Source organism: Bartonella kosoyi, from assembly GCF_003606325.2.
Taxonomy (GTDB): domain Bacteria; phylum Pseudomonadota; class Alphaproteobacteria; order Rhizobiales; family Rhizobiaceae; genus Bartonella; species Bartonella kosoyi.
In genome coordinates this window covers 461,371-519,041 of record NZ_CP031843.2, presented here as the reverse complement: position 1 = coordinate 519,041, position 57,671 = coordinate 461,371, and the positions used below count along the sequence as shown (strand labels likewise).

General features: G+C 37.8%; 22 protein-coding genes, 3 tRNA genes and 2 pseudogenes (1 of these 27 running past the window's edge). 12 read left to right on the top strand and 15 right to left on the bottom strand.

What is annotated here, in order from left to right; translation table 11 throughout:
* The 5 genes and pseudogenes from D1093_RS10440 to D1093_RS02075 form a co-directional block, all read right to left on the bottom strand.
* Window positions 1-9,032 (bottom strand): annotated as a pseudogene (locus D1093_RS10440) (hypothetical protein); its annotated part reaches 2,773 nt to the left of the window's first position; the annotation flags it as partial.
* Between the two features lie 1,294 nt (window positions 9,033-10,326).
* Window positions 10,327-16,752 carry a Vomp family autotransporter gene (locus D1093_RS02090; protein ID WP_150222255.1) on the bottom strand — a complete coding sequence of 2,142 codons (6,426 nt, stop codon included), beginning with the start codon at window positions 16,750-16,752 and terminating at the stop codon, window positions 10,327-10,329.
* A 558-nt stretch (window positions 16,753-17,310) separates the two neighbouring features.
* Window positions 17,311-22,314 (bottom strand): Vomp family autotransporter, encoded by a 5,004-nt coding sequence (locus D1093_RS02085; protein ID WP_120100348.1) that lies wholly within the window; start codon window positions 22,312-22,314, stop codon window positions 17,311-17,313.
* A gap of 822 nt (window positions 22,315-23,136) precedes the next feature.
* Complete coding sequence (locus D1093_RS02080) at window positions 23,137-29,229, bottom strand: Vomp family autotransporter (RefSeq protein WP_120100346.1); 6,093 nt, start codon at window positions 29,227-29,229, stop codon at window positions 23,137-23,139.
* Window positions 29,230-30,312: 1,083 nt separating this feature from the next.
* On the bottom strand, window positions 30,313-30,828 hold the full coding sequence (locus D1093_RS02075; RefSeq protein ID WP_120100344.1) for a helix-turn-helix domain-containing protein: 516 nt from the start codon (window positions 30,826-30,828) through the stop codon (window positions 30,313-30,315).
* A gap of 140 nt (window positions 30,829-30,968) precedes the next feature.
* On the opposite strand from D1093_RS02075, the gene D1093_RS02070 reads away from it, so the two are divergent.
* Window positions 30,969-31,187: a hypothetical protein gene (locus D1093_RS02070; protein WP_150222253.1), complete on the top strand. Its 219-nt coding sequence runs from the start codon at window positions 30,969-30,971 to the stop codon at window positions 31,185-31,187.
* 191 nt (window positions 31,188-31,378) lie between these two features.
* On the opposite strand, the gene D1093_RS02065 is transcribed toward D1093_RS02070, so the two are convergent.
* The gene (locus D1093_RS02065; RefSeq protein WP_120100341.1) at window positions 31,379-31,885 is read right to left on the bottom strand and encodes a helix-turn-helix domain-containing protein; all 507 of its coding nucleotides are present in this window, start codon (window positions 31,883-31,885) and stop codon (window positions 31,379-31,381) included.
* Between the two features lie 401 nt (window positions 31,886-32,286).
* On the opposite strand from D1093_RS02065, the gene D1093_RS02060 reads away from it, so the two are divergent.
* Complete coding sequence (locus D1093_RS02060) at window positions 32,287-32,829, top strand: hypothetical protein (protein WP_244614016.1); 543 nt, start codon at window positions 32,287-32,289, stop codon at window positions 32,827-32,829.
* Window positions 32,826-33,095 carry a hypothetical protein gene (locus D1093_RS02055; protein ID WP_005774489.1) on the top strand — a complete coding sequence of 90 codons (270 nt, stop codon included), beginning with the start codon at window positions 32,826-32,828 and terminating at the stop codon, window positions 33,093-33,095. Before D1093_RS02060 ends, D1093_RS02055 begins: the two co-directional genes overlap by 4 nt.
* 315 nt (window positions 33,096-33,410) lie before the next feature.
* Here D1093_RS02055 and D1093_RS02050 read toward each other — a convergent pair whose 3' ends face one another.
* On the bottom strand, window positions 33,411-34,619 hold the full coding sequence (locus tag D1093_RS02050; protein ID WP_120100339.1) for an MFS transporter: 1,209 nt from the start codon (window positions 34,617-34,619) through the stop codon (window positions 33,411-33,413).
* 629 nt (window positions 34,620-35,248) lie between these two features.
* Between D1093_RS02050 and D1093_RS02045 the strand changes: the two are divergent.
* From D1093_RS02045 to D1093_RS02035, 4 genes and pseudogenes are all read left to right on the top strand, one after another.
* Window positions 35,249-36,024, top strand: a pseudogene (locus D1093_RS02045) (class I SAM-dependent methyltransferase).
* 503 nt (window positions 36,025-36,527) lie between these two features.
* A complete protein-coding gene (locus D1093_RS02040) occupies window positions 36,528-37,763 on the top strand; it encodes an MFS transporter (RefSeq protein ID WP_120100338.1) in 1,236 nt (411 codons plus the stop codon).
* The gene (locus D1093_RS10120) at window positions 37,760-38,068 is read left to right on the top strand and encodes a hypothetical protein (protein ID WP_244614015.1); all 309 of its coding nucleotides are present in this window, start codon (window positions 37,760-37,762) and stop codon (window positions 38,066-38,068) included. Before D1093_RS02040 ends, D1093_RS10120 begins: the two co-directional genes overlap by 4 nt.
* Before the next feature lie 18 nt (window positions 38,069-38,086).
* Complete coding sequence (locus D1093_RS02035) at window positions 38,087-38,965, top strand: ATP-grasp domain-containing protein (protein ID WP_244614014.1); 879 nt, start codon at window positions 38,087-38,089, stop codon at window positions 38,963-38,965.
* Between the two features lie 172 nt (window positions 38,966-39,137).
* Here the strand turns inward: D1093_RS02035 and D1093_RS02030 are convergent.
* The 4 genes from D1093_RS02030 to rplU form a co-directional block, all read right to left on the bottom strand.
* A tRNA-Ser gene (locus tag D1093_RS02030) sits at window positions 39,138-39,227 on the bottom strand.
* A 639-nt stretch (window positions 39,228-39,866) separates the two neighbouring features.
* The gene (gene ptsP, locus D1093_RS02025) at window positions 39,867-42,401 is read right to left on the bottom strand and encodes a phosphoenolpyruvate--protein phosphotransferase (RefSeq protein WP_120100336.1); all 2,535 of its coding nucleotides are present in this window, start codon (window positions 42,399-42,401) and stop codon (window positions 39,867-39,869) included.
* A gap of 825 nt (window positions 42,402-43,226) precedes the next feature.
* A complete protein-coding gene (gene rpmA, locus D1093_RS02020) occupies window positions 43,227-43,496 on the bottom strand; it encodes a 50S ribosomal protein L27 (protein ID WP_120100334.1) in 270 nt (89 codons plus the stop codon).
* Window positions 43,497-43,508: 12 nt separating this feature from the next.
* On the bottom strand, window positions 43,509-43,985 hold the full coding sequence (rplU, locus tag D1093_RS02015) for a 50S ribosomal protein L21 (protein WP_120100333.1): 477 nt from the start codon (window positions 43,983-43,985) through the stop codon (window positions 43,509-43,511).
* A 294-nt stretch (window positions 43,986-44,279) separates the two neighbouring features.
* On the opposite strand from rplU, the gene D1093_RS02010 reads away from it, so the two are divergent.
* Window positions 44,280-44,369, top strand: a tRNA-Ser gene (locus tag D1093_RS02010).
* 1,417 nt (window positions 44,370-45,786) lie between these two features.
* Here D1093_RS02010 and pgi read toward each other — a convergent pair.
* The 3 genes from pgi to D1093_RS01990 all read right to left on the bottom strand — a co-directional run bounded on the left by pgi (window position 45,787) and on the right by D1093_RS01990 (window position 51,920).
* On the bottom strand, window positions 45,787-47,457 hold the full coding sequence (gene pgi / locus D1093_RS02000; RefSeq protein ID WP_120100331.1) for a glucose-6-phosphate isomerase: 1,671 nt from the start codon (window positions 47,455-47,457) through the stop codon (window positions 45,787-45,789).
* Window positions 47,458-47,646: 189 nt separating this feature from the next.
* Window positions 47,647-50,784, bottom strand: a complete 3,138-nt coding sequence (locus D1093_RS01995; RefSeq protein WP_120100329.1) for an efflux RND transporter permease subunit — start codon at window positions 50,782-50,784, stop codon at window positions 47,647-47,649.
* Window positions 50,781-51,920, bottom strand: coding sequence for an efflux RND transporter periplasmic adaptor subunit (locus D1093_RS01990; RefSeq protein ID WP_120100327.1), 1,140 nt, complete (start codon window positions 51,918-51,920; stop codon window positions 50,781-50,783). Before D1093_RS01990 ends, D1093_RS01995 begins: the two co-directional genes overlap by 4 nt.
* A gap of 368 nt (window positions 51,921-52,288) precedes the next feature.
* On the opposite strand from D1093_RS01990, the gene D1093_RS01985 reads away from it, so the two are divergent.
* The 4 genes from D1093_RS01985 (at window position 52,289) to D1093_RS01970 (ending at window position 56,908) form a co-directional block, all read left to right on the top strand.
* A tRNA-Arg gene (locus D1093_RS01985) sits at window positions 52,289-52,365 on the top strand.
* 739 nt (window positions 52,366-53,104) lie between these two features.
* Window positions 53,105-54,778 carry a formate--tetrahydrofolate ligase gene (locus D1093_RS01980; RefSeq protein ID WP_120100325.1) on the top strand — a complete coding sequence of 558 codons (1,674 nt, stop codon included), beginning with the start codon at window positions 53,105-53,107 and terminating at the stop codon, window positions 54,776-54,778.
* Between the two features lie 185 nt (window positions 54,779-54,963).
* On the top strand, window positions 54,964-55,197 hold the full coding sequence (gene rpsU, locus D1093_RS01975; RefSeq protein WP_005774473.1) for a 30S ribosomal protein S21: 234 nt from the start codon (window positions 54,964-54,966) through the stop codon (window positions 55,195-55,197).
* Window positions 55,198-56,353: 1,156 nt separating this feature from the next.
* On the top strand, window positions 56,354-56,908 hold the full coding sequence (locus D1093_RS01970) for an SH3 domain-containing protein (RefSeq protein ID WP_120100324.1): 555 nt from the start codon (window positions 56,354-56,356) through the stop codon (window positions 56,906-56,908).
* 46 nt (window positions 56,909-56,954) lie between these two features.
* Here the strand turns inward: D1093_RS01970 and irrA are convergent, their stop codons facing one another.
* Window positions 56,955-57,467, bottom strand: coding sequence for an iron response transcriptional regulator IrrA (gene irrA / locus D1093_RS01965; protein WP_120100322.1), 513 nt, complete (start codon window positions 57,465-57,467; stop codon window positions 56,955-56,957).
* Between the last annotated feature and the right edge of the window lie 204 nt (window positions 57,468-57,671).

The following is a 57,671-nucleotide window of genomic DNA, read 5'->3' as shown; positions in this document are numbered from 1 at the left end:
TTCACATTCTTGATATTCGTATCAAGACCTGCAAATGCTGAACCTACATCTTTAAACTCTGTCGATTTTACCTGACCATGTGTATCAACACTCGATAATTTATAGCTTGGTCCTGTAAAGACACCTTTCTCAAAACTTGTATCTCCACCTAAAAACTTAGCAACATCTTGAGAGATCGTGTTAATCTGACCGCCTGTAACCGCATCATGGGATTTGTCAGCAATTTGACCGTCTGCAACATTATGCAATGCAACAGGGGCTGCTTTTTGACCTTTTCCAAGCGTTACATTTGTATAATCTGTCTCACCATTTTCCTTCTTATCGTAAAGAACAACCGCTGAATCATCTGATTGAAGACTGTGAGAAAGTTTCTCCAAACTTTGATCAAGTTGCGCTTTATTAACTGCTTCATTATCTTTCTCTGCTGCCTTAATACCAGAAAGTGTACGATCCTCTCTATCCTTGTTGGCAATATTAACTTCAGTGCCGGCGACTTCTTTACCTATGGTAATCGGATCTGTTTCTTTTGCTTGCTTAACAAGGCTATCACTAACAACTTGGCTAATCTGATTGTTTACCTCATTATGAACATCTGTAATAGAAGTGCTAACACCTGCAAACGCATCCGCAACATTGTGATAGATCTGTTCTTCAGGATGACCATCCTTATTGAACTGCTTAACTTTGAAGTCTGGTGCCGTCCATACTCCATTCTCATATTTCGTACCTCCACCTAAATAGGTCGAAATCATACTGTTCAGAGAATAGAGTTGGTTACCCGTAATAGCATCCGTAGAGCCAGACGCAATATTACCATCCGCAAGAGACGTAATCCTGCTGTTTGCTTTTTTCTCTCCATGCGTTGCTACAAACGCATTATGATCATTGCTCCATAACAACGAATCCTGCGCAACTCCCTCTGAGACTTCCTTAATTCGATCATTCACATTCTTGATATTCTTATCAAGACCAGTAAACGCAGAACCTACATCGGTAAACGTCTTATCCGTTACCTTACCTTCTGTAGAAACATCAGATAATTTATAGGTTGGCTGTGTAAGACCGCCTTCTTTAAAGGATGCTTCACCTCCTAAAAACTTAGCAATACTCTCACCAATGGTATTGATCTGACCTCCAGTGATTGCATCATGTGAACCATTGGCAATCTGACCATCTGCAACATTATGAAGACCAACAGCTGTAGAATTCTTACCTTTACCTAAAGTTACACTCGTATAATCAATTTCATCCTTTTCATTTTTATCATAATGAACAACCGCTGAATCATCTGATTGAAGATGATTAATCTGATTGGTGATCTCATTCTTAATATTCGTGAAAGAAGTGCCAACTCCTGTCAAAGCTTCGGCTACATTCTTATACTCTTGCTCTTCAGATTCACCATTATCCTTAACTGTTTTAACTTTAAAGCTTGGGCCGGTCCAGTTGCCTTCCTTATACTCAGCCCCACCACCAAAGTACTGCGCAACATTGTCCCCTAAAGAATAAAGCTGAGAACCATTGACTGCTTCTGTCGAGTTTGCTGAAAGTTTACCTGCTTTAACTCCAGAAAGGACACGTTCTATACCATCACTGTTGGCAAAATTTACTTGAGTACCGTTCGTTTCACCACCAACCGATATGACATGTGTCTTTTCATTTTGTTTAACAAGGCTGTCTCCTACAACTTGGTTAATTTGCTCATTCACTTCATTATGAATATTCGTGAATGATTGATTCACGCCTTCAAAGGCTTCAGCTACAGTTGTATATTCCTGCTCTGTTTCCTTGCCATTATCATCGAATTTCTTAACCTTAAAGCTTGGAGCGCTCCATTTACCTTCATGATCATAGCCTGCTCCACCGCCTAAATAGCTCGCTAACGTATTATTCATCGAATAAAGCTGAGAGCCATTTACGGCATCGGTTGATGTTTCTGTAAGCGCTCCTGCTTTTACGCCTGTAAGAGTCCGTGCAGCATCTCCACTATTGGCAATGTTAATGCTTGTTCCACCTGTTTCCGCACCTATCTTGATAACTTTGCTGTCAGCATCCTGCTTAACAAGGCTATCACTCACCACATCGTTAATGTGATTGTTAATATCCGTGATGGCATTTGTCACTTCATTATGAAGATTGGTGAAAGAACTGCCTACTCCTTCAAAAGCCGCAGAAACGTTATCATAGCTCTTCTCTTCAACCTTATTGCCAGCAACATTCACTGTGTTAACTTTGAAGTTTGGAGAAACCCATTTGCCTTCTTTATATTCAGCTCCACCACCAAAATAGCTCGCTAACGTATTATTCATCGAATAAAGCTGGCCACCGGTAACCGCATCTGTAGAACCAGAAGCAATATTCCCATCCAAAACGTGAGTAATCTTGCTCGCTTTTCGTTCTTTACCTTCTCCATGTTGCGCGCTAAAGGCATTGTCATCCTTGCTCCACGATAAAGAATCCTGTGCAACGCCTTCTGAAACTTCCTTAATCCGATCATTCACATTCTTAATATTGTTATCAAGACCAGAAAAAGCTGAGCCAACATCGGTAAAGGACTTATCCGTAACCGTACCTTCTTCAGAAACTGAAGATAATTTATAGGTAGGACCTGTAAATGTACCATCCTTAAAGGTTGCTTCACCACCTAAGAAATGAGCAACATCTTGAGAGAGCGTATTAATCTGTCCACCTGTAACTGCATCATGTGATTTATCCGCAATCTGACCATCAGCAATATTATGCAAAGCAACAGGAGCTGCATTTTGACCTTTGCCAAAAGTCACACTTGCATAGTCAGTCTCACCATTGTCCTTCTTATCGTAAAGAACAACCGCTGAATCATCCGACTGAAGACTGTTAGAAAGCTGCTCTAAACTTTTATCAAGCTGGCCTTTATTAACCGCTTCATTATCATTTACTGCCGCTTTAACACCTGAAAGTGTACGAGCTTCTTGATCCTTGTTGGCAATATTGACTTCGGTGCCAGCAACTTCTTTTCCAATGGTGATGAGATTCGTTGTAGCATCTTTCTTGACAAGACTATCACTAACAACCTGGTCAATCTGATTGTTAATATTCGTGACAGCATTCGTCATTTCATTATGAATACCCTTGAAAGAACTATTCACACCAGCAAATGCATCGGCAACATTGTTATATGTCTCCTCAGAAGACTTACCATCACCAGAAAATTGTAAAACTTTGAAAGTTGGAGCTATCCACTGATCACTCTCATACTTAGCTCCACCACCAAAGGATTTAGCTATATCCGTAGCTGCTGTGTCAAGTGTCTTAGATACAGTGCTCACATGTTGATTGGTTTCATAAAGCTGAGAGCCATTGATCGCATCCGTTGAACCTTCAGTGACACTACCATTCGCAAGAGATGTGATCTTGCTGTTCTTCTTATCACCATCAGTGCCATGTGTCGCAACAAATGCATGATCTTCATCACTCCATAACAGCGCGTTCTGCTTAATATTTTCAGAAACATCATTCGTGTTTTGCGTAATCTCTTCGTGAAGCTTTGTGAAGGAACGATCAACACCACCAAACGCATCTGCTACACTCTGATAACTCTTATCCTGCACTGTATAAGTTGGTGAAACACCCTTCAATACATCGGCTCCACCACCTAAAGACTTCGAAGTATTATCAGAAACTGTTTTTAGATCATTCGTGACTGTCGTAACATTCTGATTGGTCGCAAAAAGCTGACTACCATTCACAGCATCAGTCGATGCCTCTGTAAGCTCTCCTGCTTTTACATCTGTGAGAGCCCGTGCTGCACCATCAGTATTCGCAAACGTAACTTTCGTACCGCTCTTTTCACCTCCAACCGCAATGACATGTGTCTTCTCATCTTGCTTAACAAGACTATCACCCACAACTTGGTTAATCTCATTCTTAAGCTCTTTATGAATATTCGTGAAAGAACTACCAACTCCTGCAAACGCTTCAGCTACTGTTTTATAGCTCTTCTCTTCAACCTTATCGCCATCAGCACTCACTGTGTTAACTTTGAAGTTTGGAGAAACCCATTTGCCTCCTTTATATTCAGCTCCACCACCAAAATAGCTCGCTAACGTATTATTCATCGAATAAAGCTGAGAGCCATTTACGGCATCGGTTGATGTTTCTGTAAGCGCTCCTGCTTTTACGCCTGTAAGAGTCCGTGCAGCATCTCCACTATTGGCAATGTTAATGCTTGTTCCACCTGTTTCCGCACCTATCTTGATAACTTTGCTGTCAGCATCCTGCTTAACAAGGCTATCACTCACCACATCGTTAATGTGATTGTTAATATCCGTGATGGCATTTGTCACTTCATTATGAAGATTGGTGAAAGAACTGCCTACTCCTTCAAAAGCCGCAGAAACGTTATCATAGCTCTTCTCTTCAACCTTATTGCCAGCAACATTCACTGTGTTAACTTTGAAGTTTGGAGAAACCCATTTGCCTTCTTTATATTCAGCTCCACCACCAAAATAGCTCGCTAACGTATTATTCATCGAATAAAGCTGGCCACCGGTAACCGCATCTGTAGAACCAGAAGCAATATTCCCATCCAAAACGTGAGTAATCTTGCTCGCTTTTCGTTCTTTACCTTCTCCATGTTGCGCGCTAAAGGCATTGTCATCCTTGCTCCACGATAAAGAATCCTGTGCAACGCCTTCTGAAACTTCCTTAATCCGATCATTCACATTCTTAATATTGTTATCAAGACCAGAAAAAGCTGAGCCAACATCGGTAAAGGACTTATCCGTAACCGTACCTTCTTCAGAAACTGAAGATAATTTATAGGTAGGACCTGTAAATGTACCATCCTTAAAGGTTGCTTCACCACCTAAGAAATGAGCAACATCTTGAGAGAGCGTATTAATCTGTCCACCTGTAACTGCATCATGTGATTTATCCGCAATCTGACCATCAGCAACATTATGAAGACCTACAGCTGCTGAATCCTTACCTTTACCGAAAGTCACACTCGTGTAATCAATTTCATCTTTTTCTTTTTTATCATAATGAACAACTGCTGAATCATCTGACTGAAGATGATTAATTTGGTTGGTTATCTCATTTTTGATATTCGTGAAAGATGTACCAACTCCAGTTAAAGCTTCCGCTACATTGCTATAGCTTTCTTCGCCAGAGGCACCATCATCCTTAACTGTCTTAACTTTGAAAGTTGGAGCAATCCATTTGCCATTCTCATAACCAGCTCCACCACCTAAAGACTGTGCAACATTGCTTCCCAAACTATAAAGTTGGGAACCCGCTACAGCATCACTTGAGCTAGAATTAATGTCGCCATTGGCAAGATACTTGATCTTGCTATTCGTCTTTTCATCGCCATGCTTTGCAACAAACGCATTTTCTTTTTCATTCCAATTTAAAGAATCCTGTGCAACGCCTTCTGAAACTTCCTTAATCCGATCATTAACATTCTTAATATTCTCATCGAGACCAGAAAAAGCTGAGCCAACGTCTTTAAACTCAGTCGGATTTACCTTACCATTAGCATCAACCTGAGATAACTTATAGGTGGGCTGTGTAAAAGCACCACCACTAAATGCTGCACCACCACCTAAAAACCTTGCAACATCTTGAGAAATGCTATTAATCTGTCCACCTGTAATTGCATCATGTGATTTATCCGCAATCTGACCATCAGCAATATTGTGAAGTGCTGTGAGGGTTTTATCTTTCCCACCAAACGTTACACTCGCATAATCAATGGCTCCATTCTTTTGTTTATCATAATGAACAACCGCTGAATCATCTGACTGAAGATGATTAATCTGATTGGTTATTTCATTGGTAATTTTATTCTGAACGTTGGTGATAGAAGTACCAACACCTTCAAAAGCAGCTGATACATTGCTATAGTTCTTCTCCTCAGAGTTACCATCAGCCTTAACTGTTTTTACCTTAAAGCTTGGCGCTTTCCAGTTTCCTTTTTCATCATAGCCAGCACCGCCACCTAAATAGGTCGCAAGCTGCTCGTTCATCGAATAAAGTTGTCCACCTGTAACTGCATCTGTAGAGCCAGAAGCAATATTACCGTCCGAAAGATGGGTAATCTTACTCTTTGTTTTTACTCCATCCTTCTTATGATCTGCTACAAAGGCGTTATCAGTATTGCTCCACAATAAAGCATCGCCCTGAACTTGTTGTGTCACATTACCAACTGCCTCTGCTAATTTCTCCTCAACTTTCTTGATATTTGTATCAAGCTGAGCTTTGTTAACAGCTTCATTATTCTTTGTCGCTTCCTTCACACCGGAAAGTATACGATCTTCATTATTCTTGTTGGCAATATTGATTTCACTGCCTTCTTCTTTTGCTCCAATGGTTATACGCTTTGTTGTATCATCTTGTTGTACAAAGCTATTGGCGGCAACTTGAGAAACCACATTATTAATCTGTTCAGTAACTTTATTCTGAACATTCGTTATAGACGTACCAACTCCCGTTAAAGCTTCAGATACATTCTTATAAGTCTCTTCTTTTTCCTCACCCTCTCCGTTAACAGTTTTAATTTTAAATGTTGGAGATGTCCATTCACCATTCTCATAACGAGCATCGCCACCGAAAGACTGAGCAACCTTATCACCCAAAGTGTAAAGCTGTTTACCTGTAATGGCATCTGTTGAGTCAGAAGCAATATTACCATCTAAAAGATGTGTAATTTTACTATTGGTCTTTGCATCATCCTTACCATGAGCCGCAATAAAGGCATTCTCACTCTCACTCCATAACAAAGCATCACCTTGGACTTGTTGCGTAATATTCGTTATGTTTTGCGTAAAGTCATTGAACTTATTCGTGATGTCTTTACTGACATTTTCGATACCTTTATCAAACTGCCCCTTGTTGACAGCTTCATTATTTTTCACCGCATCCTTCACACCGGAAAGGGTTCGTGCTTCGTTTGCGTTGTTAGCAATATTGATTTCACCACCAGCTACTTCTTTACCAATCGTGATGTAATTTGTCTTTGGGTCTTTCTTAATAAGGCTATCACCTTGTACATTGGTAATCGCATTATTAATCTGGTTGGTCATTTCATTTTTTATATTCGTGAAAGCAGTACCAACACCTTCAAAAGCTGCGGCTACACTTGTATAATTTTGTTCATCTTCTGTACCATCAGCTTTAACGCGTTTAATTTTAAAGGTTGGATCGGTCCATACGCCATTCTCATAACGAGCATTACCACCAAAATAGGTCGCAACCTTATCACCTAAAGAATAAAGTTGATTACCCGTAATGGCATCTGTTGAACCAGACGCAATATTACCATCCAAAAGATGTGTAATCTTGCTATTGGCTTTTGCGCCCTCATTCTTGTGCTGCGCACTAAAGGCTTGATCATCTGCACTCCACAATAAGGAATCGCCTTTAACAGTGTTAATCGTATTATTAACCTCTTTGGTAATCTCATTTTTAACATTCGTAATAGACGTTCCAACCCCTGTTAAAGCTTCAGCTACGTTATGATAAGTTGCATTCTCTTCATTGCCTTCATCGGTAACAGTTTTCACTGTAAAAGTTGGATCGGTCCATTTGCCATCTTTATATCCAGCACCACCACCAAAGGACTTGGCTATATCTGTGGCAGCAGTTTGGAGATTACTGGAAACAGTATTTACACTTTGATTTGTCTCAAAAAGCTGTGAACCAGTGACAGCTTCTTTTGAATCTTTTGAGATGTCACCATTCTTTATACCCGTAAGCGTACGTGTTTCTTTGTTATTATTGGTAATATCAATTTTATCACCACCTGTATCTTTACCAATGGTGATGTGTTGTGTCACAGCATCCTGTTTTACAAAGCTATTGGATGCAATTTGCTTTTCGACTTCTTGAACTTGTTTTTCTACTTGTTCTTGAACTTCTTTTTTTGCTTTGTCTAATTGTCCAAAATTCACCGCATCGGTCGTATCCGTACCATTGGCTACATTTGTAATCCTTTTACTACCTGCATTAATACCAGCAGTAGTGATTTGCGGACCATCTGTAATTTTCAAGCCCGTAGCATCAAAAATGTTCTTCCCCGCTGTTACACTATCTAGTGTAATGTTCTTTGCTAAATCAAATTTTATGTTATTGTCTTTTTCGCCTTTGGTGATGCTAAGGTTGTTACTTCCTGTCGCAAAATCTACCGTATTGTCTATCCCCACAGCTTTAGCATTTTTACCGTCAACAGATAGTTTCCACCCTTTGTCTACGTACATTTTTAATGACTTTAGCTGCGCAACATTCACTGCATCAGTATTCGCACTACCTGCTGCGACTCCTCCAATTTGTCGTGTTTTGCCATTAGTAATATCACCAACACTCACGGCACCATAAGTACTTTTCCATGTAAAGGTCGTATCTGTCGCTACACCCTGTAAAAAAGGGCTATAACCTGCAACACCAGCTTCAACGGTCGCTATAGAATCAGCACCTAAAGCAACAGCGTGATCTGCTTTTGCTCTTGAATAAAATCCTATAGAAACTGCCTCTTTTTGCGTTGCGTATGCACGATGACCAACAGCCGTTGAACCATACTCCAAAGCTTTAGAAACAGCACCCAAAGCTGTTGAATAATCACCCTGAGCAGTGGTATAATCATTGTCCCCGTGTTCACTTTTTACATTATATTCGGAACCTAGTGCGGTGCTGCTTTTCCCCAAAGCATGCGCCATGCGACCTATAGCCAAGCTATCTTCTTTTGTCGCCTGCGCCTGATCACCCATAGTAATAGCAAATTTTCCTGTTGATTGTGCCTTATGACCAATAGCAACACTTATCTCCCCTGCTGCATTTGCCAGCCCACCTAAAGCAACAGAAGAATCTCCTTTTGCTTCCGATCCTACACCCACAGCAATGCTCACCTTTCCAGCAGCAAGCGACGCAACACCAAAGGCTAATGACCCTCCCGTAAGGGCCGTTGCATTTGCACCAAATGCTGTTGAATAACTCCCCTGTGCCGCAGATCCACAACCAGTGGCAAAAGAATAAACACCAAAAGCCTCAGGCATTATATTCGCATCACCACTAGTCAAACCTCCCATATAACCAATATTCCCACTGGTTTGCCCATTACCAGTCCAAACTAGTTGCTTATCGCTGTGACTATAAGGAGAAAAATTTCCAAACTTTACTTCTTCGAGAAATCTCCGATATTCTTCTTCTGCAGTTATTTTCTTCCCACCACGCTTAGTGGTTCCTCCCCGACCAATAACATTATCCGCACCGCAATAATCATCATCACCAGAAAGAACAATACTGCCATGACTGCCTTTAGAATAATTTACATTTGGATTATCTTGACTCAAAACCTTTGCTCCTGTTATCGCAAGATTCGAAGCAAATACAGGCGAAATATTTGATAAAAATGTAGTCGCTGTGGCTAATGAAAGCGCTTTCACAAAAGAAAAACGAAAAACTTTCAAAGTACTCGCTCTTTGTGTGGCATATAATTTTTTCATAACAAACTCTCCAATGAAAAAATCTGAAAACACATCAAAAACATAAAAAAGACATATTTTTCTATTAGCCACTTGCTCAGGTAGATTTGGAAGTTGAGAGTGGCTCTTTGAATAAAGACGTTTTGAGTCTTTTGTCGTGTTTTGTGTGTGCTTTCTGTAACGAGATCTAAATAAGAAATTTTGGAAATATGTTTATAAGGACATAAAAAAGACACATTTAGACTCTAATAAAAACTTGGTTGCGGTTTACTCTTTAGGCTTGGAAAAAGATCTTTGAGAATTTTAAATATTAAGACTATTTTATTTATTAGGTGTTTGGTTACTTAATAAAGTTTTTAGCGATGCTTTTATTGTTGGTATTTTTGCTGTGTATCTTTATTAAGGAGCGCTATTTCTTTCGTATTCAAGTAAATGAAAAGCTAAATATTTAAAAAAACCTTAAATTTCTTTAGAAATATGAATTTTTCCTAGCTAGGTTGTTGTTTTGTTAAATGGAGTGCAGCTATGTAAATTCGGTTTTTCCAGTATTTACAGTTTATACACTACCTCTTCCCTCCTTTTGAATTATTATTTCGATCAAAATGAGTCTTACTAATATACTTTACGTTGCACTAACCCCTCTATAATAAAATAGCAACAAAAAAATAACAATTTTTATCGATTTGAATATTTTTTACAGAAATATGTGATCTTTTTTCAACAATTTAAGTAAAAAATTTTAGGAAAATAATTGAAAATTTATAACTATGTTGCTCTATAAAGCTCATTCTAAAGCTAAAATATTCCTTATTCTGCATAAAAAAGTATAAATGCAGAACGCAGCGATAATCTTAACTACTTTCTATCAATTCAGTTTTACTCTTAAACCCGCTCCTATGCCCCAATGCCTACCAGAACTCGTAGCGGATATATTAGAACGAATTCTGCCATTTTCAGACATATAACCTGCTCCAACAGCAAAAGCTGATTGATTGCGCCATGTCCCCGTTCCTATCGATAAACTTAAAGAACCTGGCGTTTCTTCATAACTCAAATTCGATACCGCTAAACCTATCGCTGCTGCCTGTTTGGATTCTTTGCGAACTTCCTTAATTTCATACCTTAACGCTTCAAACTTTACATCTGTATAAGATTTTGTCTCATGAATAACATCGTCGACCGTGTTATTGACAATATCCTTGAAACGCTCATTCGTATATTTCTTTGCATTAGAAAGAACGAGATTCATCTGCTTATTCGTATAATCATGCAATTGACCGCCTGTAACAGCTTCTTTCGAACCGCTTTCAATGCGACCTTCCGCTACATTGTCTATCAATACTGGATCACTCTCACTCAAACCAACTAATGTTACTTTATTCGTTTTCTTGCCATCAGTCCCTTTATCATACTTAACAGCAATATCTGCCACACTAGCAATATCTTTTACTTGCTTATCAATCATATTGACATGGCTTTCAACCTCTTTAACTTTCTTATTCGTCTGCCAAAGTTGTCTGCCATTAATAGCCTCTTTTGAGCCTTCTGATATTTCACCGTCCGCTACATGCTTAATCTTACTGTCTTGACCTTTATGACGCGCGTCAAAAGCTTTTTCTGTCTCACTCCAATTTAAACCACCCGAGAAAACACTCTGTTCAAAATCATGAATACGATTGTTGATTTTTGTCATACTTTCGTTAACACCTTCAAATGCAGAGGCAACATTGGTATAGTTCTCCTTTTTGCTTAACACACCAGCAGCAGTAAATTGTGCAACCTTAAAGCCTGGTGCTAACCATTTTCCATCCTTGTATCCCGCATCCCCACTAAAATATCTAGAAAGTACATTGATTACCGAATAAAGCTGGGAACCATTGATCGCTTCCGTGGATTCTTCTATCAGAAGCCCTGCTTTTACACCAGAAAGACTACGCACACCGCTCGCACTGTTTGCAATACTGAGTTCACTCCCATCTTTTTCACCACCAATCGTGATACGTTTTGTCTTTTCATCCTGCTTAACAAGATTCTCACTTTCTATTTTGCTAATCTCATGGGTAATTTTGTTCTGAATATTTGTGAAAGAATTTCCAATCCCACTCAATGCATCAGAAATATTGCTATAGCTCTTTTCTTCAGAGGCTCCATCTTCACCAAACTGCTTGATTTTAAAATTTGGAGCTTGCCAATTTCCTTGCTTATCATAACCAGCGCCACCACCAAAATAGGTTGCTAATTGCTCGTTTAAAGAATAAAGTTGAGAACCATTTACTGCATCACTTGAGTTTGCTGTAATATCACCATCCTTCAGATTGGTAATCTTACTGTTTTCCCTTGTTTCTCCCTCCCCATGAAGAGCAACATAAGCTTCCTTATTCTTATCCCATAATAAAGAATCATCGCTAATGCCTGCTGAGACTTCCTTAATACGCTTGTTTACATTCTTTATATTTGTATCAAGACCTTCAAATGCCGAAACAATATTATCATGGTCTGTTTCTCCTACCGCCCCATTTTCAGAAATACTGAGTAATTTATAAATTGGTCCCGTAAAAATACCTTCTTTAAAGGCTGCATTCCCACCAAAATATTTAACGACCTGCTGAAATATTTTTGTAATTTGCCCCCCATTAATTGCATCATGTGATTCTTGCGAAAGCACACCATTAGCAACATTATGTAAAGCAACAGGTTCTTTATTTTTACCACCAAAAGTCACACTCTTATAATTAACAGTATCATCCGACTGTTTATCATAAAAAACTGCAAAAGAATTTGTAGACTCAATTTTCTTATCCAGCTTATCAAGCTGTGTTTTGTTAACTGCTTCATTCTCTTGTGTTGCTTCCTTCACACCAGAAAGCGCCCGAGCTTCACCATTCTTGTTGGCGATATTGATGACAGTACCGTCTTTCTCTCCACCAACCATGATAAGCTTTGTCTTGTCATCTTGCTTAACAAGATTCTCGCTTTCTATTTTGCTAATCTCATGGGTAATTTTATTCTGAATATTCGTGAAAGAAGTGCTTAAACCTGATAAAGCATCCGCAACAGTTTTATAATCTTCTTGCATTGCATTGCCTTTAATATCAAATTTGTTCACTGTAAAAGTTGGAGCAATCCAACTTCCCTCTTCATAGCTCGCTCCACCGCCTAAAGAAGTAGAAACCGCATTCCCCAATGAATAAAGCTGACTACCCGTGATTGCATCCTTTGAATTAGAAGAAATGACCCCATCTAAAAGGTGGGTGATCTTGCTGTTTGTTTTTGCACTCCCCTCTCCATGATCAGCAACAAACGCTTTTTCATCCTTGTCCCATAATAAAGCATCGCCTTTAACTTGTTGCGTAATATTCGTGATGCTTTTGGTAAAATCGTTAAATTTATTCGTTATTTCATTATTGAAATCTTTGATACTTGTATCAAGCTGACCTTTGTTAACCGCTTCATTCTCTTTTGTTGCTTCCTTCACACCAGAAAGCGCCCGAGCTTCACCATTCTTGTTGGCGATATTGATGATACTGCCTTCTATTTTTGCACCAATGGTAATATTATTTGTTGCTTTCTCTTTCTGTACGAGATTCTCACTTTCCACTTTGTTAATCACATGATTAATCTGTTCAGTCACTTGTTTTTGAATATTTGTGAAAGAAGTACCCACTCCAGATAAAGCGTCCGTGACATTATTATAAATCTTCTCTTCAGAACTTCCATCATCCTTAACTGTTTTAAGCATAAAAGTTGGAGTACTCCATTTGCCATTTTCATATTTAGCGCTCCCTCCAAAGGACTTTGCTATATTCGTGGCAACCGTTTGGAGATTAGTGGAAACAGCTGTCACATTCTGATTGGTTGTAAAAAGCTGCGAACCAGTAACTGCTTCGTTTGAATCTTTAGAAATAGCACCCTCTTTTATACCGGTAAGAGTACGCTTTTCATTATTCTTGTTAGCAATATCGATTTTATCGCCCTTTGTATCCTTACCAATGGTGATGTGTTGCGTATGTTCATCCTGTTTAACAAGACTATCACTCTCCACATTTTTAATTTGATTTTCAACATTTGTGATCGAATTATTCACATTCGTCATCTGTTGCTTTACCTCTGTAAAAGCGTGGCTCACACCAGAAAAAGCACTCGCAACATCATGATAAGATTTGCCTTCAACAGTATAGGTAGGCGCCTTACCATCCAGTACATCAGCATCACCACCCAAATATTGCGATGTATTTTTAACTATTGTTGATAGGTTTGTTTGAACCCCCGTCACACTCGTCTTTACTTCAGAAAAGTTATTTTTGAGCGTTGTAACATCATTATTTGTCGCAAAAAGCTGTGAACCGATAACGGCTTCATTTGAATCTGCTAAAAGCGCACCAGCTTTTATTCCTGTAAGAGTACGTTTCTCATTTTCATTGTTAGCAATGTCGACTTTATCTCCACCTGTATCCTTACCAATGGTGATATGTTGCGTCTCAGCATTTTGTTTTACGAAGCTACTGGATGCTACTTGTTCTTTTAATTCCTTCAGTTGTGAAAAATTTACAGCTTCATTATCCTTTGTAGCCGACTTCACACCCAAAATAGTTCGATCATCACCATTCTTATTTGTAATATCGATTTCAGCGCCTTCTTTTTCTCCCCCTATCTTGATTAATTTCGTCTCGTCATTCCACTTAACAAGGCTATCGCCTTTCACATTGGTAACGGCATCGTTAATTTGCTTAGTAAATTTATTCTGAACATTCGTGATAGAAGTACTAACTCCAGTCAAAGCTTCCGCTACATCATGATATTCTTTATTTTCTGTTTCGCCACCTTCCTTAACAATTTTAATGTTAAAAGTCGGAGCGTTCCATGCACCACCTTCATAGCTAGCACCACCGCCAAAATAGGTTGCAACCTTATCATTGGTCTCATAAAGCTGAGAACCATTTACTGCCTCAATTGAATCTTTAGAGATTGCCCCACCCATCACACCGGAAATGGTTCGATTTCCATTATCCTTGTTTTGGAGATTAATTATAGTGCCATCTGTATTTTTACCGATGGTGATATGTTTTGTTTCAGCATCTTGTTTTACAAAGCTACTGGATACTACTTGTTGTTCGACTTCTTTTTCAATTTTCTGCAATTGTGAAAAATTCACAGCGTCAGTTGCCTCACTCCCCTCTACTAGACCTGTTATTTTTTTATTGCCAGCATCAATACCAGACATCATTATTTTCGGGCCATCCTTTATGATTAAGCCCGTGGCATCAAAAGTATTCGCATCTGCTTTTACACTCTCCAGCGTAAGGTTCTTTGCTAAATCAAATTTTACCTTATTGTCACTTTCGCCTTTGGTGATTTCGAAATTACTGCTTCCAGCTGCAAAATCTACTGTACCGTCTATCCCCACAGCTTTAGTATTTTTATCGTTAACAGACAGTTTCCAGCCCTTGTTTACATGGGTTTGTAAGGAATTTAGCTGTGCAACATTCACGGCATCGGTATCATCAGTGCCCGTTGCTACATTCGTTATCTTTTTACTGCCTGCATTAATACCAGTCGTGGTGATTTGTGGACCATCGGCAATGGTCAAACCCGTGGCATCTACAGTAACATCGGTTCCTACTTTTATGCTCTCCAGCGTAAGTTTTTTTGCTAAATCAAATTTTATGTTATTGTCACTTTCGCCTTTGGTGATTTCGAAATTACTGCTTCCAGCTGCAAAATCTACTGTACCGTCCTCTACAGCTGTAGCATTGTTACCGTTAACAGACAGTTTCCATCCCTTGTCTACATGGGTTTGTAAGGAATTTAGCTGTGCAACATTCACGGCATCGGTATCTGCAGTGCCCGCTTCTACATTCGTTATCTTTTTACTGCCTGCATTAATACCCTCAGTCGTTATTTGAGGGCCACTTTCAATGATCAAACCTGTGGCATCTACAGTAACATCGGTTCCTGCTTTTATGCTGTCCAGCGCAAGTTTTTTTGCGAGATCAAATTTTATGTTATTGTCACTTTCGCCTTTGGTGATGTCTAAGTTGTCACTTCCAGCTGCAAAATTTACTGTACCGTCTATCTCTACAGCTGTAGCATTTTTGCCATCAACAGACAGTTTCCAGCCCTTGTCTACATAGGTTTGCAATGACTTTAACTGTGCAACATTCACGGCATCAGTATTTGCACTCCCTGCCGATACACCTCCAATTTGCCGTGTTTTCTTTTGCTGAACATCCCCAACACTCACAGCACCGTACGTACTTTTCCATACAAAAGTACCCTCTGTCGCTGTATTCCGTAAAAGAGGATTGTAGCCTGCAACACCGGAAGCAACATTCGCTATAGAATCTGCACCTAAAGCAACAGAATGATCTTTGTTTGCTCTCGAATAAAACCCTATAGAGACAGCGCCTTCTTCCGTTGCGTATGCACGATGACCAACTGCAGTTGTACCATACTCCAAAGCTTTAGAAACCGAGCCCAAAGCTGTTGAATAATTACTCATGGCTGTGGTATAATCATCCTTCCCGTGTTCACTCTTCACATTATATTCGGAGCCTAGTGCGGTACTGCTTTTTCCCAAAGCATGTGCCATGTTGCCTATAGCTATGCTATTTTCGTTTTTGGCTTCTGCCTGATCACCCATAGTTACGGCAAATTTTCCTGTTGCTTGCGCCTTGAAACCAACAGCAACACTTCTCTCCCCTGATGCATTTGCCTGTGTACCTAAAAAAGTAGCATTTGATCCAGCTTTTGCCTCTGCAAATGGCCTTCCATTCACTTGTATTGGATGTTCTTTCTTTGATGAGCTAAGCGTATTTAAGAGAGAAATGCCATTTCCATGATTATCATCAATAGAAGGCTCTAAATTTTTTTGTGTAGAACTGCTATCTTTGTCCAAAACATTGACAACAGTCTTACCTTTTTTAGAAAGTGTCGTGATTAAAAAATCTACGTAACTACTAGAAGTACTCACTCTTGATACTATTGCTGTAGTCAGCACTGTTAAATAACTTGATTTTGATAAACTTGTATCGTCAAAGAAACCCGTATGAGGGTTATAACGATTATAATCAGAAAAGACATTTCTATTGTTTCTTTGAGAATAAACCGCTGTTGCCTTCTCTAGAACTTGCAGAAGCTGCTCTATTCTATCAAAATTTTTTGCATAAACGGGGGAAGTATTTGATAAAAACGCAACGATTATGGTTCCCAACAAAAGATTTTTAAACAAATGTTGAGAGAAATGTCCGTAATCCCAGTCATTTCTCTTTGATATGATAGATAATTCTTTCATCACAAGTACCCCAATGAAAAAAATCAAATCAACATATTTATGACATAAAAAAGACATATTTCAATTTATAATTATTTTATTTAATTAAATTAACTATTAAAAACCGGTGGGGGAGGTTGTTTTTGCGTGAAACCATAATAATAAAAAAGCGCTTTAAAAAAACTCGAAGGTTTTTGGCAGTTTTATTTTTGTGGCGATAATTATTTGGATAATAAGTTTATTTAGATAAATTTGTTATAGCATATTCTCTTATCAGATTAATGAATTTTAACCTATAAGGAGTTAACATATTGATTTTATGCTCTTTTGAACTTCTTTTTCGTGAAAAGCAAAAACAATTAGCACATGGTAATCTCTATTCTTATTAAATTATAAATTGAAATGAAAACAGTTCTTTAGCATTAATGGTGCATTTTATTTTATCGTTTATCTGCTTCACATGTTTTTCTTAAAGATCTGATCTATTAACTTTATTGATTTCTTCTTAAAATAAACTTTCGCCCCTGTCTTCATTTGAAGCAAGGGCGAAATATTTTACTCAATGTATTCTGTTGATTATTAATTCAATGTCATATTAAATCCCGCACCTACACCCCAGTGACCTCCAGAATTGGTAACAGATACATTAGACAGAACAGATCCGCTTTCAGATGTATAACCAGCACCAAAGGCAAATGCAGATTTGTTACGCCATAAGCCGGTGCCAAATCCAACACTTAATTTTCCAGGTGTTTCATTATAGCGTAAGTTCGCCACTGCTATACCAATAGCCGCTGCTTGTCTTGCTTCTTTTCGCACACCCTCAATGCTGTAATTTAAAGCATCAAACTTCATATCCGTATAAGATTTCGCTTCATTAATAACATCACCCATTTGGTGATTGATAATGTCATTGAAACGCTCATTCGTATATTCTTTTGCCTTATCAAGGACTACATCTATCTTCTGGTTTGTCTCCCAGAGTTGGCTACCATTCACAGCTTGTTTTGAATCTTTGGATAAATCACCTGCCGCTACATTGTCTAACACTACCGGATCACTTTCACTCACACCAGCGAATGTAACTTTATTGATCTTATCACCCTTTTCATCTTTATCATACTTAACTGCATCATTCGTAACCGTATTTTCAATATTTTTTATCTGTTGATCAATATTATCTACACGGTTTTCAACCTTGCTAACCCTATTATTTGTCTCAAAAAGTTGGCTACCATTAACGGCTTCTTTTGAATCTTCAGATAATTTACCATCCGCTACATGCGTAATCTTACTGTTCTGATCATTGTGACGAGCGTCGAAAGCTTTTTCTTCCTCGTTCCAATTTAAACCACTTGATGAGACACTCTGAGCAACATTGTTAATACGCTCGTTGATATCGGATAGACTTCCATTAACTCCTTCAAACGCAGCTGCAACATTATCATAGCTAGTTTTATCCTTACCATTACCACCATTCTTGAATTGCGACACATAGAATGTGGGAGCGTTCCATTCACCGTCCTGATAGCCCGCTCCACCACCAAAATAACCAGCTATTTGATTTTTCAGAGTATAAATTTGAGAACCATTGATCGCATCCGTTGATTCAGCCGTAATGTCTCCAGCCTTAAGGTGCATAATCTTGCTATCTGCTTTTTTATCACCTTCACCATGTTGAGCGACAAATGCCTTATCAGCCTCGCTCCACAATAAAGCATCACCTTTTGTTTTATTGATCTCATTAGTAATTTCATTGGTGATTTTATTTTGAATATTCGTGAAAGATGTACCGACAGCAGAAAGCGCTTTTTCTACAGTATCATAACTTTCTTCATCTGCTGTACCATCCTCCTTAACTGTCTTAAGCGTAAAAGTAGGTGCTTTCCATTCGCCATTTTCATCATAACCAGCGCCACTACTCAAATATCCTGCAAGATTATTCCCCATCGAATAAAGCTGAGAACCATTGATCGCATCCGTTGATTCAGCCGTAATGTCTCCATTTAAAAGGTACTTAAGCTTGCTCTTTGCTTTTTCTTCGCCATGCTGAGCAACAAACGCCTTATCAGCATCGCTCCACAATAAAGCATCACCCTGAACCTGTTGCGTAATATGCGTTATGCTTTGCGTAAAATCGTTGAACTTGTTCGTGATGTCTTGACTGACATTTTCGATACCCTTATCAAGCTGACCTTTATTAACAGCCTCATTGCTGTTCTTGGCATCCTCTACACCAGAAATGATCCGATGTGCACCGCTTGCGTTGGCAATATTGATTTCTGTACCTTCTGTTTTAGCACCAATCGTGAGACGATTTGTTTCCTTATCCTGCTGAATAAAACTCTCACCCTCTACTTTGGTAATCGCATTATTAATCTGGTTGGTAATCTCCTTAGTAAAGTTATTCTGAACGTTCGTAAAAGATTGACCCACACCACTCAAAGCTTCAGCTACATTATGATAAGTTGCATCTTTTTCTTCACCATCAGTGTTAACAGTTTTAAGCGTAAAAGTAGGAGCACTCCATTCGCCATCCTTATATTCAGCTCCACCTCCAAAAGTTTCAGCTATCTTCGTAGCAGCGGTTTGGAGATTATTTGAGACCGTTATCACATTTTGATTTGTCGCAAACAGCTGTGAACCATTGATCGCATCCGTTGAGTCTTCGGTAATTTCACCATTTGCAAGAAATTTGATCTTGCTCTTTGCTTTTTCTTCGCCATGCTGAGCAACAAATGCTCCATCACTCTCGCTCCACAATAAAGCATCACCCTGAACCTGTTGCGTAATATGCGTTATGTTTTGCGTAAAATCGTTGAACTTATTGGTGATGTCTTTACTGACGTTTTCGATACCTTTATCAAGCTGACCTTTGTTAACGGCATCATTATTGTTCTTTGCATCTTCCACACCAGAAATGATCCGATTTGCACCGCTTGTGTTGGCAATATTGATTTCTGTACCTTCTGTTTTAGCACCAATCGTGAGACGATTTGTTTCCTTATCCTGCTGAATAAAACTCTCACCCTCTACTTTGGTAATCGCATTATTAATCTGGTTGGTAATCTCCTTAGTAAAGTTATTCTGAACGTTCGTAAAAGATTGACCCACACCACTCAAAGCTTCAGCTACATTATGATAAGTTGCATCTTTTTCTTCACCATCAGTGTTAACAGTTTTAAGCGTAAAAGTAGGAGCACTCCATTCGCCATCCTTATATTCAGCTCCACCTCCAAAAGTTTCAGCTATCTTCGTAGCAGCGGTTTGGAGATTATTTGAGACCGTTATCACATTTTGATTTGTCGCAAACAGCTGTGAACCATTGATCGCATCCGTTGAGTCTTCGGTAATTTCACCATTTGCAAGAAATTTGATCTTGCTCTTTGCTTTTTCTTCGCCATGCTGAGCAACAAATGCTCCATCACTCTCGCTCCACAATAAAGCATCACCCTGAACCTGTTGCGTAATATGCGTTATGTTTTGCGTAAAATCGTTGAACTTATTGGTGATGTCTTTACTGACGTTTTCGATACCTTTATCAAGCTGACCTTTGTTAACGGCATCATTATTGTTCTTTGCATCTTCCACACCAGAAATGATCCGATTTGCACCGCTTGTGTTGGTAATATCGATTTTATCGCCATCTGTATCTTTACCAATAGTGATAGATCTCGTTTTATCATCCTGTTTCACAAAACTATTGGCAGCTACCTGTTCTTTGACATCTTTTTCAACTTTTTGCAGCTGTGCAAAATTCACCGCATCGGTTTCTGCAGTTCCAGCTTTCACACCAGAAAGAGTCCGAGCCCCACCAGTCTTATTGATAAGATCGATTCTCTCACCATCTGTATCCTTCCCAATAGTGATAGATCTCGTTTCATCATCCTGTTTCACAAAGCTATTGGCCGCGACTTGCTTTTCGACTTCTTGAACCTGTTTTTGTATTTGTTCTTGGACTTCTTGCTTGGTTTTATTTAATTGTCCAAAATTCACTGCATCAGTTTCTGCAGTTCCAGCTTTCACACCAGAAAGAGTCCGCGTTCCACCAGTCTTATTGATAAGATCGATTCTATCACCATCTGCATCTTTACCAATGGTGATGTGTTTTGTATCAGCATCCTGTTTCACAAAGCTACTGGCTGCGACTTGTTGTCCAATTTTCTTCAGTTGTCCCAAATTCACCGCATCAGTCTCGTTAGTACCTTCTGCTACGCCTGTGATCTTTTTACTCCCTGCATTAATACCCTCAGTCGTTATTTGAGGACCATTCGCAATGATTAAGCCCGTGCCATTAAAAATATTCTGCCCTGCTTTTACACTCTCAAGCGTAAGGTTTTTTGCGAGATCAAATGTGACCTTATTATCACTTTCGCCTTTGGTGATTGTGAAATTGCTACTTCCAGCTGCCAAATCTACTGTACCATCTATCCCCACAGCTTTAGCATTCTTACCGTCAACAGACAGTTTCCAGCCCTTGTCTACATAGTTTTGCAATGACTTTAACTGTGCAACATTCACGGCATCAGTATTTGCACTCCCTGCCGCTACGCCTCCAATTTGCCGTGTTTTCTTGTTAGCAATATCACCAACACTCACAGCACCGTAAGTACTTTTCCATGCAAAATCATCCCCTGTCGCTGTCCCCCGTAAAAAAGGACTATAGCCTGCAACACCGGCAGCAACGTTCGCTATAGAATCTGCGCCTAAAGCAACAGCATGATCTGTATTTGCTCTTGAATAAAACCCTATAGAAAGAGCCTCTTTTTCCGTTGCATATGCACGATGACCAACTGCAGTTGAACCATACCCCAAAGCTTTAGAAACCGCGCCTAAAGCTGTTGAATAATCACCCTTGGCAGTGGTATAATCATTTTCCCCGTGTTCACTCTTTTCATTATATTCACCACCCAGCGCAGTACTGCTTGTCCCCATAGCGTGAGCCATATAGCCTATAGCAACACTCGATTTTTTTTGCACTTGCGATCCCTCACCCAAAGTAACATTTGTGTCTGCACGTTGTAATCCGGCATCACGGTTTGTTATTGCAGTTGAAACATTACGTGAGGAGTCAGATACACCAATGATCACTGAATTCTCATCATACTGTGCAAACTGTTGAGAAGACATACTATTACGAATAGACAATTGCGGATTGATAATAGATTGTTTCTTTTCTTCCTCTGTACTTACCGCTCTTTTCAATCGGTTACTGCCCCCTGCTTTAAGAGTATTTGCAAGAGAATTATCATCTCCCACATCAGAAAAGGTTCTTGTTAAAAAATTTGCATTATCATTCAAAACATGAGCGTTTGGTGCCAACGTCGTATTCGATACTGTTATATAATTATCTTTTGATACATCAAGAGAATCATCATAAACAGAGATAACGCTTTGTGGATACACCACAGAAACAGCCTTTATATCTGTAGACACCTCTTCTATTGAATCAATATTTTTTGAAAAAACAGGAGAAACGCTTGACAAAAGCGCAGCAATTGAAGTCACTGACACAACTTTAATAAAAGGAAAACGAGAAAATTTTGATTCACTTCCCGCTATTTTTGTATATAATTTGTTCATAACAAATTCCCCAATGAAAAAATTTTAACCATAAACATAAAAAAGACACATTTAAATACTATTTATCCCGTAATTTCTGTTTTTTCTATATGCAAAATATTTAAAGCGTGATTGAAAAAAGAAAGAAATGGTGCGTTTAGATGTTAAAGTGAATGCCTTTTGTTCTTTATAAGAGATAAGAAGTATTTTTGTGTATATTGGTTAATATTATCTTAATTTTTGGACCAATTGTTTTTTTAGTTTTTCATTCACTCCTTTTATTCACAGAGCAAGTGTTAAAATAATGACACGATCTCCTCTCTCCTTAATAGAGATATTTTTCTTTGTAAAATAAGCAGTATTATAAAACTTGCAATTTTTTTGAAGAATAAGCAAGAGAGACTTGTTACTTTATCCTTAAAGAAAATTCCGTCACAGTGCTAACAAATGACGCAGACAAAAATGATTGAAGTTACTGCAAGCTGATTTAGCATATATTTTTATCATTTTCTCAGTCAAAATAAAACGTATTTTGTCTTTACCAGAGGTTGTAAATTTACGGTTTTGTCGAGAAAAAGGCAATTTATCTTTGCTCTCTTTAGGCTGCTACAAAAAATTTTAAGAAAAAATAAGAAATACATTACTTATAAAAATATGCATTTTTTTCTCTTTAAAAAGTGATTACTTACCCGAAATCGTAAAAGTTTTTTCTGTTTTTAAAATCTGTGGTTATCATTATATCCTTTATCAATCTCTATGTATATCTTTTATAGATGTAAAAAACAATTCACCCCTGCCTTATGAGACAAGGGTGAAGAGAATTTTTTATGTGTTTTTTGATTATTAGTTCAGGGTCATATTGAATCCCGCACCTACACCCCAATGACCGCCAGAAGTGGTAACAGATACATTAGACCGAATATTTCCCTTCTCTGATGTATAACCTGCACCAAAGGCAAATGCAGATTGGCTACGCCATAAACCAGTCCCAAATCCAACGCTTAATTTTCCAGGAGTATCATTGTAGCGCAAGTTAGACACCGCTAAACCAATAGCCGCTGCTTGTCTTGCCTCTTTTTTCACACTCTCAATGCTGTAGTTTAAAGCATCAAACTTCATATCTGTATATTGTTTAGACCGCTCAACAGCATCGTCAATCGCATCAATCACAATATTATTAACCCGTTGATCCGTATAATGTTTGGATTCATCAAGAATAAGCTTCATCTGTTCTTGAGTATAGTCATGAAGTTGACCACCATTTACAGCTTCTTTTGATCCTTTCTCAATTTTACCATCAGCGACATTATCAATCAACACAGGCTCACTTGGATCACCACCTTTCAAAGTGATTTTATTGATTTTTTTACCGTTTTCATCTCTGTCATAGCGAACAGCATCCTCAGCAATATCGTTAACTTTATTATCAATATTATCAACTTTGGCGTCAATATTGAGAACTGTGTCACCAATATCAGCAATGGTATTGGAAATGTTATCAACTCTATTTGAAATATGCTTAACATCTTTTTCGACACCCGTGATACGTTCATTGGTCTTCCAAAGTTGTCCACCATTGACGGCATCTTTCGAACTTTCAGCAATTTCACCATCAGCTACACCGGTAATCTTACTCGGTTTACCATCACGGTTAGCATCATAAGCTTTCTTATCCTCATTCCACTTTAAAGCATCTGAATCGACCTTGTTGATGACATCATCGATACGGTTGTTAATATTTGACATCCCATCATTAATATCACCAAAAGCATCAGCGACATTATTGTGCTCTGTTTCAACAGTCTCACCATTCTCATTAACTTTAGAAATCTTGAAAGTAGGGTCTGTCCATTTGCCATTCTCATATTTGGCACCACCACCAAAATAATTCGCAAGCTTGTTATTCATGAGATAAAGCTGGTTACCCGTGATAGCATCCGTTGAACCTTCAGCAATATTACCATCCAAAAGATACTTCAATTTGCTGTTTGTTTTCTTGCCATCTTTTTCATGACGCGCAACAAATGCTCCTTCTTTATCATCCCACAGTAAAGCATCTTTTGAGATACCTTCAATTGTCTGATTAAACTCATTGGATACTTTCGTTAAGCGCTGATTCACATCTTGAACATTCTTATCAAGACCTGTTAAAGCCGAACCAACATCATAAAAATTAGCTTTTCCTACCTGACCTTCTACAATAGCAGATAAAGTATATTTTAGTCCTTTAAAGGCACCATCAACAAACTTTGCACCACCACCGAAAAACTTGGAAATATCTTCTGATATTTTATTAATCTGACTACCATTAATGGCATCATGAGAATCTTGGGAAATTTTACCATCCTTGACATTAAGGAGAGCCACTGGTTTTGCGCCCTTCTCGCCACCTAAAGTCACGCTATTATAATTAACAGTACCATCTTCATTCTTGTCATAGAGAACAGCAGCAGCACTTGCTATCTCAATATCATTTGAAATCTTCTCTATGCTTTTATCAAGTTGGTCTTTGTTAACAGCTTCATCACCCTTCTCTGCTGCTTTTACACCAGAAATAGAACGTGCTACCTTGCCATATCCTGCAATATTGATTTCAGTACCAGCTGTTTTCGCACCAATAGTGATAATACCTGAAATGCCTTCTTGTTGGACAAGATTATTTTCTTTCATTTCAGTAATCTTATTATCAATATTTGTGATAGAAGTATTCACACCAGTAAACGCATCTGTAACATTATTATATGCCTTATCCTGAATAAGGAAGGATGGTTCTATACCTGCAAGTACATCTGTGTTGCCACCAAAATATTTGGATGTATTTTGAGCAACTTTTGATAAGTTATCAGTAACAGTGGTAACTTTTTCATTCATCTTAAAAAGCTGTGAACCATTTACAGCTTCTGTGGAATTTTGAGAGAGTTCTCCATCTTTTACACCAGAAAGTGTTCTCTCTTGATTATTTTTATTTGCAATATTGATTTTTGTACCACCGGTTGCTTTCCCAACAGTGATAAGACCATTTTCTCCATCCTGCTTCACAAGGCTATTTTCTGTTATATTAGAGATTTTATTGTGAATCTGTGTAAAAGAATCGTTTACACCTTCAAAAGCTTCAGCGACATTTTGATAAGGTTCTTTAGAGACAGCACCATTATCGTCGATATGGTAAACATGAAAAGTAGGAGCACTCCATTCTCCATTCTCATAACTAGCACCGCCACCAAAATAATTAGCAATTTCACTGCCCATATAATGAATTTGGGAACCATTGACTGCATCTGTTGAATCTTCAGTAATCTTCCCACCAGAAACACCAGAAATAATTCGAACACTGCCTTCATTATTTGCGATATTGATTATGCCCCCACCTGTTTTTGCACCAATGGTGATAGGACCAGACTTTTCTTCTTGCTGAACCAAATTATTTTCTTTGATATCAGAAATTTGATTATGAATATTCGTGAAAGTATTATTCACACCTTCAAAAGCATCAGCAACATTATCATATGGCTGCTGCGAAACTGACCCATCAGCATTAATTTTATAAACCTTGAAAGTAGGAGCTTGCCATTTGCCTTTCTCATACTTAGCACCACCACCAAAATAATCAGCAATATCAAGAAACCCAACAGTTATTCTATGATCAACCGTGAAGACATTTGTATTAACGGCATCCAACGCTGAACCAACATTATCATATCTCTTTATAGCTATTGGACCATCTTCCTCAATAATCTTTAACTCATATTCTGGTCCTGTAAATTTACCATTTTCGAACGAGATATTACCACCAAAGAATTTTGCAAGGTCGCTACCTATAGAATGAATTTGGGAACCGTTTATGGCATCTGTTGAATCTTCAAAAATATCACCATTCAAAAGAGACGTAATCTTACTTTCTGTTGTTTCATCTCCTTTTTTATGGAGCGCAACAAAGGCTTGCTTCGCATCACTCCACAATAAAGCATCTTGAGAAAATTTATCAAACTTCTGATTAAAGTCATTAGTGACATACGTTAGGCGGCTATTCACATTTTTGACATTTGCATCAAGTCCTGTCAAAGCATCACCAACATTTTCAAATTCCTTCCGCTCTACTGTACCATTGGTAGAAACGTGAGATAAAACATATTTCGGCCCAGAAAACTCACCATTATTAAATTCTGTACCACCACCAAAAAACTTTGCGACATCTTTAGATATCTTATTAATCTGGCCACCATTGATTGCTTCATACGACTCTTCAGAAATTTTACCATCTTTTACACCGGCAATAGTCCGCTCTTCATCACTACCCGTGATATCAATTTTTGTACCGCCTTTTTCTTTACCAATGGTAATGAGCCTCTCATTCTTATCCCATTTAACAAGACTATTGCCTTCTATTTGATCTTTTATTTTATTCAACTGTGAAAAATTGACAGCATCGGTATCAGATTCTCCCGCCTGCACTCCCGTAATCTTTTTATTGCCAGCATTAATACCATTCAAAGTTATTTCGGGCCCATTACCTTCAACAAACTTAAAGCCATCATTACTCATAATGCTATTGCCTGTCGTGACACTTACTAGCGTAATCTGATCCATTAAAGAAAAGGTGACTTTATTGACGTTATCTTTTTGAATTTGGATATTTTTAACGCGGCTGTCCCTAGTCTCACCAGCAATAAAATCTACTGTACCACCAGCTTTAACATCTGTAGCATTTTTCCCATCAACAGAAAGGCTCCAGCCTTGTTCTGCAAGTTCTTTTACCTCTTGCAACTGTGAAACATTAACTGCATCATTCCCATTAGTACCTTTTTGTACTCCTGTGATTATTTTATTGCCAGCATGAATACCACCCGTAGTCATGCTAGGACCATCAGTAATTATGAAGCCATTATCGGCCATATGTGACTTTCCAGTTACTACATCACCAACTTTGATCACTTCACCTAAATCAAAGGATACCTTATTGCCTTCACCTTTTACAATTTTAATATTTGTCGTACCACTCTCTTCATTATTCTTATCTTTATGCTTAGCAGCAATAAGATCCACTGTATCCCAAGCTTTAACATCTGTAACATCTTTACCATCAACAGAAAGTTTCCAGCCGCCTCCGTTTTTTTCTACATATTTTTGTAGCTGCCCAAAATTCACTGCATCGGTATCTTCTTCGGCTTCCGCTATTCCTTTAATCGTTTTATTACCAGCATAAATGCCTTGAACAGTTATGCTCGGCCCATCACCATCGTCAACTCTAAAGCCCGAAGCATCCATAATGCTTTCTCCTACTGTGACAGACATTACATTAATATTTTCAGCTAAATCAAACGTAACATTGTGGTCATTATCTTTCGTAATATTGATATTCTTGCCAGTTTCATTGCCAGCTGACTGAAAATTTACTGTACCGTTTGGACCAATAGCAGTAGCACTTCCTCCATTAACAGCAAGCTGCCAGCTTGTTTTGGTTGCATTTTTTATCTCTTGCAACTGCTTATAATTCACCGCATCGTTAGGTTCGGTCCCATCTGCCACGTTTGTGATCTTTTGATTTCCAGCATCAATACCGTCAACAGTCATGCGTGGCCCCTCATTAATAATAAAGCCATCACCGCTCATAGAGCTTATTCCTGTAGTGACACTGATCAATTTAAGATTATCACTTAAAGCAAAGCGCATTTTCTGCTTCTTGTTTTCATTGCTTTTCTCAATCGTTAAGTTATCTTGTCCTACTCCGCTATTTTTCACTGAAAAATCTACGATGCTACCTGAATTCACATCTGTCGGATCTGTATCGTTAGCAGAAAGTTTCCAAGCTCCTGATGCTGCAGCGCTTATAGCTTTTAACTGTGCCACATTCACAGCATCGGTATCTTCAGTACCAGCAGCCACACCCGTAATTTGTCGTGTTATTTTACCATTCGCAGCCTCTTGACCAACATCACCAACACTAAAAGCGCCTGCTGTACTTTTCCATGTCTCATCAGTTTTTGTTGTCATTTTACCTGTTGCAGGATCATAACCTTTACCATCCTTTCCTCTACGAGATACAGATGCCCCACCTACAGCAACACCATCCGCAACAAGTGCCTGTGCATTTGCACCAATGGCAACGGAATCTTCTCCTTTACCATAAGTATGGGTCCCTATAGCAATAGCATTTTTAGCCTCCGCCAACACGTCTCTAGTAGGATTAGAAGGGTTAGTTCTGTCAGAGCGTCTGCTCCCTATTGCAATAGCACCTGAAGCTTTCGCTTGAGCATCTACACCTATAGCAATACTTCTGCTACCAGAAGCATTTGCAAGTCCACCGACAGCGACTGCAGACTCCCCTGATGCTTCCGAACTCACGCCCATGGCAACGCTTGCTCTACCGCTTGCAAGTGCAGCAACACCAAAAGCTTGTGCTCCACCAGCCTTTGTGGTTGCTCCCGCACCAAATGCTGTTGAATAATTCCCGGTTGCTGCAGCGCCACAACCCGTCACAAAAGAATAAACACCATAAGCTTCAGGTAGAACATTCTCAGATCCCCCAGTATTTTTTCCCATATAAGAACCTGTTTGTGTTAAAATACCCGAACTTTGCCAAGTAACCTTGTTAGTGGTTGTGCCATAAGGATTACGGCCAATGTTATCTGCTTGATCAACGATAAAATTATTATATTGGTCTTCTGCAGTTATTTTATTAGTAAGATTTTCCTGTTGCTTGCCACCACGCCCCTTAACATTATCTACACCACAGAAGTCATCATCACCCGCAAAAACAATACTGCCATGACTGCCACGTGGATATGGAACATCGGCACCACTCGAATTAAAAAGGGCTCCTCCGGTTATGCCAACACCCGCAGCAAAAACGGGAGAAACACTTGATAAGAATGTGGCCATTGCCGCGCTGAGCGAGACAGCTTTAATTAAATTTGGTGTGGAATATTTTTTTTTCATAAGAACCTCCTCCAACAGAGTTCAACATCATTACAACGCGCAAAAAACACATGGCAAAACCCTTGAGTTCGCGCACCTCAAAAACCAATAAATCAAGACAAAACTCCCCCTTCTGATACCGATACTTATCCGGCATCAGCCTAAAATCTTTGCAACAACATCGAATCTAGAAAAGCCCCCAACCCTTTTAGCTAGAGGGATTCAAACTAAAAATAAATAAAAACACAAGACTTTGAAAATATATCGTTATCTCCATTCAAAAATACTGCGATTTATCTCTTAACAAAAATAGTTTCACTAAAGAGCAATTCTATCTTTCAAATAAAGCGCAGCAGCAGAATGGCAAGAGTGTAAAAAATAATTTTTTATCAATTGGCAAAAATACTTATTAATGAAATAGCTGTTCTTATAAACACAAATTTATGATTTTTTTAACTTATAGCATAACGTAATAGATAATGATGATCATCATAACCTCACTCTTTGTTATGCGATCTTTGTTATGCGATAACCTGTTCTAGTAAAAGGGGTATTGCTTTGGAAAACATATTTCCTAATATAATGAGGCGCATTTTATAAAAAGTTTCAATGTGCTTATTGCATCATCTTCATAAAAAGATAAAAGCACGCTATAAATGCCTCTTTTTTCTTCTCTCTTGTATATCTGGTAGCATTTTATAAGAACCAAATATAATTTTAGCACCATAATGGGATTAAGGCCATAGTGTCTTCTCACTTTATATATAAATTTTTTTAAATATCACAAACTGAAAAGAAACTTTTTCCCCTCACATAACCCACTGTATTTTTAGTGTTGTCAGTACCTTTTCCTTCAACAAATACATATTTCAGGAATAGTGTCTGCTTCTTTTTGAAGAAATTTTATTTGTATCATCAATCATAATGCTTTTTATGAACTATTTTATCTACATCAAAATAATATATTGATTTATAATGATAATTTATCGTTTTTCAGGTTAAACAAAAGATTTGAAGATCGTAAGATTTTTCCCTTTCAAACCTGTTCATACAGTGAAAAAATCAAAAAAGTTCCATTTTTTAAAAGAGCTGTTCGTTGGTATCTTATAACGTTTCTTGATGCGTTTTCTCAACTTCGATTTTACGCTTTAAATGTAATTTTAAAAGTAGCATCGTGGCTTCGACTTCTTCCATATCATTGATGTCTTGAATAAGCTCTTGCAATTTTCCGTAAAGCTCTCCAGCTAATTCTGCTATATCTTCAGGAGGCATATCTATTTTTGCATCATGATAAGTTTTATACGCTAAATGTCCGAGCTTTTTCATCAATCCAAAAGGAATCGCTTGCGATTTTAAACCAGCTGCCTTCGCTTTTGCCATATCTGAAAACATCTCGCCATTACCCGTTACAAGCCAATTTAAATTGACGCCAAATTTTTCTCCATATGATGATAAAATAGTCGCATCGGGAATTCTGTCACCGCGTTCGTAATTGCCAAGCCCTTGAATGCTAATGCCAATTTTAACTGAAAATATATTACGAGACAAACCTACAAACTTTCTAACCTCTGTTAGACGTTTTGCTAAGGGCGTTTTAGGTGCATTTATTTGTCGCGTCATATCAATAATATCTACAAATGGGATTCATAAACGCTTCATTTGTAGATATACCATTGTTACTGCCCCTTATGTTAGGCAAAAATTTACACACAAGCCCACAAAAATGGATGTTGCAGCATCCATTTGCAGGAGCGAAATTTATGACAATCACACAAAAAATGCAACCGCCATGGTATTTTACTGAGCTGCGCCGTTGTAATATGTTCGTAGCGAAACTCACACAAGATTACCATACTGCTTTAAAAGTTGCAGCTGCACTTTTCTCAACAGCAAAAATGCTCACTGCGTTTTCCTCATCCTACAATGGGGTAACAACGTTTGAACCTCTTTGCCAAAATATACAATCGCACTTTCCGTAGCCTTTTAATTACATAAGATAAAAAGTTTATCAATCTCTAAAAATTATTATAACTTAAGATCTTGTACTAAACGAAAAGAGAAAAGATGCATAAAATATGTGAGAATTTGTTGGTTCTTAAGCTGGATTTTAACAGCAGAAAATATTTTCATTTTTTACCTTAGAAAATATTAGTAATTTTCTTTGTCGCTGTTAAAGGTGTTTTTCAGATTCGATTTTACGCTTTAAATGAAGTTTTAAAAGTGGCAGGGTGGCTTCGACTTCTTCCATATCATTGAGGTTTTGAATAAGATCTTGCAATTTTCCGTAAAGCTCTGCTGCTAATTCCGCAACATCTTCAGGAGAAAGTGTTATGTTTGCATTATGATATGTTGTATAAGCTAAATATCCAAGCTTTTTCATCAGCCCAGCAGGAATCGCTTGCGGTTTTAAACCAACTGCTTTCGCCTTTGCCATATCCGAAAACATCTCGCCATCGCCCGTTACAAGCCAATCTAATGAAACACCGCAAATTTTTTGATATTTGGAGAGCGCAGAGGCTGTAGGTTCACTGTTACCCGTTTCATAAGTTCCTATAGAGCCAGCAGTAATACCAAGATGTTCAGCAAACTGCTTACGCTCTGTGAAACCAAGAGCGTGACGCACTTCACGAAAACGTTTTGCCAACTCAGTTTTAGGTTTTGCTTCCGGACGAGCCAAAAAATTACTCCAAAATCAATATAATTGTTGACTAAATAATTATATTGTTTTGCATCTATCGTTACTGCTCTTAGAAAAAAGCAGTTATCACATACACAACCCCACAAAAATGGATGTTACAGCATCCATTTCAGCAGGAGCGAAAATTATGACAATTACACAAAAAATGCGACCGCCATAGTATTTTGCCAAGCCCTCACTCTCATCCCCCTAGGCAAAACGCGTGAAAGTTTACCAAATATCGACCTTCAGTGTCAAAAACATTTGGGCACCCTCTCATGAAAAAACAATACCTGCCATGGCCCATTTGTATGCCCGTTGAGCAAAATTCTTATCAACGGCTCTCTCAAAAAGCGCAGTCATATGTCTCACAGTAGTAAAAACCCATGTGGTTTTCTTCATTGCGTACTGTGCAATATATCACTGAAATCTTATTACAAAAACATGCGAATGCACTTCTCATAGCTTTTTATAAAACAAAAGGTTTATTAATGTCTCAAACTCAATATAAAAAAGGCAAAATAATTTCACTTCTGCAAAAAATGAGATTATTACACATTCTTAAAAAGCTGAACGTTTACAAACCATGCCTGCTTATTGTAGATATTAATGGCATTGATTTAGCTATATTGAGAATAAACAGGGTATTTTGTGTATTGCCAAAATATTCTTTTTATGCGCGAATTAAAAGCCTTTTTGCAATGTATTTTAAATGCTATAAGTTCTATAATAAACGCATTGCCATCCATATTTATAATTGGGCGCTTCAAAATCTTGGAGTGACAAAGTTTTTAATAGGCATTGGTTTAAAAGTGCGTATTTTGCAGAAAATTGACAAAACCATGAGGCTCGTATATATGGAAACTCTGAGTAATCATAGTGGAGTGATCCTTAAACAAACCAAAGCTGTACAAAAAGCCGTAACGTGGAGGAATTTAGCATGACCTCTTTATGCGGTAAGGAGTTATCCGATACACTGGTTGGTCTTTATGACGATTATCAACGTGGTTTTGATATTGGAGAAGAGCTTAAACTGTGTGTGGATTTAGCTTTATCTCTTGAATTGGAACTCAGTATTCTCCGTTTAAGTGAAACAGATGCACTTTTAAAAAAAGAGATTGTGCAAACCTTGAATCGTCGCAGAAGTGCTCATTCCAATGAAGATGAAATTGATGCAATTTTTCGTATGGATTTTGAAAAACAAAAATAATGTAATATTCTTCCCGTATGATAGAGCACTTTGACTTTCTGCTGTGCTTAAACCAAAAAACTTTTAAGGAACGTTAAAGTGTTGCGTCCTTGTCTCTTTACTAAAGTCCGGTGAAAAAAAATGCATCAACCCTTGTTGGCCATCATCAAAAAATAAGGAGTATTTTATAACAATATAAAGCTATACTTTCTTCATTAAAAGCAGCCATACTTTCGCATTTACTCACCTCCCCCTTTAAAAGCAAAATATGAAATATGCCCCCTCGTAAATGTTTATAAAATAGCATATAGCTTTACTGCACTTCAATGTAATTTATCATTTTTCATGTTTATAAAACAGTACGATAAGCATCCCAATAAGCGCAACAATACTTTGAAGAAAATATATCAATTGAGGTGATATGCTGCTGCTATCGCTTGCCATAATGAGATAGACTCCGAGGATAAAGCTTCCAGACAAACCATTAAAACTTGCCTGCAATCTTCCTTGGTATTCAGGATCACAAGAGAGTTGCGATAAAGAAATTGAAAGAGCCCAACTCGAAAGTCCAAATCCAATCATAAAGTAAATAGGAAAAACAACAAAAATGTGTGTATTAACAGACAAAATAGCAAGTCCAATAGCCATAACAGCTAATAAAAATGCCAAGGTTTTCCTTATGGATAAAACTTTACAAAGAAGTGGCGAAAGAAGCGCTCCTGTCAATACGCCCATAGAATAAAGCGCCTCAAATATTGCAAAGGTCCCACTATCCGTGCTTAAGACCTCTTGTGTATAAGGAACTAGAATAACAGGGATGGTCATTAAAAGCGTTGTAATAATCATCTGGCTTATATAAGGCATAAAAAGAACCGGATTCCGCTTAAAATAATGAAGGGATGCTCTATAACTTTTCCACCAATTTTGCTTACTTTGATTTTTAGATCTACGGTTTTTAGGTACCTTCATTGCAAAGTTAAACAAACCAGCAATAATAAAAAATATACCACCTATTAGAAGAGTTCCTTTTGTTCCTACACAGGCAAGTATAAATCCACTAAACCCCATACCGATAATCATTCCAAGTTCATAGACCATATCAATGGTTGCATTTGCATTGATAAGCTGTTTTGGGGGAATAATACTTTGGATTAAAGGAATAGCTGATGGCATATAAAAAGAAATAAAAATACCCAACAAAGCAGATAAGATCATCAAATCAATTTCTATACCCAATTGCCAAAGTATACTCCACCCAACAATCACCAAACCTCTGACAAGATTTGAAATGATAATCTGCGCTTTACGATTATATTTATCTGCCAATACGCCTAAAATAGGTGCAAAAATAATGCTCGGCATCCAGAGAAAAAACATCAAAAGCGCTACACCACGAATTGAATTTGTTTGATTGTAAGCAAGCCACGATAATGCAATATAATTGAGCCCACTTCCAAATGTAGCAAACAAACCGCTCAAGGTAAAATAGAGGAAAGTTCTATTCTTGAATAAAGCAGCGCGTTCTTTCAAATTTGCAACGAACATAAATTATCCCCTTGTACACATGTCATTCAGGATGCAGTATAACCACATTTAAAAACATATATTTAGCTCTTATTTTAGTTCACTAAATTTAAAGAAACAAAATTTCTCATTTTGTTAGAGCCTGATTAATTTTTTATGAAAAGAAAACGCTCTAGGTATCATATCGGGTAATCTTAACATACTGAAGATTCATAAATATTTCTATTCTCATTAAGAATTACATTTGCGCCATAGAGGTAAAATAGTAGCACTGAAATGTGTTGTTTTAACTGTAACAGTTACAAAGCGAATAGGTGATCTCATTTTTACGATAGAGGATTTGGAATTAGTCGTTTCCGCAAGCAGGTTATAAATTTGATACTTATAAAAGACATTTAAGGGGTAATCGCACCAGAAGTGAGACAGATTTTTAGAGGAATATATAAAATCTCAGCGTGATATACGTAAAAAATAATTGGCTTTCAAAATGCATTATTTGAGGCAACAGAAGAAAAAGTAAATATCAGCCCTATAGAAGGGGACAAAGAGCAGCTCCCATTCAACTTTCTTTTAAAATTTATATTTGACATAATGGACAAAGGAGAGCTTCTTTATGTACAGTGCAATTCGTGAGGGGAGGACCAGACCACATACTAAAGACCATTCAACCGCAAAGTGAAAAATTTGATGGATTGGCTGGTGATTATGATCGCTATCGTCCACGCTATCCCCTCAGCTTATTTAAAATCATGCTGCTTCCTTTTAAAGATAAAAAACATTTGTCCATTGTGGATGTAGGAGCTGGAACAGGCATCGCATTAGAGGGAATTGTCAAACTTCTAGGCAATGAACATCAATATCATGCGATCGATGTCTCAGTAGATATGATTAAGCAGGGGAAAAGAAAATTTCCTTTTGTGCAGTGGTATCACGGTAAAGCAGAAAGCCTCTTGCCCTAAATCGGCAAGGTTGATCTTGTTGTTGCGGCACAAGCGTTTCAGTGGATGGATCGCCCTCTATTGCTTAGTACTGTCTCAAGCCAACTTCGCACTGGAGGGGTCATGGCGGTTATTCAAAACAATCGCGATTTTCAAAATAGTCAATTTCTAGCTGCTTATGAAACATTATTAGAGAAGATGAGCCCTCACTATTCCCGTTATTATCGTAATTTGATTTTTTACAAGAAATGCGTGATGGCCTTGGAGTCAATCCAGAAAAGGTTGCTTTACATACACACAATTGGACGATGACAATCCCCTCCGAAGCTTTTATGGGTATGAGCCGCTCTTCAACGCAAGCGCAACGCGCCATTGCTAAACACGGAGAAGAATATTTGCAGCAATTGGTTACACTGACAAAACAATATGAAGTGCAAGGAAATTTGGAACTTTTGTATCGAAGTGAACTCTACATTTATATGAAATAATCTTACATCTATGGCTATCCCCGTTACCTTTCAACGCATTATAATCTCCCAATAAATGAAGTCGTTCCACCCAAATTTGTTGTATAAAAATCCCTTAAAGCTGTACTAGCACACCTCAATCTGAAGCCATAAATAATTTCTGCCCGATAATTAAGGTTTGTTGCCACCCTAAAATTCAAGCTTATCCAGGCAATGATCAATAACAACCTAGCAACATTGAATTAAACAGAGACACCCCTTAAAATACCAAATATGGCTCTTAGGCGTAGCTGTTCTCATCATCGAATAAGTCTCCTTTATCGGCAAGGTGTCCCACAAAAAACGCAGCAAAAATACCAGTTGTCCCCGCTACTTAAATTTCTGAAAATGGGATATTATTACAGTAAATATCAGCGTTTAAATTTATATCATGTCCCTATCGAAAAAACTTGACTTATCCCGTAATAGATGTACTCACTGTTTATGAGCTTGTGTACCAATTATAATACTGCATATTTTTGAAGATGCAGACATGGGGGGATGGTGTGCGCAAACAGCTAATGTTTCGGTTTTATGGGCTTGTTGTTCTGCTCTATCTTTCTGATATGGTGCTTTTCTTAAGTAACCTTTGGAATGCTTATCGCATAACATCCTCATCGGTTTTTCTAGGCATAACCATGGCTTTAGGGACTCTTACACCCTATCTTTTGAAAAAGAGTGGTTTTGTGCACATTAAAGCATCGTTGCGATTGATCGATTTATACAAAAGACGGATCATCATCTATAGCCTCCTTTTATTGATTGCTCTTTTTCATTATGTCGACTCCCGTTTTGGTTTTATTGTGGTCTCTATCTCTATTGGTTATCTCTCTTTGATCACCTTAAGTACGCTGGAGACTTATAATACTAAACTCGCGCTTAGTGGCTATATTAGTGCTCAAAAGGCTTCTCCCATTATGCAAACAGTGGTGCAGATTGGCGCCTTTTTGGGGGCAGCATTGAGTGGTTATCTCTTAGAAGCAACCAGCCCACGAGGGGTAGCTGCTGAATTCGGCTATAATGGTTTGATGGCAGCGATTTGTGTGTTTGACATTATCGTAAGCCTTGTGGCCGGATATGTCATCTTTCGCGATGAATATCATGCCGACAGCACTACAAACGGCTTGCCGCCTATCACCGATAAAGAGCCAATGCTTATACCGCAAGCAGATGGGCTTTCCCTAGAGCTTAAACTTTTATGCATCTGCATAGGCCTTATTGGCTTTCACATTTGCGCTTATAATACACTAGCAACTATCCTTTTTCAGAGCGTGAAAAATTTTGGCTCTGAATATTATGGGTTGTGCAGCGCTGTTGCAGGTGTAGGGGCTTTTTTAGCTGCTTTTATCAAGATCCCGCGCTTTGAATTCATCCTTCCAGCCCTTATATTGGGTTTAGCTGATCTTATTTTTAGCACCACGCAATCGCCTTATTGGGCTGTGATTTTTTGCTTTTTTATTGGCTTTTCAATGAATACCATGCGGATTAACGCCCGCAAACATATGATTGAAGCAACCCGAACAGAAACTCAAGCAGAGCTGGTGGGAAGCTATAGCGGCATGCTTTATACTCTCTCTCAATCGGCTGGTTATGTTATCCTTGGTCTTCTTACAAGCTCTGCCCTTATGGGACCTCAAGCAGCCATTTACCTTCTCCCCCTTATAGGGCTGATAATTTTTATTTATGTTTTTTTCCTTTCATCACAGCGGGCCAAAGTATGAGTAAATCCATTCTTATTGTCGATCCTTTCTCCACGGGTGCTCTTTATAGTCCTGCTTTACAAAAATTAGGCTATGCTTGTTATGGCGCTGTCTCTCAACCAATTCCTTTTTCACACTTTATGCTCTCTTATCAGGGTGAGGGCATGGTAGAAGCGAAACTTCATAGTGTCGATGAAATAAAACAGCGCTTTCCTGTCGGTGCGATAAAAGCCGTGGTAGCAGGCTCCGAAAGAGGTATTTATTGTGCAGAACAATTGGCTGCTTATTATGGTTGTGCCGGAAATAACCCCTTGACCACTGATTAGCGGCGAAAAAAGACCGCAATGCAAAGGCGCCTTTGTGAAAATGGTTTATCCTATATTCGATCAAAAATTCTTACAAAAGGTGATTGTGCTCTCGATGATTTTGAAAGCCTCAGTGGCTATGTGGTAAAGCCAAACGATTCTGCAGGAAGCGATGGAGTTTTGTTTTTCTCTAACCGGGAAGAAGTGGCGGCGTGGATTTCTGAAATTGACTGGAAGCAAAAAAATATTTTTGGCACACCTAACGAGGCTTATTTGCTCCAAGAACGATTGGAAGGAGAAGAATACATCGTAGATGCCATTGTAAAGGAAGAAGCTATAAAGATATGCGCTTTATCACGATATAAAAAGGGTATTCATAATGGAAGTGCCTTTGTTTATGAAACGCTTGACGTGCTTGATGCTCAAGATCCTCTTTATGCCGCTCTTATCTCTTATGCAAAACAGTGCATTCGCGCGGTGGGAATTGAATATGGGCCTGCACATATGGAAATCATGCACACCGCTCGTGGTCCAGTAATGATCGAAGTAGGAGCCCGCCTGCACGGAGGAATTGCGCCCACTTTGTTTGCACATTGTTATGAAAATGATTTACTTGAAAGCGCCGTTAACCTTATTGCGGGAAATTTTTCGCCAACACCAAGTCGTTTTAAGAAAAAAGGGCGTATTATCTTTCTTATCAACACGATTGATGGTCATATTATAAAAGATGTTAACCTGTGGAAGCAAAAACTTCATTCTTGGGAAAATGTGGTTCATTTTATGCTCTTTTTTAAAGAAAACGAGCCTCTACCCTTAACCATCGATTTAAATACCTGCCCAGCCATTATAGCAATTTTGGGACAGAGTGATGATGAATTATCGACTCTGGAAAGGATAATTCGTAGCAATTTTTTATAGAAAAAACATCAATTGGAAATAATAAAAAAAGCCTAAAAATGCTGAATTTACAAAGCTATGCCTTAAAGCTTATGAAAATCTATTTAAGGTGACAAGATAAATAAAAAAATAAATAAACAAAATCAAAGCAAAATTCCCTAGCTTTTATATAACCCATTGATTTTACGATTAATGGCGGAGAGAGAGGGATTCGAACCCTCGATATGGTTTCCCATATACACGCGTTCCAGGCGTGCGCCTTCAACCACTCGGCCACCTCTCCAGAAGTCTCGCACTATACCCAGAAAGAAATAACGTGCAAGCCCAAATTATACATTCAAAACTCAAAAAACAAATTCATTGATTAAAATAAAATCTGATACCTTTTGAATAATAAGCATATCTTTTCTTTTTAAGAGAAAACTTTTTCCGTGGATAGTTATGTATAATGCAAAAATGAGCATAAAAAGCTTATCCTCAATCATAAACCTTCATGCTTACTTACACACCTTCTGCTTAAAAAACGCTGCTTTTAAAATTGGCATATGATCTATGTTTTCTTTATAATAAAGCCACTAAACATCAATCGCCTATTAACATTGATTATACCATCAATAAATAGAATAATAACGATATGAATTTCTAATATTAAAATTACTTCATTTAGATAATAAATTCTGTTTCAATAAAAATCAGTTTTAGCCTTCTTCCTTCTCCCCAAAATGAAGATTCTTAACCACGACAAACCTGATTGAAAATTGTTCTCTCTTAAAATGAGATCTATCTGCTGATAGGCAAAGTTTTATAATTTATCACTATAAATATTAATATGCTGCCTATAATCGCTCTAAAAAACAATGAGCCACCATATTAAAGATTTAAGACCTTGCACAATGAACAAGTTCTTTTCTCTTCACGTTCTTTACCACCGAATATCCTTACTTAGAGCGCGTACAGCTCGTACTGTTTCACATTGTAGTGCTTTTTGTGCTAAAATTTTCATCTCTTCAAAACTATGAGTCTGTAAACACGCCTTTACTGGAGAAATATCGCAAGATATCATAGAAAGCTCATTAATTCCCAATCCAGACAAAATCATTGCACCGAAAGGATCTCCAGCGACACCACCGCATACACTAACCCAACATTTATGTTGTGCGGCTCCCTGAATAGTCTGATAAATCATACGCAAAACTGCTGGATCAAGACTATCCGCTTCAGACACAAGATACGGATTTTGCCGATCAACTGCCATTGTATACTGTGTTAAGTCGTTGGTTCCAATTGAGAAAAAATCAACATGAGCACCCAACACATCTGCCATAATAGCTGCTGCTGGAACCTCGATCATAATACCAAGTTTTAATTTTGGTGCATCAATATCATTGCGGATTTCTTCTGCAATCTTTTTTATAGTAACAATCTCTGAAACAGACATCACCATCGGAAACACAATCCATAAATCTCCCCCCTCTTTTGCTGCTCGATACAAAGCACGTAATTGAGGAACCAAAAGATCACGCCGACGTAACAAAAGCCGCGTTCCTCGAACACCTAAAAAAGGATTATCTTCTTTAGATAAATGTAAATGCGTAACCTGTTTATCCCCGCCAATATCAAGCGCCCGAATAATTAATGGCTTATCTCCTACAGCTGCAATCATCGCCCGATATACATCAAATTGGGCCTCTTCGTTCGGAATATGCGGATTCTCTAAAAATAAAAATTCTGTACGCATGAGTCCAATACCTTCAGCCCCCGAATCAAACGCAACAGGAACCTGATTTGCATAATTGACATTAGCCATAATACGAATTCTTTGACCATCTGTCGTTTGCACTGGTAACCGAGACGCATTTATCTCACTAACACGTTTTTTTGCAACAGTATCAATATGCCTTTGAGCATCTTCAACATCTTCATGCGTAGGATCAAGGTAAATGAACCCGTTATCGCCATCAATAATAGCCTGAATATCAGACTGAACCGCTAAAATATCATCACCTACAGCAACAATCATCGGAATACCAAGCGTACGCGCCAAAATAGCTGTATGAGAAAGTGGACCTCCCCATGCTGTTGCTAATCCTTTTACTTTTGTACAATCAAGTTGTGCGACATCAGAAGGAGAAAGATCATTTGTAACCAGAATAACACCACTTGGAATATCATTTAAAAAGAAGGATCTATAAGATGGATTTATTTCACCTAAGACACGACGACCAACATCAATTAAATTAACAGCACGGGCCGCTAACAAAGGATTATCTACCTTAGAAAACATATCGGAAAACTGCCGAACCGCTCTATCCCAAGACCAAGCAACACCATGACCTTCTGCGATAAAACGACAAGCTTGAGCTATGAGATTCTCATCTTCAAGCAAAACCATTTGCGCAGAAAAAATCGCAGCAGAATCCGCCCCCATACGCACTGTAATATCAGAAATCACAGATGCCATTTTTTGTTTTGTTTTTATAAGAGCACTTTCAAGACACGCTGTACCAACCGCAAAATCAATTGGCTGGTCTATTATGGAAATATCATTTTGCCTTAAAACAAAAATCTTACCAAACGCTAACCCTGAACTTGCTCCAACACCAGAAATGCCTTTTTGCATGGAACGTGGATACCAACCATGAAAAGTCTTTGTTTGAGATTCTATTTCTCTTACCACGCATTTTTCACTAATACTCACCTTTTTTACAATAGCAATAGCATCATTGAGAAGTTGCGCTCCTTCTACAGCATCTGTAGAAAAAATCAGAACATCACCATTTTTTGCGCCTAATTGTAATAACCCAACCAAATTTTTCATTTCAACGGCATATTGACCATGGCGAACTCTAATAGAATTTTGAATTCTTTTCGCAAAATCAACCCAAAGAGAAGCTGGTCGTGCATGAAGACCACTTGGATAATCTAAAGTCCATTCCTGACACACCGAAAGATCACCAATAAAAGTTTCTTCTTGCTTTATATCTTGATCAAATAGAGTTGTAACAATTTGCTGCTTATCCGTAGTTGTCGCAAGTACTTCAAGCTGTTTTTTATCAAATAAAAGAGACGTCAATTTTTTGCAAATTTCTCTGTAGCGATCTGGACACGCTGCAATGGCAATAACCAAATGTGCTTTCTTTCCATCCTGCCATTCAACACCAGCAGGAACCTGTATAACAGCAATGGCATCCTTGATAATTAAATCACAATTTTCAACCAATCCATGAGGAATGGCTATACCATTTCCAAGCCAAGTATTCGTTATTTCTTCACGTGCAAGCATGCTTGCCAGATAACATTCGTCAACTGCGCCAACCTGCACAAGTAATTCAGCAGCAGCATAAATCGCATCATTTTTATGATTAAAAGCAGCTGCAAGTTGTACAGATTTGATAGACAAGATTTCACCCTCGGTCAAATCTACATTCATTGCTTCTGCTTTCTCAAATCCCATCATGAATTCAAACTGCCTCACACTCGAATACAAATATTCCTGATAAATTTCATTTCAAAGCCCCATTTTCAAAAATACAAGAGCTACACATCATCACGATTTTTTGTTTCACGCAATTCAATAGAGCTAAGTGAGGTGCTTAAGTACCTCAATATAACCAATAAAACAATTGGATATTATAATCCCGCGGGTTGCTTAAACCATCATAAGCAAATCTGACTCTTAACTCTTACTTTACAAAGACAAAACCTCAATTTTTACAGCCCCAATCACCTGAAAAACTATGTTTTAAAAACGCTCCCTTTATCCCAAGTTATTCAACATAACTTACTATTATTCTCCCTATAAGAAAGCATCCTTTTCAATCATCTGTAACTCAGCTAACAGTTTAACTCTTCCTCCAAACTGATTTAACTTACTGTGTCCCTCTTATCAATTTATTACACCATTAAAAATGACTCTATGCAACTTATTATCTTTAAAATTCTATGCAACTCGCCCTACGATACTCATCCACCAATTATATAACAGTGATATATTTTAAGCGAACCCTTTGCTGCAATCAATATCGCAAACACACAATGCCCTCTGTTGCACATTTGCAAAATATGCAACGCCCCCAAACACCATCATCAGTCACGAGGCCCTTCTTTATATATAAAAAGGAAGTAAATTTTTCTTATTATTTATCATACACAAATTTACCAATAAAATAAGGGAAAGATAACATTTATCTTTCCCTTTTAGTGCTTATTAATACTTTAAAACTACAACTGCAATTCAATGAAATTAGAAAATCCAGTTGATTGTTAGAGAAAACGCTACAGATTACTCTGCTGCCTCCACTACAGGAATGACTGAAACATAGGCACGGTTACCTGCTTTGCGTTGAAAAGAAACCTTTCCTTTTGATAAAGCAAAAAGCGTGTGGTCTTTTCCCATGCCGACATTGTCACCAGCATGCCAACGCGTACCACGCTGACGGACGATAATATTTCCAGCAATAACGGTTTCACCACCAAATTTTTTAACGCCTAGACGTTTCGATTCTGAATCGCGACCATTACGCGAGGAACCACCAGCTTTTTTATGTGCCATAGACGCTCTCCTTTAATCTTTCTTACTTTTTGATGCTACAGCCGCTTTCTTCTGCGATGCAGTCTTTTTTTCAGTCGTTTTTTCAGCCTTCTTCTCAACAGCAGTATCTTTTGTTTCTTTTGCTGCCGTTTCTTCCTCTTTTATGGGTTTTGCAGCTGCTTTTTTAGGCTTTGAACCACCCATTAAAATCTCTAAAACACGCAGTGTTGTAAATTCCTGACGATGACCACGCGTACGTTTAGAATTCTGACGGCGGCGTTTCTTAAACGCGATAACCTTGCGCCCACGTGTCTGTTCTAAAATCTCAGCTGTCACCAACGCATCAGCAACGACAGGAGTTCCGATAACTGCACTACCTTCTTGCCCAACCATCAAGACATCATTAAATTCAACAACATCACCCGCATTTCCACTAACTTTTTCAACTTTTACCACTTGGTTAGCAATAATGCGGTATTGCTTACCACCGGTTTTAATGACTGCGAACATTTTTTATCCTTCCGTTCACTCCAGCTCTTATTTAATTTCTACCTTGAAATAAGGGAAAATAGGCTGCTTTTTATCAGTCGTAACCCATCTTAAAGAAGGATAAAACCTTCCTCAACACAAACATACGCAGATTTCTCCACGCTCATATTCTACCTATATGAAGGAATTTCTATTCTCTGTCAATAAAGTCCCATAAAAAAGAAAAAAAGGTTGTACCAAAAACAATTGAAGGTTATCTACCCATCATATACTATACTTAACTTAAATAGTGGGTATTTTTGTTGCACTTCATATGGAGAGGTGGCTGAGTGGTTGAAAGCACCGCACTCGAAATGCGGCATAGGGGTGACTCTATCGAGGGTTCAAATCCCTCTCTCTCCGCCATTGACTTAAAACGAACTTGTCTATGCTCAGCGTAGTAGAGCTTAAAGCTCAGTATTTGCAGGATTCTTGTGGTTTGTAATTGGTTAGTTTGCGTCCATCTATGCCTGTCATTATGCATCCCTAGAAATTGGTGTTAGATTCCCACGAATTTTATAATTTCTAGGCTTCTCCTCTTATGATCTTTAGATTTCCTGATCTAGTATAAAATATCTCTTCAAATATTATGAAGAACTTTTGCCAATCACTAACCTTTGATAGAGTTTTAGAAACAATAGTGATTATAGAGCTCTTTGCAATTTCGTTGATTAACGGGCTCAATGCGTTTTATCACCATCAGAGTTTTTATATTAACAGGCCCCGCAGCTTTTTTCATACAATATGCACATTTAGAATGAATATTATGAGTATTTATTCTAAATTTTTCTCTCTTCTTATAATCACAAAAAGGTGTGTAATCATTGAATATCGTTCACACAGCACTTTCTTTTATTTCTAAGCTTTTTAAGTAAATAGATAGTACACCGCTTGCACAAAAACTTGTCAAGCATCCAATCAAAATCATAAGAAAAACAGAATTACGCAATCGTTCTCTCATTTTTAAGCAAAATGCTAAGCCGTTTTATGCTTTTCTCCATTATCGAATATAGCTCGATACTAAATTCTGATTTTTCATAAAATTTGAGTATAAATGCGTTGTAGATATTTATTTTTTGCAAATCATCTATCCGTATAATTCTATACGAGACAGTGTGGTGCTCATAAATTGAAATAAATAATAGAAAACGGCTTTCCAATACGTATGGAGACGCTCCCTTACTAAATAATTTTCTAAGGCATATTTCAAATGAAAACCATCTGAAGTATGTCGCACAATGGTACTACGAATGACAAATACAAATAGCATCCCTTTTATACACGGGACAAGAAGAAATATTTTTATCTCTTATGATAATTATAAAAACTTCCTAGCAGCCAGATCTTCTAAATTCAGTCTCACCACAACAAGATTGGGTAGCAACACGAGACAAAGCCAACTTCATTGCTAAAGTTTCCATAACCACTCAATCAGATTCTCTGGATAAGCTTTTTTAAATTTCCCGTCCAATCCTCTCTGATGATCCCTCATAATCATTCTATGCCCCCAAGTGATAACTTAACCCATGAGTTCGGAAAATACCTCTCTAGAGGTAGAAAATCTTCTCATAAAATATCTATCTCTTTCTGATAGCACAGCATTTAGAGCCTTTTTTCACATGAATAATTGTTTCACAAACACTGTATGGAACCTGTAAAATCTGTTTTTTGTTCTTTTTTTGATTTATTGCAAAAATCCAATTCAAAAATAAAGGAGTCCAGAGTAAAATAGAGAATTGTCTCATATTTTTCTCTCACTCTACCGTCAAAACCTATGATCAAATTATATGTATTTTGCGCGTCTTGCTTGAATATGGGCGAGCAATCCTAATGTTGAACTATCGCGATTGTCCGCTTTACTTTCTCCACGAAGAATGGGGAGTAACTCATTTGCTAATTCTTTACCAAGTTCAACACCCCATTGATCAAATGAATTAATATTCATTAAAATCCCTTCAACAAAAATACGATGTTCATAAAGTGCAATGAGACGACCGAGTGTAAACGGGGTTAATGAATCTTGAACCAGCGTCATGCTGGGGCGATTTCCTTTAAAACTTTTATGAAGTGCTAAATAATCTGCTTCACGTTCATCAACGCCATTTTTTATCAAGATATGCCGAGCATCTTCAACACTACGTCCTTTCATCAAGGCTTTTGATTGCGCTAAACCGTTTGCTAGCAACATCTCATACATAGAATGTAAATTTTTCTCATGCCCTTTTATAAATAAAATAAATTCTACAGGAACAACATCGGTTCCTTGATGCAGAAGCTGAAAAAAAGCATGTTGACTATTTGTTCCTGAATCACCCCAAACGATCGGACCACTTGAAAAATTTAATGGTTTTCCATCCAGCGAGACTTGCTTTCCATTTGATTCCATATCAAGCTGTTGTAAATAAGCTGGAAAATGTATTAAGCGCTGTGCATAGGGAATGATAGAGCGTGATGAATAACCACAAATAACACGATGCCAGAACCCTAAAAGAGCAAATCGAATAGGAATATTTTTATGCAAAGGCATGGTTTTAAAATGTTGGTCCATTTGTAAAGCACCATTGAGAAATTGGCGAAAGTTTCGCCCCCCTACTGCAAACATAACAACAAGCCCAATGGCGGACCAAATTGAATAACGTCCTCCAACCCAATCCCAAAATTTAAAAACTCTTGTGGAATCTATGCCAAATTCTGCCACTTTATCAAGCGCACTCGAAACAGCAACAAAATGCGTGTGAATAGCTTCTTCCCCTAAATGTGAACAAATCCACTGACGTGCAACTTGAGCATTGACCATTGTTTCAGCCGTTGTAAAAGTTTTAGAAGCAATGACAAAAAGCGTTGTCGCTGGATTCAAAAGAGAGAGAGTATCAGAAATATGAGCACTGTCAGCGTTAGAAACAAAATGACAACGTGGACCATCATGATAAGGTTTTAAAGCATAGGTGACCATTGCAGGACCAAGATCAGAGCCCCCAATACCAATATTAACAATATCCCTTATTTTCTTTCCACTACTTCCCTTATAGCTGCCATCACGTACCTTTTCAGAAAATCTCTCCATATCTTTAAGGACGTCTTGAATATCGCCAATAAGATTATGACCATCCAGCATGAAAATTTCATCGGCAGGTAAACGTAATGCAATATGAAGAACGGAGCGTTTTTCAGTTGTATTAATAGCTTGGCCCGAAAACATTGCATCACGCCGCCCCAACACATCTGCTGCGACAGCTAAATCATCTAGAAGTTGCAATGTTTTGAATGTTACACCACATTTTGAAAAATCGAAAAGAAGATCATCAAGTCTGAGAGAAAAATGGGAAAAACGCTGATCATCCTCCACAAAATGCTGACGAATATCATAGACTCCATCCTTTGCAGCATGGTTTTTTAAACCTCTTAATGCGGCTTCAAAAGCCTTTTCATTTCGAATCGAAAAGCTATCTGCCATAAGCTTATCCTGTACGGTTATTGATCATGAAATCTCTGTCCAAACAATAACAAAGCAGAAAACGTCTCCTTGATTACATGCTCTTTTCACTGCTCATACAAAAAATGAATGAATATAAAAGTAGAAAAATAAGATCCAAAAATGATATTTTTACAAGAATAAACTTTCAAATCTTTTCTACTTAATACATCATTTAACTTGATTGAATTCTTTGGTTAAGCGCAAATCCTCTTCTGCTTTTGGTCTTATAAAACGCCCCAAAAAAAGATAAACAACCGGTGTAACATAAAGCGTAAAAATCGTTGCTAAACCTAAACCACCAACAATAACCCAACCTAAAGCTATACGAGCTTCTGCACCAGCACCTTTGGCTAAAACCAAAGGAATCCCCCCTAAAATGGCACAAATCATTGTCATACAAACTGGACGAAGACGAATATTTGCTGCTTCTTCTACAGCTTCACGCACACTTCTTCCCTGATCCCGTAATTGATCTGCAAATTCAACAATCAGAATACCATTCTTTGCCATAACGCCAATTAACAAAATTAATCCAATTTGACTGTAAATACTAAGACTCACACCACTTAAGAGCATAGCAATCACAGCACAACCTATCCCTAATGGAACAGTGGCCATGATAATGAACCCTGAAATAAAGCTTTCAAATTGAGCCGCTAAAACCAATAAAATAATCAAAAAGGCAATGCCAAAAACAATCATAAAATTGGAAGATGTTTCATGAAGTGTTTCAGCTTCTCCTAAGGGGACCACATAGGTTCCTTTCGATAACAAAGGAGAAGCAATTTTCTGCACAGTTTGATAAGCATCTCCTAAAGTGATATCTGGAGCAAGATTTGCGCTTAAAATGACAGCGCTCATGCGCTTTTCCCGTTTTAATTGGGGAGCGATAGCTTTTTCATGTAAATGTGCAATAACAGATAAAGGAACATATCGATTGTCTTTGGTCTTTAAAAAAATATTTTCTAAATCACTAGGACTCTTCATAGGATTTTTACGCGATATCAATTTAACATCGTAAGAATGATCATCCACGTTAATGGAACCAATCTTTTTACCATCCAACATTGCTTGTAATGTATCGCCCAAGTTGGTGATATCAATCCCTAAATCAGAGGCTTTTTTTCGATTTATTTCAATAAAAAATTGCGGTTGTGTAGCATCAACAGTAAGACGTGGGCGAATAAAACGCGGATCTGCTTGTAAAGCACGTACTAACTGATCAGCAATAGGTTGTAATGTCGCATAATCATTACCAAGAATTGCAAACTGTAACCCTTGCCCCGTTCCTCTCACACCTAGAGAATTTCCCTGTGCAGCAAACACAAAAACTGCTGGAAATTGCCTAACCTTTGCATTAACATCTTTCACAATTTCTTGCTGATTGCGTAAACGTTTATCCCAAGACGAAAGCAATAAAACCAAAAAAGCAGTATTGGGTGAACCGCTAATACCCGCGATAGAGTAACTATTAGCTATCTCACCTGCATCACGTAATGGCTGTAAACTTTCTTCAATTTGCTCTACTTGCTCGTTCAAATATTGTGTTGAAATACCTTGTGGTCCATTAATAACCAAAAAGATAAGAGCTCTATCTTCTGCTGGTGTTAATTCTTGTTGCAACTTCGTATAACCTCCAACACAAAGCGCTGCAAAAACAAGTGAAGCAAAAACAACAGCCCAAGGCTTTTCTAAACACTTATGCAAACTGTACGTATAGGCTTTATGAACCAACAAACCCCATTTATATAAAAAAGTAAAATGATGATGGGCTTTTTCCTCTTTCTCCTCAATAGGTTCTTTGAGAAAACGTGAAGCCAACATAGGACAAAGTGTTAAGGCAACGATTGAAGAAAGCAAAATAGAAATTGCCAAAACAAAACCAAATTCTCTAAAAAGTCCTCCAACTTGTCCAGGAAGAAAAGAAATAGGAACAAACACAGCAACGAGAGTCAATGTTGTTGCGATAACAGCAAAAAAGACTTCACGGGTTCCTAATACCGCTGCGGCCCTAGAACCTATCCCCATATTGCGCCATCGAACAATATTTTCCAGAACAACAATGGCATCATCCACAACAAGCCCTGTTGCCAAAACAAGCCCTAAAAATGTGAGAATATTCAATGAAAACCCTACAAGATAAATAGCAGCAATGGTCCCAATCAAAGCGACGGGAAGAGATACAGCAGGTATCAGCGTTACACGAATGTCTCTGAGAAAAAGAAAAATAACCAAGATAACGCTCAAAATAGCAATGACCAACGCAACCTCAACCTCATGAAGAGCGCTTTTAATAAAAATTGCATCGTCACTAATAACGTCTATATGTACGGAAGAAGGAACAACACTTTTGAGATTATTAACAACAGCTCTCACGCCTGCAGAAATGTTAAGCGTGTTGGATTGTGCTTTACGCACAATTCCTAATCCAATCCCTGTCTTTCCGTTGATACGAAGAATAACCGTTTCTAAATCAGGTGATAAAGTAACGTGCGCAACATCACCAAGATGCACATGAGGCTTTAAAACAACTTGTTCAAAAGATTCTGGTGTTGTTAAACGTGCAGTGGCACGGACAACTAAAGTTTGCTTAGAATTGCGTAATGATCCTACTGGCACATCCGTTGTCATATCAGCAAGAACACGTGAAATATCTGCGATAGTTAATCCATAACTTGCAAGTTTTGCTTGATCGATATCAATCTGAAAAATCTTTGTGCGAGCACTATCGACCTGTACATCACCAACACCATCAACAGCAGAAATTGCATCCACAATCTGATCATCTACAACTGTTGTTAAATCATCAATACTCATTATTGGTGACGTTACAACTAAATACATCATGGCAGCAGCATTCGAATCTGCTTTAATAATCAAAGGAACATCAGCATTTTTGGGTAAAGAATAAGCAATGCGAGACAGAGCATCACGGATGTCAGATGCCGCAACATTCAAATCAACACCGACGTTAAAATTAATCTGCACACGGGAACGTCCAAAAGAAGATGTTGAAGAAATCGTCTTAACACCTGACACACGAGAAACAGCATCTTCTATAACTTTTGTCACTTCACGATCAATTGTTTCTGCTGATGCACCAGAAAACATCGTCACAATCGTTGTTACTGGCGTATCAACATCAGGTAATTCTCTCACATCAACATTTAACCATGCTGCAAATCCTGCAATGATAATCATGGCATTTAAAACAAAAGTAAAAACCGGTCTGCGAATAAATAAGGCAATGAGTCCACCTTTCTCTGCCTGCGAGATTGGCTGCTTTGTGCTCAATTCTTGGCTCATTGTATATCCGCTTCATAAACTGCTGATAATTGCTGTTGATGGGGCTTTGGATTATCAATAATTACTTTACTTCCTGGGTAAAGCATTTGCACCCCTTGAATAACAACTTGATCACCATTTTCTAGAGGGGCTTTCACGAAAACCTGATCTGCTTTATGCTGAATAATCGATACGGGAATAGACTCTACTTTTCCTTCTCTCACACGCCAAACGAATGACCCTTTACTGTTCCATTGAATCGCAAGAGGATTAACGACAGGGAAAGAACCACCATGGAATTGCAAAGCAACAGAAAAGGACATACCAGACATGAGCGTATCTTTTTCATTATTGATTTCAACCTGAGCATGAAGTGTGCGACTTTCTGGGTCAACGACATTATCAATCGCGTGAATATGACCAACAAAAGATTTATCTGGCTGCGCAGTTAATGTTGCCGTTACCTCATCTCCTTTATGGATGCGTGATACATAGCGTTCAGGGGCCCATATATCGACCAAAATACATTCTCTATTCTCAATACGGCCTATTACAGTATTAAGGGTCACGTTATTCCCCGCATCAACAGGTAAAATACCAACAACTCCAGGAATCGGTGCTCGAATTGTTCGCCGGTCGAGATCTACCTCAGCGTTACGCAAAACCAAATTTGCGTTATCCAACTCTAAACGTGCTGTAATTTCTTGAACTTCCGTTGCTGTATTGCTGGCACGTAATTTAAGAATGCGTGAAAGCGTTAACGCATTATTATCACGTTGTACTTTTGCTTTTGCAGCCGCTATTTCTTCCTTTTTAGAATCAAGCTTTGCAATCACATCCCCCACTTGTACTTTTGTACCAGCAGACACAAAAAGCTTATCAATAACACCTGATGATAAAGGGTTTAAATCTACTTCAGCAAGTGCTTTTCCACTCCCAAGAACGTTAAGATGTTCATAAAGATCTTGAATCTTCACACGGTCAACGACAACTTTCGTCGCAGGTTTTCCCATTGCTTCCTTTGAAGCTTGATACGATATACTTGTTTTATCCACCATAGAAATGGTTTTTTCTGCACTCTGTTTTCCAGCCCAATAAGTAACCGTTAAAACGACAATTAAAAACACCAATGGAAAGATCTTTTTTAATAACGCCATACATCCACCTTTGCTGCGTCATGTTTATCTGAAATAGTTTTCAACAGTCATATCGGCGTTTTACACAAAAACCAAACAGCAGGTATATATCTTACCCCCACCGCAAAAACACATATCATCTCTGGCTGACTATCGTTCATAGACGAAAACGTCAAGTTAACTATCGTTCATATTGCTTGGTACGGTCACAGCAAAAAAAATGACCCTATCCAAAATCCAACTGAAACCATAATATATTATATTCTTTTTTTTAAATATCTCGTAAAAAAGAGAGATTTTTTTTATTACGACCCAAGTTTCACTTGCATTTCTTTAATGAAACGATTAGGAACCCATTGTCTTAGACAATGTAGAAAATTGAAATGTGTGCACCCGTAGCTCAGCTGGATAGAGCACCAGACTACGAATCTGGGGGTCAGGAGTTCGAATCTCTTCGGGTGCGCCATCTATCAAAATCTAATATCTTACTCACAAACTCAAGCTCTTTAAATTCTTTTAATGCGTGATTTATTTTTTTCTTATCTTTGGTCTTCTTATGGCTTTTTGTTCCATTCTATTGTGAGTCGTTTCTTCGCTATTTTGATAGAATGGGATGTTGTGCAACCTTCAATTCAGCCCAAACGTGTTTTTTATTAACAATAATCGTAGAGATTACATAAGTTGGTGTGTGCTATTGCTTTCTTTTCTCAATCTATGCGCCTGTTTTTGATTTCTTCTAGATTATACTTTTTCATCAATGGGTACTTCTGAGCATTTCATTTCTGTACGACCCATCTTAAGAGGGGCTTTAAGTGTGTCACAAAACATTGCGGTTTAGAGCCCTCTAAAACTTTTTCAGCAAGCTATTAGTAATAACAAATATACGATATAAAAATCGCATCAATATCGCTGCGTAAAGAGTTCTTAAATTAATATTACCCAAAAACTTTTTTCTGATATTCATCATGAGCTCATATTGAGAATGATATTGCAGGCTGGCTAAAAACTTATCGAAACTGAAAATACAGAGTTTTTTTCCAAAAAAACGCTAAAACTCTTCTTGTGCTCTTTTAGCATTATCGCTTGCGCGATACATTATTGATCTCTATGCTATCTTATGCTTTCTGTTCTCTATGGATTTTTTCATTAATCCATAAAGTACAGATTCCAAATGTTAATAAAAGCTCCGTTTAAAGAATTTTTCCATGCCTAAAACAGATATTGAAATTGCTCGCACTGCTAAAAAGAAGCATATTACTGAAATTGCACAAAAAATTGGTATATCACATGAAAATCTCATTCCCTATGGCCATGATAAAGCTAAAATTTCTTCCTCCTACATAAAATCGCTCAATAAAAATCCAGATGGTAAACTTATTCTCGTCACGGCGATCAATCCCACACCTGCTGGAGAAGGAAAAACAACAACAACGGTTGGACTAAATGATGCTCTTAATCTCATTGGCAAAAAAACAATAGCCACTTTGAGAGAGCCCTCTTTAGGCCCCTGTTTTGGTGTCAAAGGTGGTGCAGCTGGTGGTGGTTATGCGCAGGTTATCCCAATGGATGACCTTAATTTACATTTTACCGGTGACTTTCATGCTATTACAGCAGCGCATAATCTTCTTGCCGCAATGATCGATAATCATATCTATTGGGGAAATACTCTCAACATTGATCCGCGTCGTATTGTTTGGAAGCGCGTTCTTGATATGAATGACCGTGCATTGCGCGATATCATTATTTCATTGGGAGGCATAACAAATGGTTTTCCACGCCAAACAGGTTTTGATATTACTGTTGCATCAGAAATTATGGCCCTTCTTTGTCTTTCTGAAAATTTAGAAAACCTTACACAAAGACTCAAAAAAATTATTGTTGCCTATCGTTATGATAAAACGCCCGTAACAGTGGCTGATCTTAATGCAGAAGGCGCAATGGCAGTTCTTCTCAAAGATGCCATACAACCCAATCTTGTACAAACAATTGAAAATAATCCTGTTCTCGTTCATGGAGGACCTTTTGCCAATATTGCTCATGGTTGTAACTCAGTTATAGCAACAAAAACCGCTTTAAAACTCGCTGATTATGTTGTCACAGAAGCTGGATTTGGAGCCGATCTTGGAGCAGAAAAATTCTTCAACATCAAATGTCGGCAAGCAGGTATTGTACCAAATGCAACAGTGATTGTCGCAACGATTCGTGCATTAAAAATGAATGGTGGTGTGGATAAAAATAACCTGACAGAAGAAAATATCACCGCTTTAGAAAAGGGAGCCGTTAATCTTTTACGACATATCAAAAATATGGAGCTCTACGGTATCCCTTGTGTTGTAGCGATTAATCATTTTGACAGCGATAGCGATGCTGAAATAAGAACATTACAAGAAATAGTTGCAACAACTGGACGCAAAGCTATTATTTGTAAGCATTGGGAAGAAGGTGGAAAAGGCGCAGTAGCACTTGCACAAGAACTCGTCACATTAATTGAAAAGCAAGATTCCCATTTTAAAGTTCTCTATCAAGATGATATTCCCCTCATTCAAAAAATTAATTGTATTATAACAAAGCTATATGGTGGGCGTGGCGCCATCATCTCAGTTCCTATTCTTAAACAACTTGAATCTTGGGAAAAAGAAGGTTTTGGCACCTACCCTATTTGTATGGCAAAAACACCTTATTCTTTTTCTGCTGATCCCAAGCAATATGGTGCTCCTATCGATTTTGAAATTCCTGTACGAGAAGTTCGTCTCTGTGCAGGAGCTGGCTTTATTGTTGTCATTTGTGGAGATGTTATGACCATGCCCGGCTTACCGCATTATCCTGCTGCTGAAAAAATTCATCTTGACAAAAATGATCAAATACAAGGGCTTTCATAAGTTTATAGCCGTAAACTCTATCCTTTATTATAAAAAGCATTTTATTACAAAAAGAGTAGAATTTTAAAAAGCTATATAGACAAATGTCTTATTTGTATGATATAAGTCTCTGTCCTTTTAGATATGTCTTTAAAAGGACGTAGGTTTTCCTATCATTTATGACACTGAAAAAAGCAGGATAAATAGTGCAAGTACTCGTTCGTGATAATAATGTTGACCAAGCGCTGCGCGCGTTGAAAAAAAAGATGCAGCGTGAAGGTATCTTCCGTGAAATGAAAATGCGTAGTTATTATGAAAAGCCATCTGAAAGACGTGCTCGTGAAAAAGCTGAGGCTATTCGTCGTACACGTAAGCTTGCTCGTAAACGTGCGCAAAGGGAAGGTTTTGTGAGTAACGGACGAGCTGGTGCGATGAAGTGATGTGCTTTTGATGCATCATAGAATTACATAAATAATAGAGAATAAGCTATCCTAGAATTTTATCTTTATAAGCAAGTGCAAGAGGTTTTTTGCTTGTGGTTCTTTGTGTGTAATGTTATCTAGCATTTTTAATTATACAAACGAGTGTGTTAATTATTTAAAAGTGATAAATTTCTTATCACAGAGATGTGAGTTTGCTTCACTCTTGTAATTTTCAAAAATAGATAACAAACGACACTTTGGATATTTAAGCGACTTGTTCCTATATAAAATGTGGATTGAGTGTAAGGTATTTTGTTATTACTTTTCGTTATAATTTTTTTATCCTTCAATATTCTGCATCTTTCGAAGATGTTAGATCAGCTTGCGAAACATGAATGACTATCGCAATATGTGATTGCGTATATCAGGATATGAAAATACATAATCCTATCCTCTGCCCCTTCACTGATGTAATGAAACGATATAATTTCATAACTCTTTATATCTCCTGATTCTGTTCTTCTAAAGGATAAAGAATTTCCGCCACTGCACTACAGATTCTGTTTTTTTTATAAATCTCTTCTATTCACCACTTATATCATTAATCTCATATAAGCGTATCGAATAATCCTTCCTCTTTCATTAAACTTTTTTACACTGAGCTGAAACACAAAAAAATTGAATAGAAACAGAGAAAGTGCTCTTATTTTAATATGAGTGCAAGAGTCTTATATTCTCATTTCTGATGAACGTGTTTTTACCACTTAAGTAACGAATTAAAATTTATAACTTATTTATTTATTTATATCCATAAATAGTCGTTTTTTTCATATTAAGTTATAACTCTGAATACAGGAAAAACTCTTAGAAAAAAAGAGACAACATTTCAGCTCTGATTTCCTATATAAAAACTGCTCTAATCACGATGTATTTTGCTGTTTGAATATTTTTCTCACGCATACAACTCGCCAAAAATCAAATATTTATTTACAACTATCCCCTCATCAACACCCTAAGCACTCAGAAATTCAAACTTTTATTTGCCTCTTCTCGTAACAATTTTTTCATTGTTTAGATCTCGTTAACGGGCGATATGGCATAATTTTTATCAGTCTCCGATCTTAATCTTCCAGATTTTAAATGACCAATATATGACGAAATAAAGGAGTTCAGTGTGCAAAATTCTCGTTGGTTTCGCATTTTAATGCTTGCATGTATCTTAACAAAAGTCATTGTATTGAGTTCACCACGTTTGTTACACGCACAAACCCTTAATCAAAATTTAGGACCTAGTGGTTTACCGCTTCCGCGATTTGCTTCGATTAAACCTACTCGTGTTAATGTCCGTGTTGGGCCAGGAAGCAACTATTCCATCATTTTTACCTACAAAAAGAAGGGACTACCTATTGAAATCATCCAAGAATATGATCAATGGCGCAAAATTCGTGATGCAGAAGGCGATGAAGGCTGGGTATATCAATCGCTTTTATCAGGAAAGCGAACGGCTATAACTATTCCATGGCAAAAAGATAAAACAAAAAGGCTAATGCTACGAAAAAAACCCACCGATAATTCAGAACTTGTTGCAGAAGTAGAGCCTAATGTCATTGGCAATATCCACCAATGTGATGGACAATGGTGCGAAATCACTCTTAATAATGTGCATGGATGGCTTCATCAACCTCAATTATGGGGGATTTATCCTGATGAAAAAATAAAAGGCTGGTGAATGCTCAAACGCATCAAATTTAATTTTTATTCCTTATTGAATATCCCTACTCCCTACCACAAGATTGACTTTTGGGTTTTAATCGCACGATTAAATCAACATGTGAAATTTCCATACCTTCTGGTGGTGTAGGCAAATTTCCAATAATGGGCAATTCTTCCAAATTGCAAGGAATATCAAGAATATGATTTTCACCTTCTATATAAAAATGGTAGTGATCAGAGGTATTCGTATCAAACCAAGTCTTCGAACCCTCTACGGCAATAATCCGTAACAATCCCGCTTCGGTAAATTGATGAAGCGTATTGTAGACCGTTGCTAAGGATACAGGAACACCTGCCCTCACCGCTTCCTCATAGAGCTCTTCAGCCGTAATATGACGATTTCCTTCAGAAAAAATCATATGTGCAAGTTCTAATCTCTGACGCGTTGGACGCAAACCATTTTTACGCAAACGTTTTTCTAACATAGAAGCGGAATAATACTGAACACTTTCTCCACATTCTTTTGTGGACTGTTTCCCTTCATTCATATCTAAATTGTCTGCATTCCCTGACATATTACAAACCAAAATATCTTCCTGCTTCAATAAGATAAAAATATAAAAAAATGGGAACAGTACAGTGCAATCTTGTATTCCATTTTTAAATAATTATCTATCTAGAATACATAAAAAAGGGCTTTTGTCATTAAAAATGATATAAAATCGTTTCCCTCTCTTTAAAATTTGCTCTAAAAGTAGGTCGGGGAAAAGCGCAGAAAT

What these genes read in the sequence shown, in the direction of transcription:
- pgi (WP_120100331.1), bottom strand. Translation starts at nt 47,457, where the DNA reads ATGGCAGATAGCTTTTCGATTCGAAATGAAAAGGCTTTTGAAGCCGCA.
- rplU (WP_120100333.1), bottom strand. Translation starts at nt 43,985, where the DNA reads ATGTTCGCAGTCATTAAAACCGGTGGTAAGCAATACCGCATTATTGCT.
- ptsP (WP_120100336.1), bottom strand. Translation starts at nt 42,401, where the DNA reads ATGATGGGATTTGAGAAAGCAGAAGCAATGAATGTAGATTTGACCGAG.
- irrA (WP_120100322.1), bottom strand. Translation starts at nt 57,467, where the DNA reads ATGTCAGGGAATGCAGACAATTTAGATATGAATGAAGGGAAACAGTCC.
- D1093_RS02070 (WP_150222253.1), top strand. Translation starts at nt 30,969, where the DNA reads ATGACAATCACACAAAAAATGCAACCGCCATGGTATTTTACTGAGCTG.
- D1093_RS01990 (WP_120100327.1), bottom strand. Translation starts at nt 51,920, where the DNA reads ATGGCGTTATTAAAAAAGATCTTTCCATTGGTGTTTTTAATTGTCGTT.
- D1093_RS02035 (WP_244614014.1), top strand. Translation starts at nt 38,087, where the DNA reads ATGCAAAGGCGCCTTTGTGAAAATGGTTTATCCTATATTCGATCAAAA.
- D1093_RS02055 (WP_005774489.1), top strand. Translation starts at nt 32,826, where the DNA reads ATGACCTCTTTATGCGGTAAGGAGTTATCCGATACACTGGTTGGTCTT.
- D1093_RS10120 (WP_244614015.1), top strand. Translation starts at nt 37,760, where the DNA reads ATGAGTAAATCCATTCTTATTGTCGATCCTTTCTCCACGGGTGCTCTT.
- D1093_RS02085 (WP_120100348.1), bottom strand. Translation starts at nt 22,314, where the DNA reads ATGAACAAATTATATACAAAAATAGCGGGAAGTGAATCAAAATTTTCT.
- D1093_RS02090 (WP_150222255.1), bottom strand. Translation starts at nt 16,752, where the DNA reads ATGAAAGAATTATCTATCATATCAAAGAGAAATGACTGGGATTACGGA.
- rpmA (WP_120100334.1), bottom strand. Translation starts at nt 43,496, where the DNA reads ATGGCACATAAAAAAGCTGGTGGTTCCTCGCGTAATGGTCGCGATTCA.
- D1093_RS02040 (WP_120100338.1), top strand. Translation starts at nt 36,528, where the DNA reads ATGCAGACATGGGGGGATGGTGTGCGCAAACAGCTAATGTTTCGGTTT.
- D1093_RS01995 (WP_120100329.1), bottom strand. Translation starts at nt 50,784, where the DNA reads ATGAGCCAAGAATTGAGCACAAAGCAGCCAATCTCGCAGGCAGAGAAA.
- D1093_RS02075 (WP_120100344.1), bottom strand. Translation starts at nt 30,828, where the DNA reads ATGACGCGACAAATAAATGCACCTAAAACGCCCTTAGCAAAACGTCTA.
- D1093_RS01980 (WP_120100325.1), top strand. Translation starts at nt 53,105, where the DNA reads ATGCCTAAAACAGATATTGAAATTGCTCGCACTGCTAAAAAGAAGCAT.
- D1093_RS02050 (WP_120100339.1), bottom strand. Translation starts at nt 34,619, where the DNA reads ATGTTCGTTGCAAATTTGAAAGAACGCGCTGCTTTATTCAAGAATAGA.
- D1093_RS02080 (WP_120100346.1), bottom strand. Translation starts at nt 29,229, where the DNA reads ATGAAAAAAAAATATTCCACACCAAATTTAATTAAAGCTGTCTCGCTC.